The organism is Leptospira alstonii serovar Sichuan str. 79601, from assembly GCF_000347175.1.
Taxonomy (GTDB): Bacteria; Spirochaetota; Leptospiria; order Leptospirales; family Leptospiraceae; genus Leptospira; species Leptospira alstonii.
Window position 1 is genome coordinate 1 of record NZ_ANIK01000052.1, and the last position, 57,452, is coordinate 57,452.

57 protein-coding genes, 2 tRNA genes and 5 pseudogenes are annotated in these 57,452 nt (G+C 42.1%); 28 read left to right on the forward strand and 36 right to left on the reverse strand.

Annotation, left to right across the window (positions count from 1 at the left end; all coding sequences use genetic code 11):
* On the forward strand, positions 1-418 hold a 418-nt coding region (locus tag LEP1GSC194_RS11025), incomplete at its 5' end, for a DUF1564 domain-containing protein (RefSeq protein WP_036042465.1).
* A gap of 312 nt (positions 419-730) precedes the next feature.
* Here the strand turns inward: LEP1GSC194_RS11025 and LEP1GSC194_RS11030 are convergent.
* From LEP1GSC194_RS11030 to rpsT, 9 genes are all read right to left on the reverse strand, one after another.
* Positions 731-1,075, reverse strand: coding sequence for a P-II family nitrogen regulator (locus tag LEP1GSC194_RS11030; protein WP_002619748.1), 345 nt, complete (start codon positions 1,073-1,075; stop codon positions 731-733).
* Between the two features lie 34 nt (positions 1,076-1,109).
* On the reverse strand, positions 1,110-2,402 hold the full coding sequence (locus tag LEP1GSC194_RS11035) for an ammonium transporter (RefSeq protein ID WP_021064305.1): 1,293 nt from the start codon (positions 2,400-2,402) through the stop codon (positions 1,110-1,112).
* Positions 2,403-2,685: 283 nt separating this feature from the next.
* Positions 2,686-3,582 carry an LA_0442/LA_0875 N-terminal domain-containing protein gene (locus LEP1GSC194_RS11040; protein ID WP_017809289.1) on the reverse strand — a complete coding sequence of 299 codons (897 nt, stop codon included), beginning with the start codon at positions 3,580-3,582 and terminating at the stop codon, positions 2,686-2,688.
* A gap of 154 nt (positions 3,583-3,736) precedes the next feature.
* Entirely contained in the window at positions 3,737-5,347 is a 1,611-nt protein-coding gene (locus LEP1GSC194_RS11045) for a carboxyl transferase domain-containing protein (RefSeq protein WP_020773714.1), read from the reverse strand.
* A gap of 16 nt (positions 5,348-5,363) precedes the next feature.
* On the reverse strand, positions 5,364-6,410 hold the full coding sequence (locus LEP1GSC194_RS11050) for a GlmU family protein (protein ID WP_020773675.1): 1,047 nt from the start codon (positions 6,408-6,410) through the stop codon (positions 5,364-5,366).
* Between the two features lie 4 nt (positions 6,411-6,414).
* Positions 6,415-8,247: a glutamine--fructose-6-phosphate transaminase (isomerizing) gene (gene glmS, locus LEP1GSC194_RS11055; protein ID WP_020773729.1), complete on the reverse strand. Its 1,833-nt coding sequence runs from the start codon at positions 8,245-8,247 to the stop codon at positions 6,415-6,417.
* Between the two features lie 2 nt (positions 8,248-8,249).
* The gene (gene glmM, locus LEP1GSC194_RS11060; RefSeq protein WP_020773686.1) at positions 8,250-9,632 is read right to left on the reverse strand and encodes a phosphoglucosamine mutase; all 1,383 of its coding nucleotides are present in this window, start codon (positions 9,630-9,632) and stop codon (positions 8,250-8,252) included.
* A gap of 41 nt (positions 9,633-9,673) precedes the next feature.
* Positions 9,674-9,746 (reverse strand) — tRNA-Val (locus tag LEP1GSC194_RS11065).
* Between the two features lie 17 nt (positions 9,747-9,763).
* Positions 9,764-10,030 (reverse strand): 30S ribosomal protein S20, encoded by a 267-nt coding sequence (gene rpsT, locus LEP1GSC194_RS11070; protein ID WP_020773744.1) that lies wholly within the window; start codon positions 10,028-10,030, stop codon positions 9,764-9,766.
* Between the two features lie 333 nt (positions 10,031-10,363).
* Here rpsT and LEP1GSC194_RS11075 point away from each other — a divergent pair, with 333 nt between their 5' ends.
* The 4 genes from LEP1GSC194_RS11075 to LEP1GSC194_RS11090 are packed head-to-tail and all read left to right on the forward strand — an operon-like array spanning position 10,364 to position 13,330.
* A complete protein-coding gene (locus LEP1GSC194_RS11075; RefSeq protein ID WP_036042489.1) occupies positions 10,364-10,777 on the forward strand; it encodes a hypothetical protein in 414 nt (137 codons plus the stop codon).
* The gene (locus LEP1GSC194_RS11080; RefSeq protein ID WP_020773683.1) at positions 10,771-11,829 is read left to right on the forward strand and encodes an LIC_10450 family protein; all 1,059 of its coding nucleotides are present in this window, start codon (positions 10,771-10,773) and stop codon (positions 11,827-11,829) included. The genes LEP1GSC194_RS11075 and LEP1GSC194_RS11080 overlap by 7 nt, the downstream gene beginning before the upstream one ends.
* An 11-nt stretch (positions 11,830-11,840) precedes the next feature.
* A complete protein-coding gene (locus tag LEP1GSC194_RS11085; RefSeq protein WP_020773676.1) occupies positions 11,841-12,632 on the forward strand; it encodes a hypothetical protein in 792 nt (263 codons plus the stop codon).
* Between the two features lie 2 nt (positions 12,633-12,634).
* Positions 12,635-13,330, forward strand: coding sequence for a glycosyltransferase family 2 protein (locus LEP1GSC194_RS11090; protein ID WP_020773671.1), 696 nt, complete (start codon positions 12,635-12,637; stop codon positions 13,328-13,330).
* Positions 13,331-13,413: 83 nt separating this feature from the next.
* Here the strand turns inward: LEP1GSC194_RS11090 and prmC are convergent, their stop codons facing one another.
* The 7 genes from prmC to fusA all read right to left on the reverse strand — a co-directional run bounded on the left by prmC (position 13,414) and on the right by fusA (position 20,324).
* Complete coding sequence (gene prmC / locus LEP1GSC194_RS11095; RefSeq protein ID WP_020773709.1) at positions 13,414-14,274, reverse strand: peptide chain release factor N(5)-glutamine methyltransferase; 861 nt, start codon at positions 14,272-14,274, stop codon at positions 13,414-13,416.
* Between the two features lie 18 nt (positions 14,275-14,292).
* Positions 14,293-14,369: transfer RNA gene (locus tag LEP1GSC194_RS11100), tRNA-Arg, on the reverse strand.
* Between the two features lie 2 nt (positions 14,370-14,371).
* Positions 14,372-15,037, reverse strand: coding sequence for a Crp/Fnr family transcriptional regulator (locus tag LEP1GSC194_RS11105; RefSeq protein WP_020773736.1), 666 nt, complete (start codon positions 15,035-15,037; stop codon positions 14,372-14,374).
* A complete protein-coding gene (locus LEP1GSC194_RS11110; RefSeq protein ID WP_020773684.1) occupies positions 15,037-16,095 on the reverse strand; it encodes a tetratricopeptide repeat protein in 1,059 nt (352 codons plus the stop codon). The genes LEP1GSC194_RS11105 and LEP1GSC194_RS11110 overlap by 1 nt, the downstream gene beginning before the upstream one ends.
* 9 nt (positions 16,096-16,104) lie before the next feature.
* On the reverse strand, positions 16,105-17,355 hold the full coding sequence (locus LEP1GSC194_RS11115; RefSeq protein WP_020773691.1) for an amidohydrolase family protein: 1,251 nt from the start codon (positions 17,353-17,355) through the stop codon (positions 16,105-16,107).
* A 19-nt stretch (positions 17,356-17,374) separates the two neighbouring features.
* Complete coding sequence (locus LEP1GSC194_RS11120; protein ID WP_020773681.1) at positions 17,375-18,058, reverse strand: LIC_10271 family cell wall hydrolase; 684 nt, start codon at positions 18,056-18,058, stop codon at positions 17,375-17,377.
* A gap of 145 nt (positions 18,059-18,203) precedes the next feature.
* On the reverse strand, positions 18,204-20,324 hold the full coding sequence (gene fusA / locus LEP1GSC194_RS11125; RefSeq protein WP_020773670.1) for an elongation factor G: 2,121 nt from the start codon (positions 20,322-20,324) through the stop codon (positions 18,204-18,206).
* A gap of 34 nt (positions 20,325-20,358) precedes the next feature.
* Between fusA and LEP1GSC194_RS22645 the strand changes: the two are divergent.
* The 8 genes and pseudogenes from LEP1GSC194_RS22645 (at position 20,359) to LEP1GSC194_RS11160 (ending at position 27,614) form a co-directional block, all read left to right on the forward strand.
* A pseudogene (locus tag LEP1GSC194_RS22645) lies at positions 20,359-20,547 on the forward strand (hypothetical protein).
* Positions 20,548-20,572: 25 nt separating this feature from the next.
* Positions 20,573-22,192: a TrkH family potassium uptake protein gene (locus tag LEP1GSC194_RS11130; protein WP_020773715.1), complete on the forward strand. Its 1,620-nt coding sequence runs from the start codon at positions 20,573-20,575 to the stop codon at positions 22,190-22,192.
* 122 nt (positions 22,193-22,314) lie between these two features.
* Positions 22,315-22,572 (forward strand): type II toxin-antitoxin system VapB family antitoxin, encoded by a 258-nt coding sequence (locus LEP1GSC194_RS11135; protein WP_017809635.1) that lies wholly within the window; start codon positions 22,315-22,317, stop codon positions 22,570-22,572.
* Entirely contained in the window at positions 22,569-22,970 is a 402-nt protein-coding gene (locus LEP1GSC194_RS11140; RefSeq protein WP_017809636.1) for a type II toxin-antitoxin system VapC family toxin, read from the forward strand. The genes LEP1GSC194_RS11135 and LEP1GSC194_RS11140 overlap by 4 nt, the downstream gene beginning before the upstream one ends.
* A gap of 228 nt (positions 22,971-23,198) precedes the next feature.
* A complete protein-coding gene (locus tag LEP1GSC194_RS11145; RefSeq protein WP_020773697.1) occupies positions 23,199-24,098 on the forward strand; it encodes a decaprenyl-phosphate phosphoribosyltransferase in 900 nt (299 codons plus the stop codon).
* Between the two features lie 306 nt (positions 24,099-24,404).
* Positions 24,405-24,911: a thioredoxin-like domain-containing protein gene (locus tag LEP1GSC194_RS11150; protein ID WP_017809638.1), complete on the forward strand. Its 507-nt coding sequence runs from the start codon at positions 24,405-24,407 to the stop codon at positions 24,909-24,911.
* A 505-nt stretch (positions 24,912-25,416) separates the two neighbouring features.
* A complete protein-coding gene (locus tag LEP1GSC194_RS11155; RefSeq protein WP_020773685.1) occupies positions 25,417-26,184 on the forward strand; it encodes a hypothetical protein in 768 nt (255 codons plus the stop codon).
* A gap of 446 nt (positions 26,185-26,630) precedes the next feature.
* Positions 26,631-27,614 (forward strand): sensor domain-containing diguanylate cyclase, encoded by a 984-nt coding sequence (locus tag LEP1GSC194_RS11160; RefSeq protein WP_021064301.1) that lies wholly within the window; start codon positions 26,631-26,633, stop codon positions 27,612-27,614.
* Positions 27,615-27,845: 231 nt separating this feature from the next.
* On the opposite strand, the gene murB is transcribed toward LEP1GSC194_RS11160, so the two are convergent.
* Positions 27,846-28,802 carry a UDP-N-acetylmuramate dehydrogenase gene (gene murB, locus LEP1GSC194_RS11165; protein WP_020773698.1) on the reverse strand — a complete coding sequence of 319 codons (957 nt, stop codon included), beginning with the start codon at positions 28,800-28,802 and terminating at the stop codon, positions 27,846-27,848.
* Between the two features lie 97 nt (positions 28,803-28,899).
* Here murB and LEP1GSC194_RS23370 point away from each other — a divergent pair, with 97 nt between their 5' ends.
* A complete protein-coding gene (locus tag LEP1GSC194_RS23370) occupies positions 28,900-29,025 on the forward strand; it encodes a hypothetical protein (protein WP_000465702.1) in 126 nt (41 codons plus the stop codon).
* Positions 29,026-29,164: 139 nt separating this feature from the next.
* Here LEP1GSC194_RS23370 and LEP1GSC194_RS21365 read toward each other — a convergent pair.
* From LEP1GSC194_RS21365 to LEP1GSC194_RS11210, 10 genes and pseudogenes are all read right to left on the reverse strand, one after another.
* Positions 29,165-29,367 (reverse strand): annotated as a pseudogene (locus tag LEP1GSC194_RS21365) (BrnA antitoxin family protein).
* Between the two features lie 232 nt (positions 29,368-29,599).
* On the reverse strand, positions 29,600-30,226 hold the full coding sequence (locus LEP1GSC194_RS11170) for a YiiX family permuted papain-like enzyme (RefSeq protein ID WP_020773735.1): 627 nt from the start codon (positions 30,224-30,226) through the stop codon (positions 29,600-29,602).
* A 98-nt stretch (positions 30,227-30,324) separates the two neighbouring features.
* Entirely contained in the window at positions 30,325-30,636 is a 312-nt protein-coding gene (locus LEP1GSC194_RS11175; RefSeq protein WP_020773747.1) for a type II toxin-antitoxin system Phd/YefM family antitoxin, read from the reverse strand.
* A gap of 103 nt (positions 30,637-30,739) precedes the next feature.
* On the reverse strand, positions 30,740-31,135 hold the full coding sequence (locus LEP1GSC194_RS11180) for a helix-turn-helix domain-containing protein (protein ID WP_020773699.1): 396 nt from the start codon (positions 31,133-31,135) through the stop codon (positions 30,740-30,742).
* Positions 31,136-31,435 carry a type II toxin-antitoxin system HigB family toxin gene (locus LEP1GSC194_RS11185; protein WP_036042470.1) on the reverse strand — a complete coding sequence of 100 codons (300 nt, stop codon included), beginning with the start codon at positions 31,433-31,435 and terminating at the stop codon, positions 31,136-31,138.
* A gap of 119 nt (positions 31,436-31,554) precedes the next feature.
* Entirely contained in the window at positions 31,555-32,226 is a 672-nt protein-coding gene (locus LEP1GSC194_RS11190) for a phosphopantothenoylcysteine decarboxylase domain-containing protein (RefSeq protein ID WP_017810159.1), read from the reverse strand.
* Positions 32,227-32,242: 16 nt separating this feature from the next.
* Positions 32,243-32,785: a phosphopantothenoylcysteine decarboxylase gene (locus LEP1GSC194_RS11195; RefSeq protein ID WP_020773678.1), complete on the reverse strand. Its 543-nt coding sequence runs from the start codon at positions 32,783-32,785 to the stop codon at positions 32,243-32,245.
* A gap of 12 nt (positions 32,786-32,797) precedes the next feature.
* Entirely contained in the window at positions 32,798-34,132 is a 1,335-nt protein-coding gene (locus LEP1GSC194_RS11200) for a hemolysin family protein (RefSeq protein WP_020773752.1), read from the reverse strand.
* 235 nt (positions 34,133-34,367) lie between these two features.
* Positions 34,368-36,953, reverse strand: coding sequence for a tetratricopeptide repeat protein (locus LEP1GSC194_RS11205; protein ID WP_020773713.1), 2,586 nt, complete (start codon positions 36,951-36,953; stop codon positions 34,368-34,370).
* A gap of 6 nt (positions 36,954-36,959) precedes the next feature.
* Positions 36,960-37,967, reverse strand: coding sequence for an NAD(P)H-dependent glycerol-3-phosphate dehydrogenase (locus LEP1GSC194_RS11210; protein WP_017810164.1), 1,008 nt, complete (start codon positions 37,965-37,967; stop codon positions 36,960-36,962).
* Between the two features lie 131 nt (positions 37,968-38,098).
* On the opposite strand from LEP1GSC194_RS11210, the gene LEP1GSC194_RS11215 reads away from it, so the two are divergent.
* The 9 genes and pseudogenes from LEP1GSC194_RS11215 to LEP1GSC194_RS11245 all read left to right on the forward strand — a co-directional run bounded on the left by LEP1GSC194_RS11215 (position 38,099) and on the right by LEP1GSC194_RS11245 (position 45,571).
* Entirely contained in the window at positions 38,099-38,788 is a 690-nt protein-coding gene (locus LEP1GSC194_RS11215) for a hypothetical protein (protein WP_020773696.1), read from the forward strand.
* Between the two features lie 113 nt (positions 38,789-38,901).
* Complete coding sequence (locus LEP1GSC194_RS11220; RefSeq protein ID WP_017810165.1) at positions 38,902-39,903, forward strand: metallophosphoesterase family protein; 1,002 nt, start codon at positions 38,902-38,904, stop codon at positions 39,901-39,903.
* 2 nt (positions 39,904-39,905) lie between these two features.
* Positions 39,906-40,583 (forward strand): hypothetical protein, encoded by a 678-nt coding sequence (locus LEP1GSC194_RS11225; RefSeq protein WP_017810166.1) that lies wholly within the window; start codon positions 39,906-39,908, stop codon positions 40,581-40,583.
* The gene (locus LEP1GSC194_RS11230) at positions 40,580-41,002 is read left to right on the forward strand and encodes a hypothetical protein (protein WP_017810167.1); all 423 of its coding nucleotides are present in this window, start codon (positions 40,580-40,582) and stop codon (positions 41,000-41,002) included. Before LEP1GSC194_RS11225 ends, LEP1GSC194_RS11230 begins: the two co-directional genes overlap by 4 nt.
* Complete coding sequence (gene recG / locus LEP1GSC194_RS11235) at positions 40,983-43,163, forward strand: ATP-dependent DNA helicase RecG (protein ID WP_020773687.1); 2,181 nt, start codon at positions 40,983-40,985, stop codon at positions 43,161-43,163. The genes LEP1GSC194_RS11230 and recG overlap by 20 nt, the downstream gene beginning before the upstream one ends.
* Before the next feature lie 244 nt (positions 43,164-43,407).
* A complete protein-coding gene (locus tag LEP1GSC194_RS11240) occupies positions 43,408-44,301 on the forward strand; it encodes a hypothetical protein (protein ID WP_020773680.1) in 894 nt (297 codons plus the stop codon).
* Between the two features lie 49 nt (positions 44,302-44,350).
* Positions 44,351-44,540: pseudogene (locus tag LEP1GSC194_RS23435) on the forward strand (AbrB/MazE/SpoVT family DNA-binding domain-containing protein); the annotation flags it as partial.
* Positions 44,522-44,593, forward strand: a pseudogene (locus LEP1GSC194_RS23055) (VapC toxin family PIN domain ribonuclease); the annotation flags it as partial. The pseudogenes LEP1GSC194_RS23435 and LEP1GSC194_RS23055, both read left to right, overlap by 19 nt.
* A gap of 285 nt (positions 44,594-44,878) precedes the next feature.
* Positions 44,879-45,571, forward strand: coding sequence for a hypothetical protein (locus tag LEP1GSC194_RS11245; RefSeq protein WP_036042473.1), 693 nt, complete (start codon positions 44,879-44,881; stop codon positions 45,569-45,571).
* A 538-nt stretch (positions 45,572-46,109) separates the two neighbouring features.
* On the opposite strand, the gene LEP1GSC194_RS22285 is transcribed toward LEP1GSC194_RS11245, so the two are convergent.
* Both LEP1GSC194_RS22285 and LEP1GSC194_RS11250 read right to left on the reverse strand, forming a co-directional pair.
* Entirely contained in the window at positions 46,110-46,253 is a 144-nt protein-coding gene (locus LEP1GSC194_RS22285; RefSeq protein WP_017808828.1) for a hypothetical protein, read from the reverse strand.
* Between the two features lie 83 nt (positions 46,254-46,336).
* Positions 46,337-46,684, reverse strand: coding sequence for a TIGR04452 family lipoprotein (locus LEP1GSC194_RS11250; protein WP_020773751.1), 348 nt, complete (start codon positions 46,682-46,684; stop codon positions 46,337-46,339).
* Between the two features lie 236 nt (positions 46,685-46,920).
* Between LEP1GSC194_RS11250 and LEP1GSC194_RS11255 the strand changes: the two genes are divergently transcribed.
* Positions 46,921-47,664 (forward strand): M15 family metallopeptidase, encoded by a 744-nt coding sequence (locus tag LEP1GSC194_RS11255; protein WP_020773719.1) that lies wholly within the window; start codon positions 46,921-46,923, stop codon positions 47,662-47,664.
* 1 nt (position 47,665) lies between these two features.
* Here LEP1GSC194_RS11255 and galE read toward each other — a convergent pair whose 3' ends face one another.
* On the reverse strand, positions 47,666-48,637 hold the full coding sequence (gene galE, locus LEP1GSC194_RS11260) for a UDP-glucose 4-epimerase GalE (RefSeq protein WP_017808832.1): 972 nt from the start codon (positions 48,635-48,637) through the stop codon (positions 47,666-47,668).
* Complete coding sequence (gene lpxA / locus LEP1GSC194_RS11265) at positions 48,634-49,413, reverse strand: acyl-ACP--UDP-N-acetylglucosamine O-acyltransferase (protein WP_020773723.1); 780 nt, start codon at positions 49,411-49,413, stop codon at positions 48,634-48,636. Before lpxA ends, galE begins: the two co-directional genes overlap by 4 nt.
* Before the next feature lie 148 nt (positions 49,414-49,561).
* Between lpxA and LEP1GSC194_RS11270 the strand changes: the two genes are divergently transcribed.
* Together LEP1GSC194_RS11270 and LEP1GSC194_RS11275 are read left to right on the forward strand one after the other, a co-directional pair.
* On the forward strand, positions 49,562-49,912 hold the full coding sequence (locus LEP1GSC194_RS11270; protein WP_020773754.1) for an Hpt domain-containing protein: 351 nt from the start codon (positions 49,562-49,564) through the stop codon (positions 49,910-49,912).
* A gap of 228 nt (positions 49,913-50,140) precedes the next feature.
* Entirely contained in the window at positions 50,141-51,454 is a 1,314-nt protein-coding gene (locus tag LEP1GSC194_RS11275; RefSeq protein ID WP_232424462.1) for an SBBP repeat-containing protein, read from the forward strand.
* Positions 51,455-51,520: 66 nt separating this feature from the next.
* On the opposite strand, the gene LEP1GSC194_RS22650 is transcribed toward LEP1GSC194_RS11275, so the two are convergent.
* The 5 genes from LEP1GSC194_RS22650 to zapE form a co-directional block, all read right to left on the reverse strand.
* The gene (locus tag LEP1GSC194_RS22650) at positions 51,521-51,937 is read right to left on the reverse strand and encodes a hypothetical protein (RefSeq protein WP_162265797.1); all 417 of its coding nucleotides are present in this window, start codon (positions 51,935-51,937) and stop codon (positions 51,521-51,523) included.
* Between the two features lie 240 nt (positions 51,938-52,177).
* A complete protein-coding gene (locus LEP1GSC194_RS11285; protein ID WP_020773727.1) occupies positions 52,178-53,320 on the reverse strand; it encodes an N-acetylneuraminate synthase family protein in 1,143 nt (380 codons plus the stop codon).
* A 73-nt stretch (positions 53,321-53,393) separates the two neighbouring features.
* A complete protein-coding gene (gene panB / locus LEP1GSC194_RS11290; RefSeq protein ID WP_020773712.1) occupies positions 53,394-54,191 on the reverse strand; it encodes a 3-methyl-2-oxobutanoate hydroxymethyltransferase in 798 nt (265 codons plus the stop codon).
* Positions 54,175-54,624, reverse strand: a complete 450-nt coding sequence (gene folK / locus LEP1GSC194_RS11295) for a 2-amino-4-hydroxy-6-hydroxymethyldihydropteridine diphosphokinase (RefSeq protein WP_020773741.1) — start codon at positions 54,622-54,624, stop codon at positions 54,175-54,177. The genes panB and folK overlap by 17 nt, the downstream gene beginning before the upstream one ends.
* Complete coding sequence (gene zapE / locus LEP1GSC194_RS11300) at positions 54,621-55,478, reverse strand: AFG1/ZapE family ATPase (RefSeq protein ID WP_020773690.1); 858 nt, start codon at positions 55,476-55,478, stop codon at positions 54,621-54,623. The genes folK and zapE overlap by 4 nt, the downstream gene beginning before the upstream one ends.
* Before the next feature lie 314 nt (positions 55,479-55,792).
* Between zapE and fcpA the strand changes: the two are divergent.
* Positions 55,793-56,703 (forward strand): annotated as a pseudogene (gene fcpA / locus LEP1GSC194_RS11305) (flagellar coiling protein FcpA).
* 160 nt (positions 56,704-56,863) lie between these two features.
* Complete coding sequence (locus LEP1GSC194_RS11310) at positions 56,864-57,262, forward strand: hypothetical protein (protein WP_020773755.1); 399 nt, start codon at positions 56,864-56,866, stop codon at positions 57,260-57,262.
* The last annotated feature ends 190 nt before the right edge of the window (positions 57,263-57,452 follow it).

Here is a 57,452-nt window from a genome sequence, read left to right on the forward strand (position 1 = left end):
CAAACTGCTCCCCAGGAAAATCCCGGAACTTTTGAGAACCTATGGAAAATATCTTTCTGCTACGAAACGTCTGGGGAAAAAAGCGGGCAGAACCTTGTATCAATCCAGTCCGGGTAAATTAAAGATGAAACGAGTGAACATTCGAGTTAGTACAGGGACTTGGACTCTTTTTGGAACCCTCGCACAGGTTCACGGCGTGTCTCGTTGTTATCTTTTCAATTATCTCCTGTGGTTGGAGGAACTCGAAGTCGGAGATTCTATCCTAGATACGATGAATGCGGGTGTTCCCACATTTCACAGGTCATACAGTTATATTCTCCACCTCGACCTGGTAAACAACGAGGTAACACGAAAACTACGCTGCCAACCGGCAGCCTATTTTTACACGTTGGATTACAGAGACTGGTTCCCATCCTAAAAAATCCCGGACTACGCCCCGGCGGACATAAAATTAAAACGCAAACTTTTAATGAATTCTTAAGAATTTGTCCCAAAGCTGAGACGAAATTTGCAGGAGTTCCCACATTTTTGTGAAACTCGGCGTTTCGCTTCTATTGGCACTCGACGGGTTTTAGGACAAACTTTCAGTCCCCAAGATTTGGAACGAACTCTTGGCAAGAAAGAAAATTAGATCTGTAAAATTCGAAGGAAGGAGCCGAACTCAAGATTTCTAAAAATCTAAAGAACAAGCCGGACTAAGCCGACTTGTTCTACCAAATTTTAAGAAGGATCAGATCGCGGAACTCCCTCTTTCTCCGGTTCTAATTCGGATCACGTCTTCGAGAGGAGTAATGAAGATCTTTCCGTCTCCGATTTTTCCATCTCCGGTTTTTGCGGCCTTGAGAATTGCATCCACGGTAGGTTTCACAAATTCGTCGTTAACGGCGATTTCAAGACGAACCTTTCTCAGAAGATTTACTTGATATTCATGACCCCTAAAAACTTCGGTCTTTCCTTTTTGTTGACCATATCCTTGAACGTCGCTTACGGTAAGTCTGTAAATTTCGTTCTTAGTCAATTCCGCTTTTACCTCTTCCAATTTATGAGGTTGAATGATAGCAACGATTAATTTCATAGAATCTCCTTATTCAAAATTCTTCGGCAGATAATTAAAGGATATAACCTTTTTCACCGTGGATCTCCGAATCCAAACCGGCGATTTCTTTCTCCTCGGAAATACGGAATCCGATCGTTTTATCGATCAAGAATACGAGGATCACGGATACGATGAAAGAATACGCTCCGGTTGCGACCACACTGATTACCTGAACCAGAATCTGATCTCCTTTACTTGCAATACCTGCCCCAAGTGTGAGAGTAAAAACCCCGGTAAGAATTGCGCCTAACGCACCACCCACACCGTGAATTCCGAAGGCATCCAAACTATCGTCGTACCCGAGTTTTCCTTTTAAAAGAATCGCACCGTAACATACGGGGCTTACGAGAAATCCCATGATGATCGCTCCTTGAACGCCTACAAATCCGGAGGCGGGAGTGATCACAACCAGACCGGCTACGATACCGGAAGCGGCGCCGAGCGCGGTCGCCTTTTTCGTATGAAGATATTCGAGTACGATCCAAGCGACACCGGCCGCAGCAGGGGCGATCAACGTAACCAAAAACGCTCTCGCGGCAATTCCGTTGACGGCAAGACCGGACCCTGCGTTAAATCCGAACCAACCGAACCAGAGTAAGCCGGCGCCGATCAAAGTGTAAGTAAGATTGTTCGGAGCGATCAGAGCTGAACCTACCCCCTTTCTCTTTCCAAGAACGATTGCGGCCGCAAGGCCCGCGATCCCGGAAATCAGGTGAACCACGGTTCCTCCTGCAAAATCCAAAGCGCTCATTTTAAAAAGCCAACCGTCCGCAGCCCATACCCAGTGTGCAACGGGATCGTAAACAAGAGTGGACCAAAGAAGAATAAAAACTATATAACCGCCGAATTTTACTCTTTCAGCAATCGCTCCCGAAATCAAAGCGGGAGTGATCAATGCAAACATTCCTTGAAAAAGAAAGTGAACGTATTTAGGAATCGTTAATTCCAAAGTGTTCTCGTCGATTCCGGACAGAAAAGCGAGGTCAAAATTTCCGAAATAAGGATTGGTTCCCGAAAATGCGAAACTGTATCCGAAGATGGTCCACTGAAGCGTTAAAACCAAAATCGCCACAAAGCTGTGCATCATCGTTGAAAGAACGTTTTTAGATCTTACGAGACCGCCGTAAAACAGCGCGAGTCCGGGAATCATAAAAAACACGAGGGCCGATGCGACGATCATCCAGACCGTATCCCCTTTATCTGCTACGGGGCTTGCAACGACCGTAGGAGCAGCCGCCTCTTGTCCAAATAAAACAAATGGAAGAAGCAGAGTGAGCAATAAGAGCAGTCTCTTGGTCCAATTCATAATCATTCTTATCCCCAAATCAATTGATATTCCTTATATGCAAAATTGATACCAACTGAAGAATAAATTAAAAATTCTCAGAGCACGAAAGGATCACTCTGAAAAGTAGGAGTTCCCACATTTTTTCGATAGTAAAACAAGACACCGATGAAAATAGAATGGAAACGAAAAAAGATGCAAAACCCGCGATGAATAAAAGGCTCCAATTTGCTTAAAATATAGGCAATTTTAAAAGATTTGCTTTTTCTCTGTAGAAGATGCTAATAAAATCTAAAAACTGCTCTTATTCTAAATGAAAGCGTAAACCAAATTTTAAGGAGCTTTCTGTTGAAGTCGAACCACTTGAAGCTGAATAAGAATCCAGACGAGTCATCGGATTATAATCCAAAATCAAATTGGAAACGGCAAAATTTGTAAATCGAGGATGAAAAAAATAAGCGTCAAAGACATTCGCAACATAAATCAAAACGGTAAGCGCAGCGGACAATTGGAAATTATGATAATTTTGGTTCACATTTTTTCTCTGGTCTTCAAAAGGTTTATTATAGAGAAAAAGTGCAACGGGATCCGAAAAAGAGGGAACAGGAATCCAGGTTTCGTACGGATTATTCATATGATTCAAGTCTTTCACGGAATTCTGATAAATCTGCCTTTCCCGATAAGCTAAATAAAACGATCCTATAAAAAGCGCAGAATAAACGAAAGCGGACGTCTTTCTTTCATCGATCCATTGTCCCCAACCTGGAAAAACCGCAGATCTCCATGTAACATCCCAAGAACTTAAACGCAGTTTCTGAAGTCGAACCAAACGTTCCTCTTCTTTCTTTTTAGTCTCTATAGATTTACGTTCTTTTTCAAGAAGTTCTTGTTTTGCTTTTTTGGTGAGTTCTAAGTCCTCTTTTTCCCTTTCTGCGAGTTTGGCTTCCTCTTCTTTTTTGATCCTAAGAGCCTCTTCCTGCGAAACATTGTCCTTATAAACGATTTTTAAAATTCGAATTTTAGAGATCTCCTGACTTTTGCCGTCTTCGGTTTTGACGGTAAGATTGTATGCGTTTTGAGAGGAAACCTTTCCTTTGAGTATGGTCCCATCCTTAAAAAGGATCGTCTCCCCCTTAAGTACGGTAGAAAAAACAATGAGCAGAAGAAACCCTTTAAAAACCCACAGTTTATTAAGAATCATAGCGTAGAATGTTTTAAAATGGTTTTTCGATCGAATATCGAAATTGAAAAAAGGATTTTTAGAGGCACTTAAAAAAGAAAACAACTTTGTCGTGACATGTAAAATGCACATCTCACAGTTAAAACAATCGAACTATAATTTGAAAACAATTTTTCTACATTCTAAAAATTCCATAACGAGGATTTTCCGATCTCTTGGAATGATCCGCGTAAAGCGCTATTCCTAAAATATTTCTTGTTTTAGCCGGATCGATTACCCCATCGTCCCAAAGTCTTGCGGAGGAATAGATACAAGAAGATCGACTTTCATAGTCGTCCAAAATCGGCTTGCGAAACGCGAATTGTTCGGCTTCGGAAAGTTTTTTTCCTTCTTTCTCCAACTGCTCCATCTTTACGGTTAAGAGAACATTAGCGGCCTGTTCTCCTCCCATCACGGAGATTTTCGAGTTCGGCCACATCCATAAAAATCTTGGATTGAAAGCGCGACCGCACATCCCGTAATTTCCCGCACCGTAAGAACCTCCGATCACAACCGAATATTTGGGGACAATAGAAGTGGAAACCGCATTCACCATTTTTGCCCCGTCTTTTGCGATTCCGGAATTCTCGTATTTTTTACCGACCATAAAGCCGGTGATGTTTTGAAGAAACAAAAGAGGAATTCCTCTTTGATTACAAAGCTCGATGAAGTGAGAGGCTTTGAGCGCGCTTTCCGAAAATAAAACTCCGTTATTTGCGATGATTCCCACCATCTTTCCGTAAATTTTTGCAAAGCCCGTTACAAGTGTGGTTCCATAATACTTTTTGAATTCTTGAAAACACGAACCGTCTACGATTCTCGCGATGATTTCACGAACATCATAGGATTTACGAATATCCTTTTGAATGATTCCGTAAATTTCTTCCGAAGGATACAAGGGTTCTTCCCAACTGATCCCGCCTCTTTGTGTGGAGTTGCCCGCAAGATACAAAGTAGAAACGATGTTTCTTGTGATCTCAATCGCGTGTGTGTCGTCTTCCGCGTAATGATCGGTAACTCCGGAAATCGTGCTGTGAACCAAGGCTCCGCCCAATTCTTCCGGCGTTACGATTTCTCCGGTTGCGGCCTTTACGAGCGGCGGACCGCCTAAGAAAATCGTTCCGTTTCCTTTTACGATTACGGATTCGTCGGACATTGCGGGAATATATGCACCGCCCGCGGTACAACTTCCCATCACCACTGAAATCTGCGGGATTCTGAGTGAAGAAAGATTTGCCTGATTGTAAAAGATTTTACCGAAATGATCCTTATCCGGAAACACTTCGTCCTGCATCGGAAGAAAGGCTCCTCCGGAATCCACGAGATAAATACAAGGAAGAGAATTTTGAAGCGCGATCTCCTGCGCGCGGATATGTTTTTTTACGGTAAGAGGATAATACGTTCCGCCTTTTACGGTCGCGTCGTTTGCGACGACCACACAATCGACTCCGCAAATTCTTCCGATGCCGGTCAAAATTCCCGCAGCGGGAACGCCGTCGGGATATACGCCCTCCCCAGCCAAAGGAGAAAATTCCAAGAAAGAAGTTTCCGGATCGATAAGAGAGGAAATTCTTTCCCTTGCGGTCAATTTTCCTCTTCCCTTATGACGTTCGATCGCCTTTGCACCGCCGCCTAACTCGATTTTACGAATCAGTCCGCGTAATGATTCCACCTTCTGTTTTAGATCTTCGTAATTCTCTTTATACTCTGACAAGGACGTACGTATTTTGGATTCTATGATTTCCACAAAACCCTCCGGATTTTTATTTTTTTACTTTAGATTCGTATAAAATGCGAATCAGTTCGGTTTCGGATAACGTGAGTTCTCTGTTTCTTCTCGCCATAATTTTTCGAGCGTCTCTTAAAAACAGATCGAGAATATAAGGTTGTCCCGATTCCGCCCAAGTAAACGGAGAAACGTATCCGCCGATTCGAGAAGATACGACGTTCGATCCGAAATCCACTACGGTTCCCGTGTTTAACATCACTCCGATCGCGATCTTACAATAGTCCGAAATCACGGAACCGAACTTGATGGAACCGGTGATACATTCGTCGTTCTCTTCCCGAATTTTTACAATTCCGTAGTTATTCTTTAGATCGGACGTAGTCGCGAGCGCGCCTATGTTTACCCAACTCCCGAGAACGGAATGCCCTAAAAATCCTTCGTGATGTTTGTTCGTAAAATCTCCGATCAAACAGGTCCCCACTTCTCCGCCGATTCTACAAGTGGCTCCGATGCTCGTCGCACCGGTGATTCTTGCACTATCGATCTGAGAATTCGGTCCGATATAAACCGGGCCTTCGATGAATGAAAAAGAAGTGATCTTCGCATCCTTGTCTACGATTACCGGTCCGGCGGTTGTATCAAATACGACTCCAGGATAAACGGTCGCGGAAGGATGAACGTGTAAGTGTTTTGATTTTCCGACAACGTGAAAATGGCCCGACTTTACTTTGAGTTTTCGAATCCATTTCCGAACCTCTCTGCTCAGTTCGAGATCGTCTTCTATATTCTTTGCGGTTCCGTTGATTAAATTCCAAGGCAGACAAGATTCCGGCGATAAAACCAAGTCCACGTCCTTCTCATCATAAGGAAAAAGTTTCGGATTTCTTTCGAGGAAAACATTTTGAAACGTGGGATTCGAATGAGCGTAAAAAATCTTCGCGTCCGGATGAAGTTCCTTCGTTCTCTGAATCGTATTCAAAATTCCGCCGCGAATCTCCGAAAAAGATCGAATGCGCGTTAAGGAGCGTAAACCTACAGGAACCTCTCTTTCATCGATGAGAATTCTCTGAACCTTGGGCATAGGCTTACTCTACGGTTACGGACTTAGCCAGATTTCTCGGTTGATCCGGAGGACAACCCCGAGCGATTGCGGAATAGTACGCGAGTAATTGTAAAGGAATCACGTTCAAGATGGGACTTAAGATCTCGGAACATTCCGGAATTTCAAAACAATAATCCGAAAGAGACTTCGCTTCGTAATCTCCTTCGGTCACGATCGATATGATGATTCCTTTTCTCGCTTTGATTTCCTGAATGTTGGAAACCATCTTCGTATAAATTTCAGACTTGGGAGCGATACAAACTACGGGGACCTCGTCGGTGATCAACGCGATCGGTCCGTGTTTGAATTCTCCGCCCGCGTAACCGGACGCGTGAATATAAGAAATTTCCTTCAACTTCAACGCGCCTTCGAGCGCAATAGGATGATTGTAGGTTCTTCCTAAAAAGATAAAATCCTTTGCGGTCGTAAAGTGGGAGGACATCTCTTCGATCTTACTTGCCTGCGCAAGAATCCGATCGATCTTAGAGGGAAGTAGTCTAATTTCTTCGATGAGGGCCTTTTTCTCTTCGTCGCCGATCAACCATTTGAGATTGGCCATATAAACGGAGAATAAAAGAAGATTCAAAACCTGGGCCGTAAACGCTTTCGTACTTGCGACTCCGATTTCGGGCCCCGCGTCGGTTCGGATGTAAGAATCCGATTCTCTTGCAATCGTGGAATTTACGTTGTTCACAAGAGAGACCACTTTGATGAACTTCGCTTTCGCTTCGTGAATGGAAGCTAACGTGTCCGCGGTTTCTCCGGACTGAGAGATTCCCATGATGAGGGTGTCGCCTTCCACCACGGGATTTCTATAACGGAATTCGGAAGACGCTTCCGTATCGGTTTGGATCTTTGCGAAATTCTCCAAATAGTGTTTGCCGATCATTCCCGCGTAATAACTCGTTCCCGCGGCCTGGATGATGATCCTGTTGACTCTGGAAAGAACGTCCTTGTTGAGTTTGATTTCGGGAAAAACTATTTCACCGTTGTCTAATATTCTTTCCTGGATGATTTTACGGAAGATCCCCGCTTGTTCGTGAATCTCCTTGATCATGTAATGGGGATAACCGCCCTTGTCCAGATCTTCCCAGCGGAGTTCCTGCTTTTTAAAAACGGGAGTCAATTCCTTTGCTGTAAAATCAAACAGTTTGAATTCGTTTTGAGAGAAATAACCCCATTCTCCGGAGTTCACGTAATACACTTCTTCGCAGTTTCTGGTAAGGGGAGAAATATCGGACGCCAGGAAATATTCTCCCTTTCCTTTTCCGATTAAAAGAGGGGCTCCGTCCTGGGCGAAGTAAACACGATCGGGTTCGGTTTCAAATACGGTGGAAACCGCCCATTTACCGTGAATTTTTCCGAACAATTCTAAGAATGCGTCTTTGTTGGACTTACCGTTTTTTTTACTTTCTTCCAACAGATGGGGAATTACTTCCGTGTCGGTTAAGCTCTGAAATACGTGGCCTTTTTTCTTCAATTCGCTTTTGAGTTCGAGATAATTTTCGATGATTCCGTTATGCACAACCGCAACGGTCGAGTTGGAATCGGTATGAGGGTGAGCGTTGATCTGATTCGGTTCCCCGTGAGTCGCCCAACGAGTATGACCGATTCCTACGTTTCCGGGAGCCGGAAATTCGCGCAAATAGGCTTCCAGGTCTTTGATCTTCCCTTTCGCCTTTCGCACCAGGATATCGCCCTTATCCAAAACCGCAATCCCGGCCGAATCGTAACCTCTGTATTCGAGACAGATTAAACCTACTACCAATACCGATTCCGCATTCTTTTTACCGGCATAACCGACGATTCCACACATATTCAGGCATTCTCCATGAGACTTCCCGCGCGGTCCAGCAGAGAATTGAGGTCTTTTTTGGTCCTCGCTTCCGCTATGATTCGAATGATCGGTTCCGTGTTAGAAGGACGAATGTGAATCCAAGAATCTTCCGACGTCAGACGTAAACCGTCCAGAGTTTCTTCGGAGAAGGACGAAAATTCTCCGCTGAACTTGGAATAGATATCCTGGAGATTTTTTCCCGCCACTTGAAAGCTCGTTTTTTGCATGTGGATCGCGGGGAGTTCTTCTAAGATAGAATCGATCTTCTTTCCCGTCGCAGCCATTCCATTTAGGATATGCGCGATTCCGGAGAGAGAATCTCTTCCAAAGGAAGCGATTGCGGGATCGATCACTCCTCCGTTTCCTTCTCCGCCGAAAATCGATTTTTGGCGAAGCATTTCGGATACAACGTTCGCTTCCCCGACCTTAGAACGAGAAACGGGAACACCGTGTTGTCCCGCCACGAACTCGTTGATAAAACTTGTGGAAAGATTTACGACCATGTTCGCCTTTTTAGGCATCTTACCCAACGTGAGAGAAAGAAAACTCAAAGGAAGGGTATATTCTTCGGAGATCGCTCCCTTTTTCGGAGTGAGAACGACAAGGCGGTCCGCATCCGGATCCAGAGCAAAGCCGATATCGGCGCCGGAAGATTTCATCTTTCGAGAAGTTTGTTTGAGCGCGTCCGGAGTCGGTTCCGGTGGTCTTGGAAAAGTTCCGTCCGGACTGCAGTGTAAAAGGATCGGCTTACACCCGAGTCTTTCCAGAAGTTCCGGAACCAAGGCACTTCCCGCTCCATTGACGGCGTCTACGAGAACCTTGTATTTTTTCTTTCGAATTGCACTCACGTTCACTCGTTTGAGAACGGACTCGATATGTTTTTCAGACCATTCTTTTCCGGAAACGATTTTAGAAGAGGGTTTGTATTGAATCTGTCTATAAGATTGATTTCGAACCGTATCCAGAATCTGTTCCAGATCCTCCGCTCCGGTAAAAAATCCGCCGGGACCTATAAATTTAAACGCATTCCACAGGATCGGATTGTGGGAGGCGCTGATCATAATTCCGCCTCCCGCTTTGGAAAGATTGACGACCGCCTTTACGGTCGGAGTCGGAACGATTCCGAGCTGTAGAACGTCTTTACCCATCCCCTGCATCAAACCTAAGGCGATGTTTTCGATATAAGGTCCGGAAGGTCTGGAATCGCGGCCGATTACGATTTTAGATCCTTCGATCCACGTACCGAAAGCACGCAACGCATCAAAAATAACTTCGGGGGAAAGTCCTGTGGGAATGATTCCTCGAATTCCGGAAACGGAAACCATGAGATCCGGATGATTGAATACGAGGCTTTTTGTATTCATAGAGATTTTTAAGAATGGTAGGGAGCTCCGGAAAAAGTATATGGGCGATGACAGGATCGAACTGCCGACATCCTGCTTGTAAGGCAGGCGCTCTACCAGCTGAGCTAATCGCCCTCTATTATTCCGTTATTTTAAGCTGCTGTAGAGTTGAGGCGTTTTGCCATTCTGCTTTTTTTTCTATCTGCGTTTTTAGAATGGATCAGGTTTGTTTTTGCAGCTTTGTCCAAAAGAGAGGTGTACTCTACAAAGAGAGCTGTCGCCGCTTTTTGGTCTTTTTCTTTAATGGCTTTCAGAACTTTTTTAGCCTGAGTTCTGAGCCTGGATCTGTTCTGAGAATTAGCCGCATTTCTGCGTTTCGTTCTGCGAATATCCTTTTCTGAAGACTTGATATTAGCCAAGGCCTACACTTCCTATCGAATAAGTTTTTCCAGCTTTTCCGTTCCGTAACCCCTGTCAAATGAATTCTTTTAAGACTCTTTACTAAAAGCTCAAAAACGCGGTAGTTCCCACAGATTAAGTCTCATTACGGGTTTTCTGAGAAGTCTCCGTATGAATTTGATTGTTAAATTCATAAATGTAATAGTTCCCACATTTTTCAGAAGAACTGAGAGCCTCGTGTGAGTTCCCACATCTAAGGTTCCGATTTGTTAACATATACCAATATACTAATAACAGAAATGAATCCTTCGGAGCGAACAACTTCCGGAACCGCTACAAAAGGAGGGGCAAAAATGAGGCAGAATCGTTTTGGAAATATTTTTTTGACTATTTTATTGGATCGGGACTTTTTTTCCCGTCTTCAAGAAGAAGCCATTGATCTATCGGAACTTGCGGAATTGGGAATTCTACTTCTACAAGACTTCGAAGATTCCGGGAGGTGTTTTTTGTCGACTGAAAGAGAAAAAATTTCCATCTCGTTTATCATTCGGGAAAGTTCTTATTTACAGATTTTCAATCATTGTTTCCATAGTTTTCGTTCGCTCGATTCGTTGATGGAAGAAATTTTGCATAACGTATATTTGGATTTTTACTTACGTTCGAATCGAAAATCGAACTCCTCTTCTTTCGACAAACACGATGGATTCGATCCGACAAACAGTCTTCGACCGGGTGAGGAGACACTTGAGGAAGGACCGTCGTGTTAAAACGATCCGAATACATCGAAATCGATTCCATTTCTTCGGTGGATCCTAACGCGCTTTCTCTTAACCAACTCAATCAAAAATTCATCGATAAAGAAGGAAACCGATTCGCCCTTCGATTCAATCGGAACACTCGCAGAGCGGAATTCGTGAGAATCACTTTAGAATCTCCGAATGAAGCGGAAAAACACAAACACGTTCCCCATCCGATTCATCGTAATCGACAAGAGACAAAACCGATTCCCGCAAAGAAGGTCGCTTCTCTGCAGGAGATCATGTCCAAAACACAACAAGAACCTTCCGTAAAAATTCCGAAACCGGATTCCGCCCAAACGATCCAGGAAACCGCGATTCAAAAAAATACATTTCAAAAACCCGTTAAGGATCATCATAAATCCCAAGAGGAATTGGATTTGGAAAAAATGGATCTCAATATCATGGAAGGTTCCGCCCACAAACAGGACTTAGGTGATTCTTTGTTGAAAATGGAATACGGTTCGGCTTCTTCTTTTGTAGAAGGAAACGTCATCGAAAAAAGAATTTCGGAACTTACAAAGATCAAGGAAAGAATCCATTCGGTTCTGAACAACATTCAGAATTCGAAAATCTTCGAATTCACGGGAGATCCTTCCGAAAATAAGAACATCATCGGTAATTTGAATCGGGAATTCGACTTAGAATTTTTTCAGAAACTCGATCAGATTCTGAATTACCACAAAGAACTCACCACGTATCCAAGGTCCGTAAACTATTACATCTCAAAATACGAATCTTCCAGAAAGCAAATCCTCCAGTCCAAAAATACCGATGCCGAAAAACTCAAACTCGTAACTCTTTGGGAAATGCAGGAAATGATGCTCAGTTTGGTTCAAAAGCTAAAAAAGATGGTTTTGAACGCTTTGAACGTTCTCAACACCAAAAACGAAAATCATATCAAACTACTTCCTTACAATCAGCAACAAATGTTCCGAGATTCCAAAACCGCGCTTCTGTATTGTTCCGAAGATATATCTTCTTTGCTTATCTCCTTGGGGCAATGGGTCGATACTGAATAGGAGATACTCCTATGGAACCCTTACAAAGCTCCGAAATCAAAGCCGTTCTGGATAAACTCAGGACGGAATATTCAGAAAATTCCAAAAAGAATCCGAAAGTTTTCGATCTGAAAGCGTTCGAGTCCAGACTTACGATGATCCTTCAACAAAAAGGAAACCTGGCCCAGTTTCTCAAAGACGAGATTCAATTTATCGAAACCTTGAAATCCAAACACAAGGAACTGGAAGATAAAAAACAGGCGGCCAAGGGAGAAACGATCAATAAGATCTTGGAAGAACAAGAAGCAAGACTCAAAAAATATCAGAGGATCGATTTTCATCCTTTGGCAAAACCGGAAATCCGTTATTTTTACGGCGCGATTCTTTCCTTTACGGAAACCGAATTACCGGCTCTGATTTGTATCTTCAAAGGAACTCCCGAATTTTCGATCTTCAAGGATATGATCACCATTATAGAAAGAATGGGGATCAGCAGAAGGGGAATGCCTTCGATCCGAATCGGCGAACACGTTAAGGCTCTTTTAGACGCGAATGGAAATCAAAGCGCGATGGAAAAAGACGGTCAAAATATTTTGAAGGAAGTTTGTATCGCTCTGAAAGGGATTATCACTTCCGTTCAGGAATGTACGGAAAAGAAAAGAGTTTCTCAAACTCTCTCCGTCAAAGTCGACGAGAAAGAATTCCCGAAAGCCGCGGAATCGTATCAGAATTTGGTTTTCGGAATCGCTCTTGAAAAAATAATAGCAAGAGCCGATACGATTATCCGGGATTTTCGGATGACCGAAATCACAGGTCTGGGGTAAATATGAAAGTTTCCATCGTCATTCCTTGTTATAACGAGAAAAATACGATCCGTAATATTCTGGAAACGGTAAAGAAAGTCCCGATCAAAAACAAGGAAATCATTCTCGTGGACGATTGTTCCAAAGATGGAACGAAAGATCTTCTTAAAACTCCCGCTCTTAAAAAACTGGCCGATCAAATTATTTTTCACGAAGTCAATCAAGGAAAAGGCGCCGCTCTTAGAACGGGTTTTAAAGCCGCGACGGGGGATATCGTAATCGTTCAAGACGCGGATTTGGAATACGATCCATTTGAAATTCCGGAAGTTATCGATCCGATTTACAAAGGTAAGGCGGACGTGGTATTCGGAAGCAGATTCTTGAGCGGACGTCCGCATAGGGTCGTTTATTACTGGCATCGCCTGGGGAATATGGTGCTCACTACGCTTTCCAACATGTTCACCAATATCAACTTAACGGATATGGAAACCTGTTACAAGGCGTTTCGAAGGGAAATCATTCAGTCCATCGACATCAAAGAAAATCGTTTCGGCTTCGAGCCAGAGATCACCGCGAAGGTCGCAAAAATTCCGGACGTTCGAATTTTCGAAGTCGGCATTTCCTATTACGGAAGAACTTACGCGGAAGGAAAAAAAATCGGCTGGAAAGACGGCTTTCGCGCGATTTACTGCATTTTGCGTTACAATCTCTTAGACTGAAATTATATTCTAATTTTTGAATATAACTTCTCGATTCGTTGCGCCGCCTAAACGGCGACTTGAAACGGAAAACATCCGCCGACTTATTTTGTCAAAACGACAAATCTTTCCTTTCCGGAAAAATCCTTCTCCACCCGTCCGTCCTTCCAACCTTTTGTGATCGAATCGGAAACGAGAACCCCGGCCAAAGAAGGAAGTGTTTCCATATAAAACTTTCCATCCTCTTTTAGATGAAGGCGGGCCTCTTCTATCAACTTGAATAAGAATTCTTTCGGGTTTTCCAGAAATAATGCGAGATGAGGTTCGTAATCGATCACATCCTTCATCATTTCCGTTTTATCCGACGTCGGAATATAAGGGGGATTTGTTACGATCAAATCGAACTTGAGTTCTTCAGGAATCGAAGCGAGCAAATCACTTTCCAAAAATTGAATGTGTTTTCCATCGCCCAGGATTTGAGCCGCGTTTTTTTGGGCGATTTCGAGGGCGTCTTTTGAGATGTCGCTTAACGTAAGATTCCAATCTTTTCGCGCGAGTTGCAGACTGATTCCGATACAACCGCTTCCCGTGCAAAGATCCAACACGTTTTGTCGATCCTCGACCCCCTTAAAATCAAGTAGGACCTTTTCCACGAGTTCTTCGGTTTCGGGCCTCGGTATGAGAACTTTTTCGTTTACAAAAAACACGGAATTGTAAAACGCTTTTTGGCCCGTTATGTAAGCCGTGGGTTTGTTTTTGGAACGTTCCAAAATTCTTTCTCTGTAAGCGTTCTTTTCCGTTTCCGTAAGAAGTCTTTCAAAGTTCACATAAAGTTTTACTCTTTGAAGATTGAGAAGGTCGGCTAAAAGGACTTCCGCGTCCAAACGCGCGCTCTGGATTTCTTTCTTTTTTAAGAATTCTTCCGATTTTTTTAAAAGAGTGAGGATCGAATCTGGATGTTGCATCAAATTGAAGTTCGCGGTTGGTGCCCCCGAGAGGATTCGAACCTCCGACCAAAAGTTTAGGAAACTTCTGCTCTGTCCACCTGAGCTACGGGAGCGTTTAAGAATTCGGTTTCCGTTTTTGTGAGACTATTCTTTGGAAGTCGGCGATATTGTGTATAACAATTTTGTCTTCGTAGAGTTCGATCTTACCGCTTTTAGAAAGGGTATTTAGAACCTTTTGAACCTCGCCTACGGGCTGGGCGCACCATTCGGCCACATCGTGTTGAGAAACGTTCAAAACGATTTCCTTGAAATCACTGTGCGCGTGCATCTTTTCATACAACATCAAAAAAACGTCGGCGACCTTTCCTTGAATATCGTCCATCAAAAGAATCAAAAGCCTTCTTTTGGCGTCGTTGATGCGGACCGAAAAGATCGTGAGAATCTTGAGCGCCAGCATGGGATTTTTGGTCATCAAAAGTTCAAAGTTGGCGCGGTTAAAGTTCAACACCTTCACTTCCGAGATTGCGATCGCAGTCGCGGATCTGGGTTGTTCCTCTAAGATCGCCATCTCGCCGAAAATATCCCCCTGTTCGAGGATATCGAGAGTTTTGATCAAGTAGTCTTCTTTTTTGGTCGGGTTCGGAACCGTCTTTACGATTTTCACCTTTCCGGATTGAATCAGATAAAAATTATTTCCAGGTTCGTTTTCACAGAAGATGATCTGATTCGGTTCGTACGTCTGGCCGAATTTGGAAAACATGGACTCGAGCATCATATCCATCAGGAGGTACTCATTTCCTTGGCTTTCAGCCTGGATTTTTGTGAAATACTGTCTTTTTCCGGAGGAAGAAGCGCAACCTTACCGTATAACATCCTCGCTCGTTGACGGTCTCCTTGGAGTTCGGAGATTTCCGCGAGATGAAAAAGGGTTTCCTTGATCGATTCTCCCGACGGATATTTTTTGATATAAGTCGAAAAGGAGGAATTTGCGTTATCCAGATCGTTTTGTTTTAATAGACAAACTCCGAGTTGAAAAAGAGAATTCTCAACCAACTTCCTTTCCGAATCGAATTTGAAATCGGTTCTATTGAGAAGATCCTTGTAGATCATCATCGCTTCCGCGTGTTTTCCGACGTTTACAAGAGTGTGCGCCCTATTGTAAAGGGATGTGATCGAATTGTCCACACCCGCCGTGATCGACGACTTTTCCACCGCAGGTTTCATAATGTTCTGAAGCGTTTCGGGCGTTACTCTGCTTGTGCTTCCTTCAAAAACCAAGGGCGGCATGTTCAGAGGATAAGGGCTGTTTCTTTTTGCGAGCTCCAAGAGTTCCGTGGCCCGACCGGTATAAGTCGTTCCCGAATAGTGCTGCAGATATTTTTCAAAAGCGTATATCGCGTGGGGAAAATTGTTATTTTTGTAAAAAACTTCCGCCACGTTCATCAATTCGAACGCAGGATTACGCGTATCGGACTGACCTAAGATTTCTTTGAGTTTCTTATGAACCTGTCTGAGTTGGCTGGAAAAAACTTTCATCATTTTGAGAATGAGATGAGTTTTTTCGGCGACGAATTGTTCGAATTCGTTCGGCTTAAAAACGAGAACGGTGGCGCTTCCGAGTACCTGGGCGGTTTCTTCCCTCGGATACTTTCCGAGCGCGGACTTTACTCCGAAAAATTCTCCGATTCGAACGTCTTCTTTGACTTCTTGTCCCGTATCCACCGCGGGAAACGTGAGTATGACACGCCCGTTTCTCAGGACGTAAATATCCTCGGCTTTGTCCTTCTCAAAATAAATGATGGATCCGCCTTTATAATTTCTGATGATCGGACCGGCCAAATGGATTACCTACTCAAAGTTATCAAATTCTTTCTGTACGGGGAAAAAAGCCAAATCCTTTTTATAACCAAGGGAGATGACAATGGATTCCAGGAGTTTTCCCGGAGATGCAACTAAATATTTTTCGATATGATCGATACGAACTCTTTCCACAATCACCTCGGATTCTTCAAAAAAAGATTCTAAACTTACATCTCCATAAACTGGAACTCCGTCCCGTATAACAAGGCGGATACTATTTAGATCGGATTCACAGAGATTGATGTACGGATCTTCGGAATTTCGAGTTAAGATCGATAAATCCGCGATTTTTCCCGCCTCTATACTTCCGAGTTGTTTTTCGATTCTAAAAGCCTTTGCAGGATTGGAAGTAACCATTTCGAAAAGCGTTTTGGGAGAAAGATCCTCTCCGTATTCGGTCTGATAAAATTTTTTCGCCGTACGAATTTCTTCCAAAAGATTGAGCGAACCGCAAATACTCGAATCCGTTCCGAGACTGACGTTGACTCCGTGTTTTAATAGATCGCGTATATCCGCGGTTCTTTCGTATAAAAACTGATTCGCTGCCGGGCACCAAACTAAATGCGCTTTTTTTTCCGCGATCAAAACGATATCCGACTCGGACAACACGATTCCGTGTATTAAAACCGTATGTTCTCCAAGACATCCCAGCTTATGGAGATTTTTGAGGGAATCCCTGGATTCGGAATCGAATCCTTCCGCGATGCGAGTAACGTAAGGAATGTCCTGCTTTAGAGCTTTTGCATATTCTTCCTTGGGTCCGTCTCCCCAGTTCAAGGAATAAGTGCAAATGCTATGAGATAAAGCGTATCGATTGAGAATTCTTACGGGCATCGTTTCCACAAACGGATCCTGTACAAAATGAGGAATATGATCCTGAACGGAAGTGACGCCGGAGATTAGATTTTTATAAGAGCCGAGAAGATAAAGTTGTTCCGGATCGAGTTGTTGTCTTTCGGAAAATACGACGGAAGATTTGAGATCGTTGTCCCAAGGAAGCCAGTTTAAGTACGGTTTGCTCGGCGCCACTTTCGGAAGATACGTACTCAAAAGATGATCGTGTGCGTTGATCAGTCCGGGATAAACGTAAAGCCCGTTCATATTCAGACGGATTCTTTTTCCGGAAGGCGGACCACCCGCGTTTACGGAAGCGATAACGCCGTCCTTAACCACGATACTTCCGTTCGGAATCCATCGATCCTTGGTTACGATGCAGGCGTTTACGAGTTCATATTCCATATCTTTTAAAGTTCGAGTCTTATCGGATTTGCAAACCGGGGTCGATCGCGGAACTTCCGCGGTTAAGCTGAAAGTAGAGCCCTTTTCCGGATTCCAAAGAGCCCAATATCTTGGAAGAATCCACGGTTTCTCCTTCGTTTACGGAAACCGTTTTTAAATTCGCGTACACGGTAGAATAACCGTTTTTATGTTCTAATATCACGTATTTTTTATATCCTTCCATCTCGTTTACGACCAAGACTTTTCCGGAAGAAGCCGGACGAACCTCGTTGTGTCTCGAAGCTTTGAACAAAACTCCTTTGTGAGGAGCGAAACTGAGTTTGGTAAAATGATTTTGTACGGGAGTTCGGCTTTTCAAAGGAAATCTAAAAGTGGGTCGAGAGGATTCGACGGATTCTCCCTGGATCGGTTTTATATTTTTAGAAACGAGTTTTTCGTTTTCTACCGTCGGCGACTTTTCACTTTCCCGAATTGAAGATTTTTGAACCCTCAGTTTTTCTCCGGGTTGTAGGGAATCCGTATTCTTTTTTCCGTTCCATTCCATAATTTTATAATAATCGACTTTGAATTTTTTTCCCAAAGAATAATACGTATCCCCCTTTTGGACGGTGTAAAAAGAAAGATTCTGCGACCCGGCCGCGAAGATACGGGAAAGAATTAAAAAAAGTATCAGAATCCCGAAACTTTGAAAAACGCGGTTCATTTCTTTCAATATCGGCAGAAAACCTCGAAACGGGAAGCGATGAACGCGCGGAAAATAAAAAAAGGAAGCAGTATTCCAAAAAGATAAAAGGATAAAAAAAAGAGCCTCACGGCCCTTTTTTAAGAGATAGAATTTTATTCTAAGATCAATCTTCGTCTTTGTTGCTGACCTTGTATTTTTTCATCAACTCGTCCGATACGTTTCTTGGAACCGGGGCGTATCTGGAAAATTCCATGGAGAATTCCGCCTTTCCTTGAGTCGAAGAACGTAATACGGTAGAATATCCGAACATATCCGCCAAAGGAACTTCCGCTTCGGTTTTGCAGTAATTGTCTTCTTCGGTCGTGTTCAGAATCATACCGCGTCTTTGGTTCAGAGATCCGAGGATCGCCCCTTGGAACTCGGAAGGTCCGTCCACTTCCACTTTCATGATCGGTTCGAGGATCTGAGGATTCGCTTTGTTGAATCCTTGACGGAACGCATAACGCCCCGCTATTTGGAACGCCATATCGGAAGAATCCACGTCATGGTAAGCGCCGTCGTTGATTACACAACGAACTCCGATGATCGGAAATCCGATGAGAGATCCGCGCTCCAAACAACTCTTGAATCCTTTGTCCACCGACTGGATGTATTCTCTCGGAATCGAACCGCCCACAACCTTGTTTACGAAATCGTAATTTAGAGTTTCTTCAAGCGGGATCGGTTCCATATATCCGGCAACACGACCGAACTGGCCCTGACCACCGGTCTGCTTTTTGTGCGTATAATCAAAATCCGCTTTGGATGTGATCGTTTCACGATAGGCAACCTGAGGAGCGCCCGTGATCAGTTCCACACCATACTCGCGTTTCATACGTTCTATATAAACTTCGAGGTGGAGTTCTCCCATACCTTTGATGATGGTTTGACCGGACTCTTGATCCACGTGCGTTTGAAACGTGGGATCTTCCTTGGTAAAACGGTTGAGAGCCTTCGCCAAGTTGTTTAAGTGTTTCGATTCCTTTGCTTCGATCGTAAGGGAGATCACAGGAGCGGCGACGAACATGGATTCCATGGAAACTTTTAATTTTCCGTCTGTAAAGGTATCCCCGGAAGCACAATCGATTCCAAAGAGCGCGATGATATCGCCCGCTTCGGCGGATTCGATATCCTCCATCTCGTCCGAGTGCATCCTACAAAGTCGACCTACGTTGTGCTTTTTGTTGTTCGACATGTTGTAGATGGTCATTCCTTTCGCGAGTTTTCCCTGGTAAACTCTCACGTAAGTAAGCTGACCGTAACGGCCGTCTTCGAGTTTGAATGCGAGGCAAACCAAAGGTTTCTCAAAGTTGGATTCCAGAACGATCATTTCTTCGTTGTTCGCCTGGTCCAGCGCCTTGTTCTTAACGTCCACAGGGCTTGCGAGATAATCCAAAACTCCGTCCAGAAGTTTTTGAACTCCTTTGTTTTTAAAAGCGGAACCCATAAAAACGGGAGTCATTTTGAGTTCGATCGTGCCGGTACGAATCGCCTTTTTGATCATCTCTTCGGTTGGAGTTCCTTCGAGAAGAGCTTCGGTCAATTCGTCGGAGAACATCGAAGCCGCGTCTAAAAGTTCTTCGTGTTTCTTTTGAGCTAATTCTTTCAGATCATCCGGAATTTCTTTTTCCTGGATGTCCATTCCGTCCTTTCCTTCGAAATAATAGGCCTTCATTTTTACGAGGTCCACGATACCTTTCAGGTCGTTTTCCAAACCGATAGGAATTTGAACCGGCACCGCGTTGTGTTTGAGTTTTTCTTTCAGCTGATCGATTACGCGGAAAGGGTTGGCCCCGGTTCTGTCGAGTTTGTTGATAAACGCAACACGAGGAACGTTGTAACGTCTCATCTGACGATCGACTGTGATCGACTGTGACTGAACTCCCGCCACTCCGCAGAGAACCAAAATCGCAGAATCCAAAACCCGGAGAGAACGTTCCACTTCCACTGTAAAGTCTACGTGGCCCGGGGTATCGATGATGTTGATCGTGTGATTTTTCCACTGGCAATAAGTAGCCGCAGACTGAATGGTGATCCCTCTTTCTCTTTCGAGGTCCATGCTGTCCATTTTCGCACCGACTCCGTCCTTTCCACGAACTTCATGGATGGCGTGAATCTTGTTTGTGTAGAACAAAATTCTTTCGGTTAGGGTCGTTTTTCCGGAATCGATATGGGCAGAGATCCCAATGTTTCTGGTTTTGATAAGTTTTTCGCTCGGTTTGAATTCGGCTACAGCAGTGCTCATGGCCATCCTCTTATAAAAAATTGCAAATACATCGGTGAAATCACCGATCGGGAACCTACAGAAAGTTCCTCAATTTACCAAATTCCAAAAAAAGGCGGATTTGTAAACCCAAATCGAGGAATCAATAGGTTTCACCGCATTTTTCATTTGCCCGGGAACGGTTTTCAAAAAGGATGATCTTTTGCGTCTCGGACAAAACTACGTTTGTACGTTAGACTTTTGAAACCTGCTTCCAAACTTTAAAACCGATGCATCCGCTCAAACTTATCAAAAGAAACGTAAACAGAATTGCTAAAGCGTTTCTGTTATTATCCGTAGCTAGGACGCTTTGTGTAGGTTTTGCGACCGCAATTTTGATCGGTTCTTTTGGGATATACGTTTCCGAATCCGGTCGTCTGAGTTATACGGTTTGTTTGTATCTCGCCACTTCTTCGATTTGTGTTACCGGACTTTCGCCCGTTTTGTTGTCCGAACTACAACGTTCCACCCAGCTCATCATGATGTTTTTGATTCAGATCGGAGGTTTGGGGATCATCACGTTTACGGTTTTAATCGGGGTATTGGTTGTCAGGGGTTTGTCGAGGAGTACTCGTCTCGCTTCTTTTGTTTACGAAGCGACGGACGCCCACCTTGCAAAAAGAATGCGGGACAAAAAACCGGAGCAACATTCCGGAGTTGTCCCTCCCGGAAAAAATAAGACCGAACCCGAGGCCTCTTATGTAAGAAGAATGCTTTTATCCCTTTTTAATATTTCACTTTCGATCGAAGCCGTGGGCGCCACTCTTCTTTATTTTTTTATGCCCGAGACGGATCGTCTTCCCGGAATTCCGAACCGATTTTTTCTAAGCGTTTTCACCTCAGTCTCCGCTTTTAACAACGCGGGTTTTTCCATAGTGGACGATCTGAGTTTTTTGGCGAAAGATCCACTGTGTTTGTTGATCGTTCAGTTTTTAATCGTGATGGGCGGGATCGGATTTCCAGTGATCATCTTTATCGAAAAGTCGATTTTAGAAATCATACAAAAGTTTATGGGAAAAATAGAAGCGGTGACGGAAACTTTTATGATGCGAAGGACGGTTCTATTAGGAGAAGATCCTCCGGCTTGGTATATCTTCGTCATTGCAACTTCCGTACGATTGGAAGAGCGATTGGAAGTTTATAGAAAAGAATTATTCGGGGACGCGAATCGGATGCAGATGGCGATCATCGTATTGGGTTCTTTGATTTTGATTCATATCGGAGGGATTTCGATCTTACTCATCGAATACGATAACGTCGAAACGATCGGGAAAATGGCGTTTTCGGAGAAGCTGTTCAATTCTTTTTTTCTTTCCGTCTCTTCGAGAACGGCCGGTTTTAACACGTTCGACGTAACCGAAATCCGAAGCGCGACTTACGTTCTTCTTTGTGCTTTGATGTTTATCGGAGGCGGACCTCAAGGGGCCGCGGGCGGAATCAAGATCACCACCTTCTTTATATTAATCTTATATTTGAAAAATGTAATTCGTCCGCAGGCGAGGGTTCAGGCTTGGGGCGAGGACGTTTCCAAAAATTCGGTGGCAATCTCCACTCGAATCTACTTTCTTGCCACTTTATCCCTCGTCCTTTTTATGTTTTTGATCACTCTTGCAAACGGAAACAGACACGGAATCGAAACCATCTTCTTTGAAGTGATGTCCGCATTCGGAACCGTGGGGCTGAGCCTGGGGATGACCGCTTATACGAACGATCTGGAAAAATTTTTCTACATCGCTCTGATGTTTATGGGAAGGGTGGGAACGTTCACTCTTTTGATCGCGTTTACGGGTCATTCGGGATTGGGAGAACTCGGAGGCAAGGACGACGGATTGAAAATCCAAGTCGGATGATTCTTTCATGTTTTTGAGCAACTTCGAATCATTCGTGTAAAGTCATATGTTTTACAAGATACTTCCGTAAGAAGTTGACAATTGAATCGATCCAGTATATACAAAGATATTGGTATTTTTATATGACGCTTAGTATTAAGGATCCCGAAACCGACCGATTGGCCAGAAAATTATCTATTTTAACGGGAGAAACTCTGGCTGAAACGATTACAAATTCACTGAAAGAAAGGTTAGAACGTATGGAGCACAATCTAAACGTTCATTCTTCATTGGACGAGATTTATGAAATTTCTCGCCGTTTCCGAGAAAAAATCCAACAATCCATTTCTTCTCTAGATCATGGAGATGAGTTATACAACGAAGACGGAATGCCGGATTGATAGTCGATACTTCCGCGTTACTCGCCATTCTTCTCCAAGAAGAAGAGCAAGAAGAATTCGTTCTTGCAATCGTATCCAATTCGGATTCAAGAATGTCGGTCGCCAATTATCTGGAAGCCGCAATCAAAACGGATCGATTGAAGGATCCTGTCTTATCCCGTTTATTGGATGACGCGATTTCCAAACTTAAAATCAAACTCGAACCGATCACTATCGAGCAGATTAAAATTGCAAGGGAAGCCTATCGAGATTTTGGAAAGGGAAGCGGACATTCGGCAGGATTGAATTTTGGAGATTGTTTTGCCTATGCTCTTGCAAAAGATAAGGGATTTCCTCTTTTATTCAAGGGAAACGATTTTCAACATACCGACATAGAACGCGTCAAGTTCCATAAATGAAAAACGATTCTTTTACGATCCGACGGTTATAGTTTTTTTTCGAAAAAATTTCTTTTGAATTTTCTTACGCCGAACTCACGTTAAAGATGAAATCGAACTAACACGACTTTTAAGATCCGAATTTCGATGCAAAATCGAGATTTTGGGACAATTCTAAATTTCTTGGACGACTTTAAGAACTTGGATTTTCCTTGATGAATTGAGGGATTGTAGGGAATATAACCGAGTATGCTCTTACAATATTTGAAATTGCTCCGGATTCATCAGTGGATCAAGAACGTAATCATTTTCGCGGGCATTATTTTCGCTAAGAAGCTGACCGATCCCGAATCCCTTCAAAGAGTTATTGCGGCATTCTTTCTTTTTTCTCTCGTTGCCAGTTGTCAGTACGTCGTGAACGATTATTTGGATCGTAAGGAAGACGCGTTACATCCCGAAAAAAAACATAGGCCGCTTGCCTCGGGAAAGTTGGATCCTTCTTTCGCACTTTTTATCACCGCCATCATTCTTCCTCTATCTTTGATTCTGGCATATCTATTACATCCGTTCTTTTTCGGCCTTGTGGCTTTTTATCTCGTGTTCAACGTGCTTTACAGTAAATTTTTAAAACACATGGTGATTTTAGACGTGATGAGTATCAGCATCGGATTCGTAATTCGTGCGATCGCGGGTTCCGTAATCATTCACGTTACGTTTTCCTCCTGGCTTTTATTGTGTACGTTTATGCTCGCTCTCTTTTGGGGATTTTCCAAAAGACGAGGGGAACTCATCATCTTGGAAGGAAACGCGAAAGGTCACCGCAAAATTTTGGACGAGTATTCGACTAGCTTTCTGGATATGATGCTCGGAATCGTTGCGACGATGACTTTGATGAGTTACGTTCTTTACGTAACGAGTCCGTCTACGGTTGCGAATCTCGGAACCGATCGTTTGATTTATACGATCCCGATCGTAGTATATGCGATCTTTCGATCTTTGTACATCATCTATATTAAAAATATGGGGCATAACCCGACAAAGGCGATTCTTTCGGACTGGGGAGTATTGCTCGCCGGTTTGATCTGGGTTACTTTGGTGATAACGATCATGTATTCCGATTTCGGAAATCAAATTCGATTCGATCTTTGAAGTTGCGAGTTTTGTCGAAAATATTCTCCTATTGGGAAATTTCTAAAAAGTTTCATTTCGATATTTGAATATGTGTAAGACACTCTTCTAAAGCATTTTATAATATTAGATTTTCAAAAAATACGAATTTTTAGAGGTTCCCTATTTTTTCCACATGGGCAAAGAAGTTGCCTGATTGTGAAAGTTTTAGGACAAACTCTAAAGTCTTTATAAAGGTTTTTAGAGTGATATTTTTTTTGTCGAAACATTTTATCGAAAAGAAAAAATCGGATGTAACGTTCCCGGAGTGAAACGAATTCAAAAGATATGAAGGAAATCTTAAAAAAAAGCGGTAAGATCGCGCTCTGGGTGTTTTTGTTTTTAGCCGTTACGATCTCTCTATCGATCTTCAAAGCATCCGACATCAAACCCGGAATTTCACTGGACACACTTAGAGGAAGCGCGATCCGTGGTTGTTTCGATTGCAAACCTAAGGTCACCGTCGTTTACTTCTGGGCGACTTGGTGCGGAGTTTGTTCCACGAATCTTCCTTTGGTCAAATGGTATTCTCATCAATTGGAAAACAGCTCCCGCTTCTCCTTTGTCAGCGTAGAAGAAGGGGAATCAGAGGAACAACTGAATCGATACGTACGAGAAAAAGATCTTCAATTTAAGATCATTCGGGCGAACGTTTCTTTTTTGAAAGAATGGAAGGTGAACTCGTATCCGTCTTTTGTAATTCTGGATCGATCCGGAAGGATTCGTTTTGCCGATTCCGGAATGATGAATCCTTTTAGTTTTTTCCTGAGAATTTGGATCGCGTATTTTCTTTAACCTCGTGAATCTTTCTGCGAAGTGCCGTGTTCAGAAAACAAATTTCGTAAATTATGTCCTTTCAATGCTTACCATCAGGATAAGAACGATTAAAAACAGGAATTTCTGTGGGAGTTCCCACAGATTAAGTCCCATTTCGAGTAAATACGTACGGTGTTGATTATAGCTGATTCCGTAATTCGTGGGAATTCCCACATTTTTTAACGACCTTTTTACGGAAAACTCAAATGGCAAATTTATATTCAGATTCGGATAATCTGCGGTATGTGATAGAGTTATCGTAAACTTGGATTTAGAGCCTGTCCCAAAACCTATCTCGACCCGTAGGGAGTGAGATTGAGTTACACAAAAATGTGGGAACTACTACGTTTTTAAACGATGGGAAAATCTTACAAAAGCCTAGTAACCGCCAAGGAGACAAAATCTGTGGGAACTCCTGCAAATCTTCTTCGAGGTTTTGGGACAGGCCCTTAGATTCCTTTTCCTCAAAACCGATATACATACTATGGAGCCGTTCAAACCCAAACCCTTACTCAATAAGTCGGAACTACGGCAGATCAAAAAATCCAGAACGAGGGTTGAGGGGAAAAAAGTAATCACGGATGACGTTAAGAAATTAAAATCTCTCAGCGCAACCCCGGATCTTCCCAAAGAAGAACTCATTCAATATTATAAAGAACCGATTTGGATCGAATATTACATTCCGAGAGAATCGAGATTTGCCTACGAAGTGAAGTATTTATTCGTAAAGTTGATCGATCCGATTGCAAGACCGGAACCTGCGGACGCAATCTTAAGAGAGGCGGTTTCCAAGGGAGAATTTATAGACGTACTCGACGTGATGCTTCGTCATCCGGAAAAAGAAACTTTGATTCGAAACAGTTATATAAATACTTTTTCTTTTTTGGAATCGATCTCAGCAAATCACAAATATTTCTTAAAAACAAAGGACGCATACGATTTGAGAATCCCTTTGTTTCATACGGAAGCCCTGATGAAACGGGAGCCGACCATTGCCACCTTGGAATTTTTAGGACCTTATACGATCTACAATCTCAACTGGCTGATTCGAAAATTGAACGAAGGAGAAGAGGAATTTTCACTCGAAGACGAAACGATTTCCGTACTGATCAAACGAAGAAACGAATATTGGGAAAAGAACTCCTTGCCTATCGACGAGGATTTCGAATTGTTTGCGGCGTTATTTTACGAACAAGCTTTTCCACATAGAGGTTCCGAATTCGAGGACGTTCTGCTCAAGGGGAACGATTAAGGTTTGTCCCAAAACCTTAGAAATGCGGGAACTCCTGCAAATTTCTTCTCAGCCTTTGGGAAAATCTCTTAGAAAACATTAGTTTTTAATAATATAATGTGAATTCTGTATAACCGATGCGAAAGCGATTATATGTTGCAACCGCAGGCAGCAACATTGAGTTCAAGCGCGGTCCAGTCCAACTCTTGCATACAAAAACTGGACTCTATTCGCCCTCACTTCCTCACATCGAATTCACGTTAAAATAGAAAGTTTTAAGACAAAATCAAGTTCATTCAAAGATTTTTCCAATAAAAACACGGAACCATTCCTAAAGCAACATCAGATTCTTGATGAAATAAAAATATGTCGATTTTCCTGGAAATATCTTGATAAATAACGGTTTAATTTCTTAAAATGAGGGCTCGCATTGAAACGGAAAAAATGACAGAGAGCAAGAAATGCCGATGGAACTAAAAGACCCGAAACCGGAACTGATAAAACTATATTCCTCCATTGGAAAAATCATAACCTCCTCTCTGGAACAACAGGAAGTTTTAGACGCCGTAATGGAAGAAGTTCGTTTGTTTTTCAGTCCTGAAAATTGGAGTCTTATGCGATATGATGAGAATTCCGGAGAATTATTTTTTCTAATCGCGGAAGGTATTGAACTCAATCGTATCAGAAATATCCGATTAAAATCCGGGGAAGGAATCGCCGGTTCGGTTGCTCAATCAAAATCTCCGATTTTTGCGGAGGATGCAAGAAATGACTCGAGATTCTCCAGAAGAGTGGATGAAAAAACCGGCTTTGAAACGAAAACGATCATCGCAGTCCCGATGATTTTCAGGGGTCAAATTTACGGGGTAATCGAATTGGTAAATCGATTCGACGGTTCTTCTTTTTCGCCGGAAGATTTAGTCATTCTTCAGACAATCGCTGATTTTACGGCGATTTCCTTAGCCAACTCCAATCAATACGAAGAAACGAAGGTTCTCGCGTTCCGAGACGCCTTAACGGGAGTATTTAATCGTAACAAGTTGAATCATCTCAGGAATGAATGGTCCGGCAGAAGAATGGACGATCATCTTGCGTTAGTCGCTCTTCTGGACTTAAACGATTTCAAAATGATAAACGACACTTACGGCCATAAAACGGGGGATCAAGTTCTTTGTCATTTTGCCAATGTCCTTCGTTACGTGGTTCGCGGAACGGATAAGATTTTTAGAATCGGCGGGGATGAATTTTTAGTTCTCGTTCAACATGAGAATCGGGAAAAAATCGTTCAAACAGAGAATAGATTCCAGGAAGCGATGTCGATTCTTTTGAGAAAATGTAAGACAAATGATCCCCCTTTTAATTTTACTTGGGGAACATCCGTCGGTTCTCTTCAGAAATTGGATGAATTGATTCACGAAGCCGATCTTTCCATGTACGCGTCTAAAGAATAAATCCATCAACTCTCTCGAGTTTATTCTCTGCGATCCGCAAACCGGTGTCGTCAATTTAAAGATTTTAGAACGTTAACAACCCGGACCGCTCCCTTGTAAAGTCCTAAAATCTAACCACTTGAAACGCAGGAGTTCCCGCATTTTTAAGGTTTGATACAAGTTTTAAAATGAAAAAACTATCTTCCGCCTTGAAGCTATCTACTCGACTCCAATCAAAACTCCAAAAGAAAGTTACGGCACATCGCCGAAGTATTCGATCTCTCGATTTAAGAGAATTCCCGTTGTTCGATAGACCTTATCTAAAACGAGTTCAACCAAATAGTTTACGTCCGCAGCCGTTGCAGTTCCCACATTAACGATAAAATTACAGTGTTCGGGTGAAATCAGAGCGCCGCCCTTTGCCTGGCCTCTCAAACCGGCTTGGTCGATCAATTCCCAAGCTTTGATTTCTTTTCCGTCCTCCCGAAAAATCTTGGGATTTTTAAAAACAGAGCCTGCGCTTTTTTTATTTTCAGGTTGGGAAGAATTTCTTCTGTCCCTTTTTTCCTTTAACGAAGTTTCGATTTCCTCTAAATTTCCTTCTTTCAAGAGAATCTCGATTCCCAAAATGATGGAATCTTTTGCGTTTAAAAATTCGGTAAATCGATAACCGTGTTTAATTTCGGCGGGTTTAAGAACGAATACTTCGTTGTTTCTCAAAAATTCAACAGTTTGAATCAAGTCAAAAAGTTCTCCGCCGTAACAACCCGCATTTTGAATCACCGCCCCGCCCGTCCATCCCGGAATCGTGCTCAAAAATTCGGCCCCCGTATAACCCAATTGCGAAATTTGTCGAAATGTCGGCGTCGTGTTCGTAGCGGCGCCGATTCTAAATCTTCCTTCCCCTAAGGATTCGTATTCCTTAAATTTCCCCGACAAACGTAGGACGATAAAGTTATCGGGATGATCCGAAATCAAAAGATTCGAACCTCCCCCAAGTATCTTCCAAGGTATTTCGGATTTATAAAAAATGGAAAGCGCTTCCAAGACCTGCGCCGAATTTTCGGGTTCGACAACCATCGGACAAATTCCGCCGATCTTAAACGAAGACAAAACTCCGAGTCGAACATCCGACCTAAAGGGTATTTTAGAGGACTCCAAGGTTTGTTTTAGGATTCGAATCCGAGGTTCGGAAAGAACAAGCGACATTTGAATACAGAAAAGAGGTACCCCTATTATCTTCTACAAGAAAAAGAACTCAAGGAAATTCCGAATTCAGTTCGATCTTATAGGAAAGAGGTGATTTATGTTTTTTCTCTTATTGGAATCCATTTATCTCGACTTTGCTTCCGGACGGACCGATTGGGAAACCTATTGTGAATCGGTAATCCTTCTCGCTCAAGATCAAGAAAAACTGGCGGGGTTCGTTTAAAGGAACTCTATACTTTTAAAACGGTCGCCTAACGATTGCTAATTGACAACGTCCGCGAGTTCAAAGTGACAAGCACCAGTGGTAAGCGGAAACTAGTTGCGGTAGCGGCTTAGGACGCCCTATCTTTTAAGCTCTTATTCTACTTATCCGAAAGCAAACACTTTATTAAAGATTGATATGGAATATCTTTCTTGTTGACCATAACTTTCAATCTATCAATTAATGCTTCAGATAATCTCAAGGAGATCATTTTCGTTGTGGGTTTTAAATTTGGGAAAGATACTTTTTTGCCTTTGAATAATCGATATAATTCGCAGAATCATTTTTAGACCAAAAATCAATCTTTTACCTTATCTTTCTTCTCCTATAATTTCATTCATAATAGCTTTCAACTCAAACATTATTATCAAATTGAATTTTAGCCGCTATACGCTCAACGAAATAGGCTTGCCGACATTGTGTCTCCGGAGCAACAAAACAATATGCAGAAGGCCAAGCGAGACTGAGCGGAGATCTCGAATGTCGAAACGACGCGAGAAGCCGCAGTTAGGCGATGTATCTGCGCTATTTTTACTTAGTTCACTTCCATAATTGTTTCTAATTTCTTAGATAAAAACATATCAGCTGGAGAAACCACAAAATCATTTAGTGGAATATTTTCTCCGTATCTCTTCTTCATCAGATATTTAACCGTTGAATTACTTAGATCGAAATCCTTTAATCTCTTATCTTCAGTAAGTTCAATGTCCAATGCTTTCTTAAATATTTTCCAAGCTAATTCTGTACAATAGATCTTCTCATCAGACCAATTGAAATAAATGTCATAGTGTTTTCCAATATATTTATCCCCGACGGATTTCATGAATTTTAATTTCTCATCGGTTAGGATCGTTTCCGAATTGGTTAACCTTTTAATTACAAAATGTTTATTTTTTCCTCTCGAAATAAAATTATGAATTTCAGTAATTTTTACCGGCTCGACCGCTTCTAAGACTTTTAGTTTTTCTTTGTATTTAAAGATTATTCCGACGTGTGTATATCGCGATTTGGTAGCTATTTTAATAGCCTTGCCTTGTTCCGAAAAAGTTTCCTGAAATATTAAATCGCCTTCTTTGAGTTTATCAATGAAAGATCCGCCATTCAATCGGAGAGAGACGAGAAAAATCGGGATAAAGAATGATATTTTTAAATAGTGTTTCATTTCTTTTAAACGGTCCTTTTGGTATATTGATTTATCTAAAGTGCGTTCTTGGAAGATGATTTACAATAAAACACTTGAATCTATATAAACTATCATCTTTAGAAACGATCGGTTCGAGAATCTTTGGGAATAGCTCCCAAATCTATTTTTGGCATTTTTTCAGCATATCTTTTAACGATTGAATCAATTTGTGATTTATTTCTTTTTGCTAACTTGATTTTCCCTATTCGATGTTGCTCCTCTAAATAAATATAAGAACGTTTTTTTAAATCATTTAGAAATTCAGAAAGCTTTTTAATTTCCGCTATTACTTGCTCATGTTCCGTAATAACGATTGTCTCTCCAGCTTTCACTAAATGAAGATATTTACTTAGATTGTTTTTAAGATCCCTTAATCCCACAGACTTCATGACTTAATTATAGCCATTGGCTCTCTTTTAAATTCTTTTCTCATATTAAAGTAGTCTTTTGCAAAACTGTCGCCTAACAACGTTTCGCGCGTACAATAACTTATTAAGCTTTTACCTTATTTTTTAATACCGAATTCTTAATTTTATAATCTTTTATAAGAATTTCAGTAGAGATCCCTAATTTTTTATTAATTTTTCGTATCATATCTAAAGTTAATTTTCTTTTCTTGTTAAGAATCTCAGTTGCCCGATTCCGACCACCAATCCAATTACCTAAATCGACGCTCTTGAGATTTTTTTCTTCCATAACAGATTTTATTGCTTCAATTGGGTCTGGAGTCTCAATAGGAAAATGTTTATTTTCGTACGCGTCGACAAGCGTTATTAAAATATCTAATTTATCATATTCAGGCGTATTTTTCCTTGCATCCCAAAGTCTTTCTATTTCTTTGAGAGCGAAATCGTAATCCTTGGTCGATTTTATTGGTTTAATTTCCATTTAAATATCCTCAGCACTAATTTTATCATATTCTTCATGTGTCCCAATAAAACGTATGAATATAGTTTGTAGATTATAATGTATTTTTACGATTAATCTATACTTGTTTCCATGAATATTAAAAACAACCCTACTATTTTTTAGAATACTTGCATTCCTATATTTTTCTTTAATTACTGTTGGTGAAGTCCAAATTGATTTGGAAGCTTCTTTATACCAGACTTCAATGGCTGTTTTCGAAGCTGAGTATTTTGGATTTTCATAGAAATCTCGTAAGATTTTTCTGGAAATTATTCTCACATTGACATTTTTTACATGTTCCCATTATGGGAACAATCTTTTTTGGGTTATGATTTAATCTAAATTTCAAATAATGATGAGGTGTAAAATTCGCCAAAAACTTTCGCCTAACTACAATTTCACGAAAGATTTTCGATTCTCAAAAACTCGACGATCTTTTCGGAAACGACTTCCTTGGAAAAAGGACCGATTTTAATCGCCTTACCGGCGGAGGAAAAAATAAACACGGTAGTATCCACTTCGCCGAAACCTTTTTCGTTCTTACCGACGTAGTTACCGACGATATAATCCAAATTCTTACTTTTAAGTTTGCCCCTGGCGTATTCTTCCAAGGAATCCGTTTCCGCCGCAAAACCCACCAGACAACAGCCGGAAATCCCTTCTTTGGCGATTTTAGAACTGACCGTTTTAAGAATATCCGGATTTTTGACGAGCTCCAGAAGAACGGTCTCACTTCCGTCTTCCTTCTTGATTTTTGATTCCTTACTATCGAGTGGACGAAAGTCCGCCGGGGCTGCGGCCATGATCAAAATCGTATCCGCTTGAATCTCACTAAGAACCGCGTCGCAGAGATCGGACGTGGTTTCCACGGAAATTTTTTTAGCGCCTTTAGGAACTTTATAATTTTCTAATACTTGACCGTGAATATAAACGACTTCGGGAATCCATTTCGAAATCGCTTCCGCGATATGAAAACCCATCTTACCGGAAGAAGCGTTCGAAATATATCGAACCGGATCGATCCATTCTCTTGTCGGTCCGGATGTAATGATTGCTTTGGAAAACCCCACTCTGACTTCTCTTACTCTAAGAATTTCCCCGATACGTGTCCAAAATCAACTTTTGAATCAGAGAAATTTCGGCTAACTTTCCGTAACCCTCGTCCCCGCAAACGACCACACCTTCGGAAGGGTCCGCAAGAATCACCCCGTCATCGGTCAATCGTTTTAGGTTCCTCTGAACCGCGGGGTGTGCGTACATAAACGGATTCATCGCGGGTGCGACGATCACCGGGCAATTTGCCGCAAGATAAGTGGAGGTTACCAGATCGTCCGCAATTCCGTTCGCCATTTTGCCGATGATATTTGCGGTCGCTGGAACTACTGCGATCACCGATGCGGAATTTTTCGCGTCGATATGAGCCATTCCCTGTTCGTATTCATCGACACGAACTTTTTTGCCGGTCATCGCTTCGAACGTAATCGGTCCGACGAACTCGGTCGCGTGTGCGGTCATGATCACACTCACCGGATAACCTTCTTTCGTGAGATTGCGTACGAGTTCACAGGCCTTATAAGCCGCGATACTTCCTGAAACCGCAATGAGTATTTCTTTTCCAGGATTGGACATAGGTTTCCGATTTTATTTTTTAGACTGAGCCCTATTGCTTAAACTGACTCTCGTAAAACGTACGGAAAGAATTTTATTTCCTTCCATCTTTTCCACGATTAGAGTTCCGGTTTGAAGGGAAATCGTAGAACCTTCTTCCGGCATATCTTCCAAACGACCGAGGATAAAACCCGCAATCGTACGAATGTCCTTGATCTCTTCTTCTTGGACTCCTACGAGAATTTCCTTCAGATCGTCCAACTCCGCCTCTCCGTCGATCGTAAAACTGTCCGAATGTTGCGCGGGAAACGGATCCGTTTCGTGATCGTCAGTTTCATCCCGGATTTGTCCGAAAATTTCTTCGATGATATCTTCCAAAGTAAGAAGACCGGAAACTCCGCCGTATTCGTCGATGACGATCGCCATGTGCTGTTTGTTTTCCCTGAGTTTCTGCATTACCTTTTCGATCGAAAGACCTTCGGGGACAAAAATCGGAGGTTGCATGATCGCGGTAACTTTTTCCTTTCTTCCCTTTTTGGAATTGGACAACCAAGTAAGATACGTCTGAACGTGAATGATTCCTATGATCTTATCCGTATTTCCTTCGTAGATCGGATATCTCGAGAAATGATGTTCCGCGATGATCGAAATCAAAGAGTCCATCGCGGTATCGTGCGAAATTCCGATGATGCTCAAACGATGAGTCATCACATCCTTTGCCTGATGTTCCGAAAACTGAAACGTGTTTTGGATGATCTGAAATTCTTCCTGATCGATCTTCCCTTGTTTGTTCTGTTCTTCTATGATGATCATCAATTCTTCGGGAGAATGCATCATCCTACTTTTGTTCGCCTGAATTCCCATCAACCTCAAAAGAAAGGAAGTCATCTCGTTTAAGAAAAACGTAATCGGATAAAATATATAATAAAAAAAGAATAAAGGAATACTGATAAAAAGCGCGACCGTTTCCGTGTTCTGAATCGCGATGGTTTTAGGAAGAAGTTCCCCCAAAAGGATATGAAGAAACGTGATGATCGTAAACGAAACCGTGATCGCCAAACCGTGAATCGTCGCCTCGCTCGTGGAATAACCGAACATCTCCAAAAGAAAAGTCAACCATCTCGAAACGTATCCTTCTCCGACCCAACCTAACAAAAGACTGGCGACCGTAATTCCGACCTGACATACGGATAACATGTCGTTCAATTTTTGAGCCGCGCGTTTCGTGATGAACGCGAGAGGTTTATTTTCCTTGATCAATTCTTCCAAACGCGAAGGACGAATCGAAACCAACGCAAACTCGGCGGAAACGAAAAATCCGTTTGCAAATATAAGTAGAACGATAATAAAAAAGCCGATTAGTTCCATTGTGGGAGTATAGAGATCAGATTGGATCTATGATTGTGTGAATTTAGAATGAACCCGGTGTTTGGGTTTAAGGAACGGAAATTGAATATCGTTGAAATGTAGAACTGACTACCTTCGGGGTCCATGTGACTTACTGGATAGAGTCTTTGAATTGGCGAAAAATGTCGATCGTTTAAAAGAAAAAAACATTCGATTTTATGGAACTAACGTTTTGCAAAAACAATCTTTTCATCGTTCATTCGATATGTTTTCGAATCCGAATTCCTCGAAACGAAGCTTCCGGTTCGTTCGTTTCCTGAGAAAGTTTTTCCAAAAGGTTTATGTCCGATTCCGAATTTAAGTCCAAGGATTTGATATAGTACATTCTATATACTCCGGAATTGATCCAAAAAGAAACCCAATCCAAAAAATCTTCGGACCTTCCTTTCCAACCGTTACCGCTCAAGGAATCTCTCGTAAAAATCAGTCTCTGTGGTGTGTTCCTAAAATCATAACGTCTGTGTAACCTTGAAAAACGAATCTGTTCCTCTCCGCAACCCCAAGAATATTCGTTTAAACTTCCCGCAGAATCGTCTTCCACTTTCAAGTTCCAAACCATCATCGAATGATTTCCGGCGAGTAATTTATTCCCTTCGAAATAAGTGAAGCTTACTTTTTCGAAATTGGAATTGGATAGGTTGTCCGTATTTTTACAATCGCAGACGTAAATGCGTTCCGACTTAATCTTGTCGTCCTTTCTGCTGAATTTAGCGAACAATCTAAAATCGATGTCCGGAAATTCCTTCTTTAGATAATCGAAGGATTCCATTCCCGAAACGTTCAAATAAATCTGAACGTTGTCTCTTTTATACAAGGATTCGATCAAAGATTTTAATACGACTTGAACCGTGAACGAAGAAGCGGACTCGGAAGGAATCTCCTTCAATTCCAGTTCCTGAGAATCGCCGGGTTTCCAAAAGATATAAGTCCTTTTATCTCTCACAAAAACGCTCAATACGGGACTATGCGATTTTTTGATTTCTTGATTTCTAAACGGATCGAATTCGTCCAAAAGTCGTATAACCTCCGTTTGGCGAATTAGGGATCGACTCGAACTGAGATGTTCTTTGGGTCCCGGATAAAATCCCCGAAAGGAGGAAATTCTTCGGCTGGTATCGATTATGGAAACGAGAGTGTTCGGATACGCCGTGTTGCCCATCGCCTCTTTCTGCTCCAAACGCGACAAAAAACCCAGAAGTTCCGTCGTATGACCGTGAAGAATATAATAACCGATCGCAGCGTCCGTAAACTCTCTTACGCCGTAAACGACCGGAAGATAATTCTTCAATTGAAGGAGCATATCGTCGGGCCTTCTATGAATCGTAATCGCGACCGCTTGGTCCAAAGCGCCTTTCACTGTTTTTAAGGATTTCGATTCTTTATGGGAATAGAACAAACCGGTGAGTCGAATCCATTCTTCCGTATAAACGGGGTCGGCGGTTTTTAAAATTCCGTACGCTTTCGTAAATTCTATGATCGCTTTTCTCAGGTCGTTCTTTTTATAATGAATGAATCCGTTCAACAATGTGGAAGCGTATTCCACCCTTTTCCATCCCTTGCTCTGAGCGAGGAAAGTGATTTCGGTCGCCATCTTGCCCGCGACCTCGGGCTCGTCGTTCATCAGAATTTGAACGATCCTAAGACGAGTAAACAAATCGTCTTCGGTTAAATTTTTCGGAGTGGAAACGGACTTGAGCGCGTCGACCGCTTTGAAGGAATTTTTCGATCTCCAGATCGCCATGGAAATCAAATCCCTCGCGCTGTTGATGGAAATCGGTTCCCCCAAAAACGGATTGAGGATCGCCGAGGACCATTCTAAAAAATCCAGGTTCAAATAGTAATCCAGAGATTTCTTATATTCCTGATTGAGATAAGCGATGGTGCCTAACTTTAGATATAAATGATTTTTATAAGAAGTCCTTAAATCGGGATGATGTTTGAGGATATAATCCAACACCTTCTCTGCGGAAGTCAAATCCCCTCCGATCAGATAGTAATACGCAAGTTTTTCATAGGAATATCCGATGATTCTTCCGCTCAAATTTTCGGAGATGATGAGAATCTTTTGAAAATGAACCGACTCTCTGGAAAGCCCGAGTTCGGCGAGTTGATCCGCGATGTTGTAGATAACGTTGCTCAAAAAAGGAATGTATTTCAGTTCCGGATCTTCCAGAAACGGAGCCAGAGTTCGGTTTAAATTCAAATATTCCCTTTCGTGCGATTTCGCATTCGGAGAAAAATCGGAAAGATATTTTTTTAAACGCAGGGTTTTACAAAGCGAATAATAAGCGGACTTTCTGGAACATTTTAGATTTTCGGAAGTTTTTTTTTCGAATAGGGTAAGATCGAAACCTTCCGCCAATTCCTTGAGATACGGAGAAGTTTCGTTCTTTGAAAATTGAATCAGCAAATTGCGGGAAGAATCCTTGGAATTAAAATTCAATTCTTTGAATATTCTTAGAAAAATTCCCCCCAATACGAGTTCGCTTTCCGCGTTAGTCGTAAGCTTTAACAAAGATTCGTATCGACGTACGTCCTTGTTGAGAATAAAATATTCTCCCGCAAAAAGGAGATAATCCGTTTTTTCCAACAACGTTAGATTTGCGGGAAAGGAATTGATTTCGTCCTTGGATTGAAAGACGGTTTTTCCGTTTAAATTGAAAGAAAAACCCTCCGAACTTTTCGCCCATCCGAATTCCTGTTTGGTTTGAGCTGCGATCGAATACGAACATATAAAACTCAAGAATAGGCAGAGACGGAATTGAAAGGAAAGGAGCTTCAAGGTCGATCAGGCTGAAACGCCTTCTCTCTTTAGATCGCGTTTCATAAGGTCTTTCACAACTTCTTTCGGATTCTTACCTTCGTAAAGCATTTTATAAACCTCGTTCGTAATCGCCATTTCAATTCCCAACTTCTGAGAAAGTTCATAAGCGCTTTGAGTCGTCTTCACTCCTTCCGCAACTTCGTTCATGCTCGATAAAATTTGTTCCAAGTTTTCTCCCTTTCCCAATCGAAAACCTACGGTTCGATTTCGAGATTGTTCTCCGCAACAAGTCAAAATCAAATCGCCCATTCCGGAAGGCCCGAGAAACGTCATCGGGTCCGCGCCCAACTTCAAACCGATCTTTGTGATTTCATTAAGTCCTCTCGTGATCAAAGCGGCTCTTGTGTTTTGTCCGAATCCTAAACCGTCGCTGACTCCCGCCGCCAACGCGATCACGTTCTTCAAAGAACCTCCCACTTCCACCCCGATCACATCCGGAGTCCAATAGGTTCTAAAGTACAAAAAACTGAATATCTCCTGAACCTTACGAGCGGTCTCTTCATTCTTAGAAGCGATGCTCACGATCGTAGGTACTTTTTGGATGATCTCTTTCGCAAAAGAAGGTCCGGATAAATACGAAAGATACGCGTGATATTTTTCGGGAAGTTCCGATTCGAAAATTTCGGAAACAAGACGAAGCGTTCCGTTTTCAATTCCTTTACTCGCGGAAACGATGGGAACTTTTTCCGGTAAATATTCCCGGATCTCTCTTAAAATTTCGGTCAACGCGTGAGAAGGCGGAGAAGATACGATCATATCCTTTCCCTGAACGACCGTTTTTAAATCCTTACTCGCCGTTAGTTTTTCAGGAAGAGTGAAACTGGGAAGATGTTTGTTATTGATGTGATCGCGGTTGATACTTTCAACCTGAGAATCGTTTCTACACCAGAGAGTAACGTCGTATCCCTTATCCGCCAGAAGACTTCCCAAAGCGGTTCCAAAACTTCCCGATCCGATCACTCCGATTTTCATGAAAGCTCCTCATTGACAGGTTCGTGTCGAAAAAAAATTCTTTCATGAATCGATTCCGAAATCATCATTCCCGACTTGGAATCAATAATTTAGTTTACTCTTCTTTACCCGCAAACTATTTTTGATCTCCCATGCTCGATTTGAGGAAACTCATAGGTTTCAATCCGTTCGATCTTTTTACGGGACATTCTTCCGAAAAGGAAAACCAAAAGAGCAATTATAAAATCACTCTCAAACTCCATTCTCTGAATAAAATTCTGAAGAAAAAAATCGCGGAATCGGACGACCCTCTCGAATCTCTTGAATTCGATTCCGGAAACGGTGTTCTCATTTTAACCGGGCATTTTTCGATCCAAGGTTTGTTCTGGTCCCGATTTTTAAAAACGGATTCGGTCGATTACGACGTTAGGCTAACACCCGTTAAAGTGGTACAAAATCAGGTTCGCTTTCAAATTCATTCCTTTCGTTTGTTCAGTCACACTCCTAAAAAGTTGGACCCCATCCGAATTTTTTCGAAAGTATTTCAATTTCATAGAAGATTGATTTTAGAAACCATCGTAGAGGAAATTCCGGAAATTCTTCGTCTAACGGGTATTCGAAACTTAATCACCGTGAACATGGATTATTTTCTTTCGGAGATTCCCGACCTCGCCGGAAAAATTACGATTCAAAAGGTGATTCCCGAAAAAGGAAACGTGTTCTTGTTCGTTAAATCCGGAACGATTCTAAAACCGCTTCTCGATTTTTTCGGTCCGGAATACATTCGAATCGAACCGATTTCCGAAAATCACGACTCCCTTCTCCTTTTGTGGAGAGACTAATCTTTAGAAAGGTTGGACATTCCGTATCCCGTTTCTAAATTGAGTTTACAGCTTCTCTTTTTTATTATGAGATTGTAGCGTAAAAAAGACGGGAAAATTCCGGATCGATTGAAATGAAAATCATCTATCTGACTGATATCCATGACGGTCTTAGAGGGCTGAAGGAAATTCTTCAGCAAACAACGGCCGATTTATATCTTTTCTCCGGAGATATCATTTACAAAGCGTTCTTCAGCACCGATCGTATTATAGAATTCTGTACCATTCAAGAGGAGATGTATCGAATCTCCAAAGATCAGAAAGAAGAAATCAACGCTTACGATTATGCGACAAGGGCGATCCGTTTTCCCGAAAAATACAGCCCGGATATAGTAGAAAAATCTAAAGAATACAGAACTCTCTTTCATCAAGCCGCAAAGACGATGAAGGAAAAGTACGAACTCATAGAAATCCTCATTCAAAAATATTCCCGCGCTCCCGTGAGAGTTTTACCCGGAAACTACGACATTGATCTTCAGTACAGCGCCTTGTATGAAAGGGACATTCACAGAAAAACTTTCGAACAAGACGGTTATAAGTTTGCGGGTTACGGAGGCGCCCCGATCCTCACTTCCGGAATTCCCGAAAAGTTGGCGGTTAAGTTTCACGAATATACGCGCAACGGTAAGAGTTACAGCGAGCCGGAGGATTTTTTCAAGGAAGAACAACCGGACATAGTCGTCATTCACAATCCGCCTTATGGATTTTTGGATAAGATTCCGAACTACGGAAACGTGGGATCTCAAGGAATTCGAAGATACTTGGACGATTACACTCCCGCGCTCGTGGTTTCGGGTCACGTTCATGAAGATCAGGGAATCATCAAAAAGGGAAAAACCGTATTCTTAAATCCTTCCAACTTCGGGGCCGTGGATTCGGTTTTCGGATTTCAACCCGGAGGATTTTTCTCGGAAATATTTTTAGAAAATGGACTTGTGGAAACCGTAAAATTGAATAGACTGGTGGACCACAAAATTCGCCTCTTAATGGATGTAGATTGTAAGAAGAACGTTCCTTCGGTTGCGTTTGTAAGCCAAGATTCGGAGGTGTCGGCGGAAGATTTTGTGAGAGTCTGACAATGACAATCTCAGGTTTCAAAAACAATCCCATCATCCAAAAGTTCACCGGGTTAAAAAGATATTTCCGGTCTCACGAAACCAACGTCTCTCGAGAAAGAATCGAAGACTTTAAAAAATTCTCCAAATTGATCAACTTCGGCGGAGACGTAGTCGCGTTCGATATTCTCGGTTCGCTTAACTTCGGTCAGGCGACAGCCGAATCGGACACAGATATTGTGATGTACACCCAATGCGAAAATTCAAAAATGGGCGAGTGCGGAATGGAGGATTGTTATAAGATTTCCTTATTCAAACATTTGTTTATGAATCTCGTTACTTACGAACACAACACCGATGCGTATAAACTCGAGATCGTGGATTGTATCAATCTCAATCAGTTGGAACAGGACATTCGAGACGAACAAACCGAATCGGAAATTTTAATTCGTTTCTGTTTCTATCGATCGATTTGCAGAGGTGTCAATCGTAAGCTCCTCCGAAAATTCGAACAACGGATCGCTTCCAATATTCCTTTGAGTAAATCTTTGGAAGAATCCATAGAAGTTTGTTTTGACGGAATCGTTCAGACTTCCCAACATACGTATTCGTTTCATAAATATTCTCACAGATTGCAGGACAAAGGAATCGGTCTTCCTTCCACGATGGCCGCAAAAATTAAGGACTATCTAAAACAATGACAGGATTTTTAACCGTGATGCTCTGCTTGGGAGTGGCCGCGGTTTTCTTTCATCTGCTTTACTCGGTTGATACGAGAAGGATCGACAAAGCCGAGAAAAAAAGAGACGCAGAGAACGGCGTTTCGAAAGAATACGGCGATCCTAAAAAAGTCTACGGTAAAAGCTGGGACCCAAATCTCCCCAAACCGAGGATCTGTCCCGTCTGCGGTAAATACATGCAAAAAACGGAATATTTATATGCCGTAATTGCGGAACCCCCTTCTCCGGGTATCAAAAGACACGCGAGAATTTACGGATGCAGATATTGTTATCTGGGTCTCGGCGAAGAAACTCTAACGGAAAATCAAAACGTAAATCCGCAAAACCCAAATCCGGAATGGGCTCCGACTGAAATCAAGGATGAAGAACTCGGTCTCTAAATCGGAAAACAAGGACGGAAAAAACGAACTTCTTTTACCGCTGACGGTCATCAAAGGAGTCGGGACTTCCAAAGCCGCAACCCTCTCGTCCATAGGCATTCACACTCTTCAAGACCTTTTGAATTTTTTTCCGAGAAGATACCTGGATCGAAATCTTACGGATAACGTCCTTTTGAAAACGGGCGAAACCGTAACCTTGATCGTAGAAGTCGTGGACGCTTATCTGGCCCATGGAAAAAAATCCAGGCTCGTAGTCGGCGCAAAAACCAGAAACAACGAAAGGATTTCGATCGTATTCTTTCGAGGGGTGAATTTCTTTCAGAGGATCTTTCAACCCGGCACCACGTTAGTCGCCACTGGCAAGCTCGAATACTTCCGGGGCTTTCAGCTCATTCATCCCGACTATGAAATTTTAACGAGCGCGATCAAACCGACTTATACGATAAATTCAGCGGGTTCCAAAAACAAAGATCGAGAGCAAGAACCCGAGGAAGAATTGGCGGAACTCCCCGAAATGATCCACTCGGGAAGAATCATTCCTTTGTATCCTTCGGGCGAAGCTCTAAAATCGGAAGGACTGGATTCCAGAGGATTTCGAAAAATTCTCTATTCGGCTCTGGAAAAATTGAAGGGTAGAATTCCCGAAATCCTTCCGAACGAAATCGTTAAACGAAGAGATCTGATTCCGAGGGAGAAATCGTATCGCGAAATTCACTTTCCGACGGATGAAAGTTCTTTGGATAACGCGAGATACAGACTTAAATACGAGGAATTGTTTTATTTCAATCTTTTGATCGAACACAAAAAGAAGGAAAGGGAAAAGATCAAACGCGTTCTCTGGCCTTTGCCGGATTCGGAAACCGCAAACGGAGTTCGAAAAAATCTTCCTTTTCAACTCACGGAAGATCAAAATTCAGCGCTCCAAAAAATCAAGGATCTCACAAAAAAAGAACAACCGATCGCGGTTCTTTTACAAGGGGACGTCGGTTCGGGAAAAACGTTAGTCGCTCTTTTGACGGCCTTACGTTATACGGACAATCAGATCCAAGTTTGTATGGTGGCTCCGACCGAAATTCTCGCAAGACAACACTATCAGACCATTCTTTCCTTTTTGGGAAATATGCCGTTTTTAGGGATCGAACTTCTCGTCGGCAAGGAACCCAAAAAGAACCGATACGAAAAACTCTACAGGATCAAAAAAGGGGACACGTTATTTGTCATTGGAACGCACAGCGTGTTTCAAGACGACGTGACTTTTTCGGAACTCGGACTTGTAATCATAGACGAACAACATAAGTTCGGAGTCGATCAAAGGGAAACCCTTCGTTCCAAGGGAAAGAACCCGGACATTCTCGCAATGACCGCAACTCCGATTCCGAGAACACTTTGTCTCACTCTTTACGGAGACTTGGATCTATTGACGATCAAGTCCAAACCCAAAGGTAGAATGCCGATTCAAACGAAATGGTTTCAGGAAGATCGAAGGGAGGGAGTTTATAAATCCATCCGCAAATATGTTTCTTCAGGAAGACAATGTTACATCGTTTATCCGTTGGTCGAAGAATCGGAAAAAGTGGATCTTAAATCCTGCATAGAAGCCTATGAACTTCTGAAACACGAAATTTTTCCCGACTTTGAAGTGGGGCTCGTTCACGGAAAAGTAGAGACGCCGGAGAAGGATCGAGTTATGAAAGAATTCTCCAAAAACAGAATTCAAATTCTCGTATCCACAACCGTAATCGAAGTAGGGATCGACGTTCCCAACGCGACCGTGATGGTCATCGAACACGCGGACCGTTTCGGAATTTCTCAGTTGCATCAGTTGAGAGGACGGGTCGGTCGCGGAGATCAGGAAAGTTTTTGTATCTTGATGACCGATTCCAAAGTCACGGAAGACGCAAAGGTAAGACTGGATGCGATGGTAAATCTTTCCGACGGGTTCGCGTTATCCGAAATCGATCTTCAACTCCGCGGGCCGGGAGAATTGATGGGAGTTCGTCAGAGTGGTCTTCCGGATTTCAGAATCGCGGACTTACGGGAAGATTCCAAGCTGATCGAACTTACCAGAGAAGACGCATCCTTGTTCGGAAATCCGGGAGATTTGGAAAAAGAGGAAATTAGAGGAAGATTTAGCGAAGGAAGATTGTTGTTTTCGAACTAGTCGTTGTCGTTCTAAACGAATGAACTTCCGTCAAGTTCGGAAGTTAGATGAATAGCGCTTAATAGTAGTTAGGCGATTTTGTGCTTACTATTTTTAGAAAAGAGAAAGATATTTTGTTATTACTGATTTCTATAAAATTGAGTACCGTTAATTTTATCGCAAACCACTGATTCCATGAAAAATGCTAGGGCTTTATTATATGGTTATGAGTAATGTACATTAAAATATTATGGGAGACAATAAAATGAATAAAGAATGGACCCAAAGTGATGAAAAGATTATTGAACATTTCAGAGAGCTTTTATTAGATACCTCATCCAGTTCGAATTTATTTCATAGGATTTTTTCTAAAATCGAAGGTATCGAATACGTGGATGAAAATATCAAAGTAAAGCTTATTAATAATGTTTCAATTGAACTTACCGGGCCCGCGAATAAAAAAGAAATAGAACAATGGCCTGAATCAGTTAAAAGAATATTCTCTGAACATGCAACTATGGGTATCTGGAAAGGAGAGAATGTATACGGCGGACAAATTGCTTTTGATAATCGAATTAACGTGAAAAATCTTGAGCAAACCAAATGGAAGGACGAAGATTATGATTTATACACTATACAATCACCCATAAGCGGTGGTGATGGAAGTTTTGTTTTTCATCCTGCAGTCAAAGATACAAATGGAGAGGTTCTTTGTCAGGTTATCGATGGTAAACTCAATGGACCTTTTGCGCTTGGGCCAGGTTCAATATTTTTATGGATGATAGCAGGTTATATGGAAATAGATCGAGATATATCATTGCCATTAATATCAAAAGATAAATTAATAAGTATTACTCCAAAATCAACAAAGTCAGGAGTGATAAAATTAATTATGGAAAAATCCGGTTTATCAAAAGAACGAATAGATGATTTAATTAAAAAACTCGAAAATCTTTATGATTTGGAGAAGAGTTTTAAAAAAGCTAATGATAAAAATCAATTTATAAATTTAGAATTAAAGTATATAGATGATATTGAAGCTTATAAGAATGCTTTACCCGAAAGCCGACAATTGGATTTTACGATGATTCACGGATATCCCATAAGTTGTTATAAAGATAAATTAGATGAATTGTTAAAAAGAAATAGAAAAATTTAGATCGGAACTTATCGATCGACAAATTATCTTATGATAGTTTTATCGATATATGAGTAGAGTTATCATATCTCCAAAATTTCAGATAGTAATCCCCAAAGAGATTCGTGAAAGGACAGGGATAAAAGTCGGAAACCATTTAGAAGTGATTTCTTATAGGAATTGAACTGATACCGATTGAGCCAATTAAGAAGCTTAAAGGTTTTCTTAGCGGTATAGACACAAAGATCATAAAATCCCGATGGCTGATAGCATTATCTTGGCAACAGCTCGTAAATATAAAGCGACATTATAGACTCAAGATGAAGATTTTATTGGTTTAGACGGTGCAAAGTATTTTCCGAAAAAATAATTCGGAATTATTTCTAATAGGGATCATACTGCAAATAACTTTGTTGTCCAGGTCGCTGTGGGGCTCAATTTGGTTTAACACATTCGCTTTGTCGCTCGGTCTACGGAACACGACTAAGGTCACTCAAGCCTTGTACCAATTCTTCCGCGTATTTAGGCACACTCCAGAACCGCGAATGTCGGAAAGTCTCTTCCGTTAAACGAAAGCTAAAAAATTATTAATCATATTATGAAATATCACTTACTTGGTTATTACCTGATTCAATTAAAAAAGTTAAACTACGGTTCATTAGTAGATAGGGAAATTTATACGTGCAGCACATGTTTAAATAGTAGTTTAATGGATAATTTCGCTCGTTCCTGGACTTGCAGTGAGGAAGATACGATTAATGCTTGTAAATCATTTGCGATTGATTTGCAAACCATTCAAGAAATTCAAAGTTGGACATATTTGAAAGATATCGAAGGGCAAACGCAATACATTGAAGCTTTTAGTTCCAAAGAAGCCGCAAGGGAATATAAGAATACCTTTTTCGCACATCTTAATAAAATACATTTACTTGGGGTGTATTTACCCGAATCAGAAGCGAAAAAACTAATTGAAGATTTTAATCCGAATAGTCCTCACTGCGGAGAAATTGGTATCAGAAAAATAATCAGGCGGGAAGAGGTTGAATCCGAACTCGGAAAAATAGTAGGATTTGATTTGATCGGTGTCGAAATGTCGGGAAACTTTCATTCGCTTCAATGTCACGACTTGGAAGGCGAATTCAAAAAGGAATTTAAAGTTGAATTCAACGATTTTGGATTGATTAAAAGTGAAGAACATTGGGAGAAACTTGTTGAATATGCAAATGATGAAAAGAACGGTTGTGAACCCGTTCCCTGGTATTTTGCAAAATTAAAGGAATTCGAATTGTGATAATTAGTCTTCGCATCCTCGCTTCGTTAAACGAAAGTTTGAACGGTTAAACCCTAATGATTAAATGGCTTAATTTTGTAACCCAACAAGTTACACTATGGTATTGATAGTTTTCATTTAGAGACAATAGCTCAAAGCAATATTTTGAGGATGTTAGAAATTCAACCGAACTACAAATAAATTGAGTTGGATTTTATGGGGATTATACCTCAATAAACTCAAAAATATGGATTTGCCTTCATTTTTAGAATTTGTCCTAAAACTCGTCGAGCGCCAATAGAAACGAGAAGCCGAGTTTCACAAAAATGTGGGAACTCCCGCGTTTTAAACGATCGATAAACTCGGATCTCTTCCGTGTCCGTTACGGATAAAATCGGAAAAATTTTAACCCTGACAACTTTTTCTAGGGCGCTACAATATTCGAAATTTCTAAAATGTTTACAAACCCGAACCGGAATTTATAAGAGAAAAATTTCCTTCTTTTACAATCCGCAAGCGACACGCAGGGCCTGGTCTGAGCGCCTCTCAATCGTTTCGTTCAAAACACGATGGATATATTCTGCGCGAAGACCGAGCGGATCCCCGCGAGCCCGGAGTCGGCGCGGTCCGCGAAAGCCCTTTCTCCGCCCGACTCTGATTTCAGTTTGTTATTTGCCGCTTTCGCGGATGCGGCCGCTTCCAATTCAGAACTCAGTTACATTTTTCTAATAGAGCAATTAGACTTTAACAAAGTACAATTTCCTTATTCTGTAAATCAACTTACCACTAATACACATTCCAGATAACGTATTCTCTCGGTTCCAGATTACAAGTAAAACCTCCGATATTGATCGTGACGATGTTGATGATCAAAGCCATATTCGCACAATCATCCACCTCCGCTTTTTTGTAATAACGACCCTCCTCCACTTTTGCAAGCTGGGGTGAAATCAGAGCAAGGATCGCGGTGTTATCGGGAGATGCGACCGCGCCGATCAAAGCACTGGTAAGAATTTGATCCTTCGCTTCTTTTCCCGAAACGGTATCCGGAACGGAAAACCCGGTCGTATCAAAAAGATAACAATTTGTAAGCAAAAGAAAAGGAATCAGAAAAGCGATAAAACGTTTTTTCATTGGAAATATCTCCCTCAAATTTTTTACTAAAATCTCTACACGCTTCTTGAAATCAAAAGTAATTTGCCGTCGTCCCGGAAGCGGATTCACCAAACATACCGTATTCTAGAATATTTCAATCCTTATTACGGCGCTTTAAAAAGAATCGGTTCGAACGGAACGCCGTAATTTTGAGAATGATTTTCGGCAAAAACCCATTGCAAGCGACTTGGAATTTTGCATCCTGACAAACAGGTATGAAAAGTTTGCGTTCGATATTTTTGATTTTCTTTTTTCAAAATGCGATTTTTTCTCAAACGGGAAACGTTTCCAACGAAGCCTACGTCCTAGGCGACTTCAAACGGGAAGCGATATTAACCGCTTATTCCAATCCGGGTGAAACCAGAGTTCATTATCTTAGAAAGGAAGTTTTAGAAAAACTTTCGGAACTTGTCCGAACCTATCAAAGGGAAAATCCGGAAGAAAAACAAAAGCCTTTCATCGTGTCGGCCTTCCGTTCCTTCAAGGATCAAAAGGGAATCTGGGAGGAAAAGTATTCCGGAAAAAGAAAGATGAGAGAACCCGTAAAAGGAAAAACCCCTCAGGAAATCATCTCTTTGATTTTGGAATTTTCAAGCGCGCCCGGAACTTCGAGACATCACTGGGGAACGGACGTGGATCTAAACGCATTAGAAAATTCTTATTTTGAAAAAGGCGGAAGAGGCGAAAAGTTCTACAATTGGATGTCGAAAAACGCAAAACGTTTCGGCTTCTGTCAACCCTATACCCCGAAAACTTTGAGAGGAAACAAAGGTTACAACGAGGAAAAATGGCATTGGTCTTACGCGCCGATCGCAAACAAACTACAAGACGACTGGGTTCGATTGTTTAAAGAGGGAAAAATTCAATTCAAAGGAAAATTCTCAGGGGGAGAATTTTTACAAAACCTCCCTTTGGAATACGCGACTTCCGTAAATCCGGAATGCGGATCGATTCGTTGATTTAAGCCGGATCTTGATATACGTCCCACATCGTTTTGAGAAGAGTTTTAGCCTCGCTGTATTCCGGAGTCCATTGCAACAAACGTTGGGCCGTCGCGGAAGAAGCCAAAAGTTTCGCGGGATCTCCCGCTCTTCTCCCCGAAATTTTATGAGGGATCGGCCTTCCTACCACTTCCTCCGCAAGACGGGTCACTTCCAAAACCGAATATCCCTTTTCGGAACCTAAGTTGACCGTAAGAGATTTTTTTTCGGAATCGAGATATTCCAGACTCAAAACGTGCGCCTTTGCCAAGTCGGTTACGTGGATGTAATCCCGAACACAACTTCCGTCCGAAGTTTCGTAATCGGTTCCGAACACTTCGAATTCGTTTCTCATACCCGCCGCAGTTTCCATGATGATCGGAAGAAGGTTCGCGGGAGTTTTTTCCAAACCCCGAACCCTTCCTTTGGGATCGTAACCTGCCGCATTAAAATAACGTAATGCAGCAAAATTGAATCCTTTGAGGGCCTCGTACCATTTCAAGTTTTGTTCGATCGCGAGTTTCGTATAACCGTAATAATTTTCAGGATGAACCGGATGTTTTTCGTCGATGGGAAGATATTCCGGAGAACCGTAGACCGCCGCCGAAGAGGAAAAAATAAACTTCTTCGTTCCCGCCTTTTCCATAAAGGCGAGAAGTTTGAGAGTTCCATTGATGTTATTCAGCGCGTATTTGGAAGGATTCGTCATCGATTCGCCCGCGGCTTTCCACGCGGCGAAATGAAAGACCGCGTCGATCGGTTTTGAAAAGGCCTTTTCCAATACGAAATCGTCTTGGATATTTCCTTGAATCAGTTCCGGTCCCGAAAAAAGATTCGCGTTGTTTCCTTTTTCGAGATTATCTACGATTAAAAGTTCGTGTTTTTTTTCAAGAAGGAGCGCGACTACGTGACTTCCGATATAACCGGCGCCTCCCGTAACTAACAATCTCACCTGTGATCCGTCACTCCCCGATCGCTATCTCTAAAGAATTTTATAATATACTTAACTGGATCGATCAGATTCCCGGAAGTTTCCAGTTCGTCCAACGCCTTTCTGGTGGGAATTCCGGAATGATAGATGACTTTATAAGCGTGTTTGATCGCGTTTCTTACATCCGGAGAAAAACCGGCCCGTTTCATACCGACGCTGTTCAGTCCCACAACCGTACTCGGATTCCCGTCGACCGTGGAATAAGGAGGAACGTCCTGAACGACCTTTGCAAGTCCCGCGACCATTGCGTAGTCTCCTACAAAACAAAACTGATGAACCGCCACCAAACCGGAAATAAACACAAAACTGCCCAAAGTTACGTGACCGGCCAACACACAACCGTGCGTAAGAATATTATTATTTCCTAGAATACTATCGTGACCGAGGTGTGTACTTCCCATAAAATAGTTATGATTGCCGATTACGGTCGGAGAATCCTCTTTGGTTCCCTTATGAATATTTGAATATTCCCGAAAAATATTATGATCGCCGATAACGGTTTTAGTTAAAAGTTGTTGATTAAATCCCAGATCCTGAGGCATCGCTCCGATCACGGCACCGTGATGAAAACGATTGAATTTTCCGATTTCGGAACCCGCAGAAATCTTTACGTGACTCTCAATTACGGTGCCTTCTTGAATGGAAACGTGTCCTTCGATAATGGAATAAGGACCGACCTCGACGGATTCGTGCAACTCCGCTTTCGGGTCGATAACGGCAGTCGGATGTATTTTCATTTATACCTCGCTTGGGTTCTAAAATACAAAAATCGACTCGGCTTTTTTATTCAAGCTTTTAAAGATGTCTTGAACAAGTGTAATGTTTACTGAAAAGTAGCCTTTCTTAGCGTGTATAAAAGGAAAAACTTAGAACGAGGTCGCAAACATGCTTGTGGACTGGAACAGACTGGATTCTCTGAAACAAGGGGACGATGAGGAAGAAGCCGCGTGGCTCAAAGAAATGGTCGAATCACTTCTCGCAAACATGGAAGTTCGAGTAAAAAACATCGTTCGGTTTTCGGAAGAAACAAAAGACACGGAACTCCAGGCGGAACTTCATCAAACGAAAGGTGTTTCCGCTAACTTCGGATTGGAAGATTTAAGAGCCTTAGTCGCGGAAGCGGAACATTTTCTCAAAACCGGAGATCGGAATCAGTCCTATACGCTGAGTTTAAAAACGTCGACACTTTGGGAACAAACTAGAGACGAGCTCAAGAAAAAGTTCGAGATTCAATAGATTCTTTTCCGGTCATTAGAAGCTTATTGAAATGACGTTTTATCTTACGTTATCGCTTCGCCGCGCTCCATATTCCTTTTCAAATACGATAGACAAAAAATCTTGGAATTAAAAGGGAAATCAATGATCTTTGATCGTATAAAATTCAATATCGTTGTCTTTTGTATTCTATTTTCTGCACACAACTGTTCGTCATTTGAATGCTCCCTCTGGGACCAATCGTGTAGCGTGCAAGCAGTGTTGTTCGGCATCATTTTGCCGAAGAATAATAACAATACCAATAACGATAACAATAATCCCAATAGCAACGTTCCGAATAATAATTCGGGAACAAAGCAGTGGACCAGGCTCTTAGGTGCAGCCGGTGCAACAACGTTAAGTCCGTCAATTACATCCGACTCTCTTGGAAACGTATATACAATAGGACATACGGACGGAAATTTGGACGGCCAAATCCTTACGGGAACGAATGATCTATTTGTGGTCAAATATAATAACGCCGGAACAAAACAATGGACGAGGCTCTTAGGCGTTGCCGGTGCATTAACGTATGGTAGGGGAAGTGTAACCGACGGTCTTGGAAACATATATATAACGGGAGAGACTTACGGAAATTTGGACGGTCAAATTCGTACGGGACTTGACGATCTATATGTGGTCAAATATGATAACGCCGGAACAAAACAATGGACGAGACTCTTAGGCGTTGCCGGTGCAACCACACGGTCTTTCGGAATTACATCCGACTCTCTTGGAAACATGTATTTAGCGGGATTTACGAACGGAAATTTGGACGGCCAAATCCTTACGGGAACGAATGATCTATTTGTGGTCAAATATGATAACGCCGGAACAAAACAATGGACGAGACTCTTAGGTGTGGCGGCCGCAAACACACAGGCTTACGGGATTACGTCCGACAGTCTTGGAAACATATATATAACGGGATTTACGGACGGAAATTTGGACGGTCAAATCCGTACGGGAAATGTGGATCTATTTGTAGTCAAATATAATAACGCGGGTACAAAACAGTGGACGAGGCTTTTAGGCACGGCCGGTACGGCAGCGCAGGCATATGGAATCGTATCCGACGCTCTTGGAAACGTATTTTCAACGGGATCTACGAACGGAAATTTAGACGGACAAATCATTACGGGAAATACGGATTTATTTGTGGTCAAGTACAATAACGCCGGAACAAGACAATGGACGAGACTCTTGGGCGCGGCCGGTGCGACAACACAGGCTTGGGGAATTGCATCCGACAGCCTTGGAAACGTCTATCCGGGGGGATCTGCGGATGGAAATCTGGACGGCCAAGTCCTAACAGGAAATACGGATCTGTTGGTGGTCAAATATGATAACGCCGGAACAAAACAATGGACGAGACTCTTAGGCGTTGCCGGCGCTACAACAGGCGCGGCCGCAATTACATCCGACAACCTCGGAAACGTCTATCCAACGGGAAATACGGACGGAAATTTGGACGGTCAAATCTTAACGGGAAATACGGATCTGCTGGTCGTTCAATACCGATAAACAGAAAATACGGATATTCTAATATTATAATTTTTAAATTCAAATCCGTATACTTTTTAATACAAATCAGTCGATAGAGATAATCTCTTCTTTATGTAGCATAGACGGGGTTAAGAATCTATCATATTGAAGATCGTAAATCACATTTATACTTTTTACGTTCGGATTAAAATTTTCGATCACAAACTTGCTATCTTCCTGTGTAATTTTCACGTTTTCACCACGTTTAATCATTGGAACGATTTGTTGTCCTTCCTCGTCCTCATATTCAATTCTAAGTTCACTAAAACTATTTGAGGTGTAATCGTGATCATATTCGAAAACGAGTGTATTCCCACGTCGAAAACCGTGAAAATACGCTTTTGGAGTTTGTAGGTTGAAAATCACCATATGACCCACAATGCCCGCCAAAAAATCCAAAGAATCGTACGAATCATCGTTAAAAACATAGATTTTTTTCCGACCTTGTAAGAACTCTAACAAAATCCAATGACACCGAAAAAACCCGCGTGAGCGGGTCGAAAGGCGCGAAGCGTCCTCGAAGAGGACGAGCGGGAATCCGCGAGCCTGGAGACACGCGACTCGAAGCCCAGGCTAAAAAGAATATTCTATTTTCTGAATATTCTGGCGAGAGGCACGCCAAAAATAAAAATCCACGTTAAACGAAAGAAAGTTCAAGGAAAACCGGTTTGTTCGTTACCCGATTTTTTTTCCGCAACTAGTTCACTTTCCCGATTTCCGTTTTAGGAAATAAGAATCCGCGTCATCCGTAATCGGACGAATTACCTCTTCGTATTTCAAAATCGACTGGACCGCTTTTTCGTAAATGCTCATGAGAAGGGCTTGCGCGGCGTCGCACATCTGTTCCTTTCTAAATTCTTCCACGTGGAGAGTTTCCGTGATCGATCCGTCCGGATTGAACGGAAGAGAAGCAAGGAGATTGGAAATCACGATCTTATCGTCTCCCGCAACGTGAGAAGGATCGTAGATCACGGGAAGAATCGTCTGATTTTTTACGTGAGTGATTACGTTTAAGTCCGGAGTATTTCTACAATAACCTTCCTTGATAAAAAGAGTTTTGACCCCTCTTTCACAAAGTATAATATTCAAATTTCCTTGATTAGCGATGTATTCCGCTGCGGAAAACCACTCCACGGCTTCGTTTCCGAATCCGCGTTTCAAAATCACGGGCTTTCCGGTTCTTCCCACCGCTTCCAGAAGTTCAAAGTCCTGCGCGTTTCTCGTTCCGATCTGAATCATGTCGGCGTGTTTGGCGACTTCCTCGGCCATCGTATGATCCATCACTTCGGTCACGTAAGGAAGTCCGGTTTCCGCTTTGACCTTGTCCATCATCGCAATCCCTTCCCAACCTAAACCTCTCCAGTCGGTAGGACGAGTGCGAGGTTTGAACGCCCCGCCTCGAAAGATAATTCGATCTAAAATATTGTATTTTTTTCCGAGTTCAACCGCTTGTTTCGCGATCGTCAACGTTTGTTCGTATGTTTGGGGAGAGTCCGGTCCCACGATGAAGATATGTTTCCCCGTTCCGAATTTACGAACCAGTCCGTCGGGACCTTTGACTTCTACGATTCTTGTTTCTCTGTGAACCACTTCTCCGTTTTTACCGGCTGCGGTTTTTGCGATATTTTTATAAGGAATGGACACGTTCCAGATTTTAGCAACTCCGGGAAGTTCTTTGACATAGCCTTCTTTTTCGGAAATTTTGCGGGTATCTCCGATAAAATGAATCGTATCGGATACGGCGGCGCCGCGAATGATTTCGGTTTGATTTCCACATTCTTTTGCCAGTTCTTTAATTTTGCTCTCCGTTTCCGGATGGCCTTTTTCTAACTCAACTATGTCCACACTTCACTCCAAAATGGGATATTCTCCCTTAAGTTAACAACCTTCTATGTTTCCGATTATCGTCAAGAATTCATCAGAAACTATGATCTTTCCCCGGAAACTCTCCGGATTTTACTTCCTTGTCATAATTTCCGATCGCGTCCCTTACGATAGAATGCAAATTGGAAAACTTCTTCAAAAACTTAGGCTGAAAATTCGCATCCAATCCGAGCAAATCGTTTAACACGAGAACTTGTCCGTCACAATCGGGACCCGCTCCGATTCCGATTGTGGGAACTCCCACTTCCCGACTTACTCGTTGGCCCAGCTCCGCGGGAATCATTTCCAGAACGATGGAAAACGCTCCCGACTCGAAAAGAGAAATCGCCTCGCGAAAAAGTTTCGCGCCGGATTCTTCTCCCTTTCCTTGAACCCTATGACCGCCAAACACATGAACGCTCTGAGGAGTCAGTCCCAAATGTCCCATCACGGGAACTCCGATTTGTTTGAGAATGGCGACTAACTCGCAGATAAAATCCGACCCACCTTCTATTTTAACCGCGTCGCAGTCGCTTTCCTTCATCATTTTTCCGGCGGAACGAATCCCATCTTCGATGGAAGTTTGATAACTTAGGAAAGGAAGATCCGCGATTAGAAATTTATCGGGAGCGCCCCTACGAACCGCTTTCGTATGATAGATCATTTCATCCAAAGTCACCGGAAGAGTGCTTGAATTTCCCTGGAAAACCATTCCCAAAGAATCGCCCACAAGAATCGAATCGATCGGCGTTTCGTTCAGAATTCTCGCGAAGCTGAAATCGTAACACGTAACTATGGAAATTTTTTCTTTCCCTTTCTTTTCAGGAGAAAAAATCTTATGTATGTTTTTCATACTCGCCTCCCGTAAAACGTTCGCATAAGGAACCTTCACCGATCGTTTCCAAAATTTCTCGGATAAAAGGACGAGTAAAAAGAGAATGATGAGGAAGATGTAAATCGCGAGTGTGCATCGTAACGACGTCGTACGTAAGGATGTCGATGTCGATTTCTCTCGGTCCTTTGTCGATTTCTCGAACCCTACCCATTTCCTTTTCGATACGAAGAACAACTTCCAAAAGTTCCTCGGGGCTGAAACTAGTTTCAATTTTTAGAATTTGATTTAAGAAGTCGGGTTGATCCGTTATCTCCAAGGCGACCGTGTTCAAAGGCTGCGATTCCTTTAAGACTTCGATCTCCAGCGCATTTTTCAACTTACGAACCGCGATCTTTAAAAACTCCGCTCGATTTCCGAGATTGGATCCCAAGGAAAGAAACGCTTCTTTCATTTTCTGCCTCCGGATTCGGAAAGTTTCAGACGGTAATCGGCGCATTCCAAATGCACTTCTTCCGTCATTTCCCGAAGCCTGGAATAAATTCTTCCTTCCGCCTTATCCTTCCATTCCGCCGGAGAAGTGTTTGACGTGAGAATGGTGAGTTTTTCCTGTTCGTATCTTGCGTCTATGAGGTCGTACAATTTTGAGTTCGACCAATCGGATTCTTTCTGAACTCCAAAATCGTCCAGCACCAGTACTTCGACTTCGGCAAACAACGTTTCGATGGTTTTTTCCATCCCGTGAGTTTCGGAATCTTTTTGATACGTTTCCCTCAGCGTGTTGAGAAAGTCCCGGTTGATTTTCGCATACTTGCAATTTGTTTTATATCTAAAAATCAATTCGTTGAGTATGATACATGCCAAAAGTGTCTTACCGGTTCCCGGACCTCCCCAAAGATACAATCCGTGCGGTTTAAAATCCGGATCGGTCCATTTATGAACGAGGTCGTTTGCCCAGCTATGAGCGATCGTAAAAGAAATTCCAACCGAAGCGCTGTGATCGGTTTGATCCAAAGTCCTATAAATATATTTGGGAGGAATTCCAGATTTTTTGAATATAGTTTCTATGTGCCCCAACTCCATTCTCGCGTTATGACAGACGCAAGGAATCATTTTGCCAAGCGCCTCGTCATAAACTCTCCAAGGAGGTTTGCCTTTGCAGGGACAATTCTCGGAAATACAATGGCAAATCGAAAGAACGCCCGAATGAGTTCCGGAAACATTCTCGGTAAGTGAGAATCCCACTCCCGCACATTGCGGGCAATCGGGGGTTCCTTCTCGGACGGGTGTGTAATTCTTAAGAATCATACTGGTAATTCCAATTTTTTCATCAAAAGGAAGAAGGAAAACCTTTTCTGAAAACAGAATCTGCTGGAAAAATCAAAGGAAGGATAGAAAGTAGGGAAAGCTTTTGACTTAAGGAAAACTTTCCAAAAAGTACAAAAGATTCTTCTGAATTCCCGGATTTTGAGGGTTTATGTCCCTTCTCCGGAATAAAGTGGAAAAAAAATTCGCTCTGAGTTTATATCTCGGAATCGAAGTCCGATAGTTATATAGGAGAGAAGGCACAGGATGTACCTTTTCCCTAATCCATTGAAAGAGAAGTAAAAGGTGTGAGCATTATGAAGGTGATGAAAAGCATATTCATTCTTCTGGCCGTGCTGGGACTCAACCTGTCTGTTTTAGCTCAGCAAAACAATCAGGGCGGTAATCAGCAAGCCAGTGAAGCTGTAGAAAAAATTGACGAGCTGCTAAAAGGCGAGTTGGTTCCCGAAGACGATGATAAGAACCTCACGGAAGAGCAGAAACGTCGTAAAAAAGCAATCCAGGAACAAGAAGCTCTGTGGAAAAACCCTGATTTTAAGGGCTATGATAAAAATTTCCAAGAACTCCACCAGCTCTCCAAGGCATTCGCTAACAACAAATTTAGGCTGGCATTATCCAACTACCAATCGGGGGTAAACACGATTCTCAAAATGAGAGAATCTGTCGAACAATACCGTAAAGAAGAAGCCGAGAAAAAACGTCTCGATGAAAAGTGGTATTGGCAAAAGGTCGATCGTAAAGCAAGAGAGGATCGTGTCGTTTCCCGCGAGAAACTCGTTGCGAAACAACAGGCTCTGAACTATTTCACCAAATCGATCAATCATTTGGATGAAATCAAAAACCCGGATTTGAGAGAAAGACCGGAATTCAAAAGACTTCTGTCCGATACTTACAGATCGTGGATTCTCACTGAGTATGATTTACAAAATCTTCCGCATGTATCCCTATCCTCGAACTCTATATCGAGATCGATGAGAATGAGAAGGAATATCCCGCTCACAAGTATCTGGCAAGTTGTTACGCTTTCGAAGAGAACATGATTAAGAAAAACGGCGGGGCTTCTGAAGACCAGATGTTCAAATATCGTTACAAGAAAAACGTTCACCTTCTGAGAGCTACCGAGCTGAAATACGGAAAGGATTCTCCGGAATACAAACACATCGTAAATCTTGTTAACAAGGACGAAGTGATTTCCGTAAGACCGTAACTCTCTCTTTCAAACGAAATGGAAACAAAACCCTGTCGGAAACGGCGGGGTTTTTTATTTAACGTGAGTTCGACGGTTGAAAGTTTGGCGAACCCTTCAAACGGATTCTTATAGACTAAATCCGATTTCTTTGTTATTTTTGCCGCTAACGAGGTACAATATGCTCCTTCCAGAAAAGATATTAATCGTTGCCGGTGTTTTAAATCTCGCATACGGCAGTTTAACGGGTTTTCCTTATGCTCTCGCAAGAAAGAAAGCAGAGTTCCCTTCGCGTTATTTACAAGCGGCGCATATCGGGTCGTTGATGCAAGGCGCTATGCTTTTAGGTTTGGTAGTCGCGTTTCGTCATGCGAACTTTTCCGAAACTTTAGCGTTGATCGGTGCGTCCCTCTTTGCGATCTCTTCCGCATTCCTGGCGTTGAAAGACACGGCCAATTGGCTTCAAGGGATCAAGGATGAGTTTCAAGAAAATCCGATCTTAGGAAAATCTTTGGGTGCGATCGGCGTGATTACGAATTTAGTGGGAATTTTCATAATCGTCTACGGAGTGTTAGTCTAAATTCTAAAACGCAAGTATTCCGACAAGAATCATATTTGTACTTGCAAAAAGTATGATTTTCTGATACTAGAAAAATCTCCGGCCCTTTCCACCTCCTATTTCAAGTGATTACTCTCTGAACTCAATGAAACGCTTTCTACGGATTCGCGTTTCAAGTGTGTTGAAGAAACTCAACACAACTCTTCCTAAG

Coding starts and splice junctions, on each gene's coding strand:
- LEP1GSC194_RS11030 (WP_002619748.1), bottom strand. CDS start 1,075: ATGAAATTAATCGTTGCTATCATTCAACCTCATAAATTGGAAGAGGTA.
- LEP1GSC194_RS11035 (WP_021064305.1), bottom strand. CDS start 2,402: ATGAATTGGACCAAGAGACTGCTCTTATTGCTCACTCTGCTTCTTCCA.
- LEP1GSC194_RS11040 (WP_017809289.1), bottom strand. CDS start 3,582: ATGATTCTTAATAAACTGTGGGTTTTTAAAGGGTTTCTTCTGCTCATT.
- LEP1GSC194_RS11050 (WP_020773675.1), bottom strand. CDS start 6,410: ATGCCCAAGGTTCAGAGAATTCTCATCGATGAAAGAGAGGTTCCTGTA.
- glmS (WP_020773729.1), bottom strand. CDS start 8,247: ATGTGTGGAATCGTCGGTTATGCCGGTAAAAAGAATGCGGAATCGGTA.
- glmM (WP_020773686.1), bottom strand. CDS start 9,632: ATGAATACAAAAAGCCTCGTATTCAATCATCCGGATCTCATGGTTTCC.
- LEP1GSC194_RS11075 (WP_036042489.1), top strand. CDS start 10,364: ATGAGGCAGAATCGTTTTGGAAATATTTTTTTGACTATTTTATTGGAT.
- LEP1GSC194_RS11085 (WP_020773676.1), top strand. CDS start 11,841: ATGGAACCCTTACAAAGCTCCGAAATCAAAGCCGTTCTGGATAAACTC.
- LEP1GSC194_RS11090 (WP_020773671.1), top strand. CDS start 12,635: ATGAAAGTTTCCATCGTCATTCCTTGTTATAACGAGAAAAATACGATC.
- prmC (WP_020773709.1), bottom strand. CDS start 14,274: ATGCAACATCCAGATTCGATCCTCACTCTTTTAAAAAAATCGGAAGAA.
- LEP1GSC194_RS11105 (WP_020773736.1), bottom strand. CDS start 15,037: ATGGATATGATGCTCGAGTCCATGTTTTCCAAATTCGGCCAGACGTAC.
- LEP1GSC194_RS11115 (WP_020773691.1), bottom strand. CDS start 17,355: ATGGAATATGAACTCGTAAACGCCTGCATCGTAACCAAGGATCGATGG.
- LEP1GSC194_RS11120 (WP_020773681.1), bottom strand. CDS start 18,058: ATGAACCGCGTTTTTCAAAGTTTCGGGATTCTGATACTTTTTTTAATT.
- fusA (WP_020773670.1), bottom strand. CDS start 20,324: ATGAGCACTGCTGTAGCCGAATTCAAACCGAGCGAAAAACTTATCAAA.
- LEP1GSC194_RS11130 (WP_020773715.1), top strand. CDS start 20,573: ATGCATCCGCTCAAACTTATCAAAAGAAACGTAAACAGAATTGCTAAA.
- LEP1GSC194_RS11135 (WP_017809635.1), top strand. CDS start 22,315: ATGACGCTTAGTATTAAGGATCCCGAAACCGACCGATTGGCCAGAAAA.
- LEP1GSC194_RS11145 (WP_020773697.1), top strand. CDS start 23,199: ATGCTCTTACAATATTTGAAATTGCTCCGGATTCATCAGTGGATCAAG.
- LEP1GSC194_RS11150 (WP_017809638.1), top strand. CDS start 24,405: ATGAAGGAAATCTTAAAAAAAAGCGGTAAGATCGCGCTCTGGGTGTTT.
- LEP1GSC194_RS11155 (WP_020773685.1), top strand. CDS start 25,417: ATGGAGCCGTTCAAACCCAAACCCTTACTCAATAAGTCGGAACTACGG.
- LEP1GSC194_RS11160 (WP_021064301.1), top strand. CDS start 26,631: ATGGAACTAAAAGACCCGAAACCGGAACTGATAAAACTATATTCCTCC.
- murB (WP_020773698.1), bottom strand. CDS start 28,802: ATGTCGCTTGTTCTTTCCGAACCTCGGATTCGAATCCTAAAACAAACC.
- LEP1GSC194_RS23370 (WP_000465702.1), top strand. CDS start 28,900: ATGTTTTTTCTCTTATTGGAATCCATTTATCTCGACTTTGCTTCCGGA.
- LEP1GSC194_RS11170 (WP_020773735.1), bottom strand. CDS start 30,226: ATGAAACACTATTTAAAAATATCATTCTTTATCCCGATTTTTCTCGTC.
- LEP1GSC194_RS11175 (WP_020773747.1), bottom strand. CDS start 30,636: ATGAAGTCTGTGGGATTAAGGGATCTTAAAAACAATCTAAGTAAATAT.
- LEP1GSC194_RS11180 (WP_020773699.1), bottom strand. CDS start 31,135: ATGGAAATTAAACCAATAAAATCGACCAAGGATTACGATTTCGCTCTC.
- LEP1GSC194_RS11195 (WP_020773678.1), bottom strand. CDS start 32,785: ATGTCCAATCCTGGAAAAGAAATACTCATTGCGGTTTCAGGAAGTATC.
- LEP1GSC194_RS11200 (WP_020773752.1), bottom strand. CDS start 34,132: ATGGAACTAATCGGCTTTTTTATTATCGTTCTACTTATATTTGCAAAC.
- LEP1GSC194_RS11210 (WP_017810164.1), bottom strand. CDS start 37,967: ATGAAAATCGGAGTGATCGGATCGGGAAGTTTTGGAACCGCTTTGGGA.
- LEP1GSC194_RS11215 (WP_020773696.1), top strand. CDS start 38,099: ATGCTCGATTTGAGGAAACTCATAGGTTTCAATCCGTTCGATCTTTTT.
- LEP1GSC194_RS11220 (WP_017810165.1), top strand. CDS start 38,902: ATGAAAATCATCTATCTGACTGATATCCATGACGGTCTTAGAGGGCTG.
- LEP1GSC194_RS11225 (WP_017810166.1), top strand. CDS start 39,906: ATGACAATCTCAGGTTTCAAAAACAATCCCATCATCCAAAAGTTCACC.
- LEP1GSC194_RS11230 (WP_017810167.1), top strand. CDS start 40,580: ATGACAGGATTTTTAACCGTGATGCTCTGCTTGGGAGTGGCCGCGGTT.
- recG (WP_020773687.1), top strand. CDS start 40,983: ATGAAGAACTCGGTCTCTAAATCGGAAAACAAGGACGGAAAAAACGAA.
- LEP1GSC194_RS11240 (WP_020773680.1), top strand. CDS start 43,408: ATGAATAAAGAATGGACCCAAAGTGATGAAAAGATTATTGAACATTTC.
- LEP1GSC194_RS11245 (WP_036042473.1), top strand. CDS start 44,879: ATGAAATATCACTTACTTGGTTATTACCTGATTCAATTAAAAAAGTTA.
- LEP1GSC194_RS11250 (WP_020773751.1), bottom strand. CDS start 46,684: ATGAAAAAACGTTTTATCGCTTTTCTGATTCCTTTTCTTTTGCTTACA.
- LEP1GSC194_RS11255 (WP_020773719.1), top strand. CDS start 46,921: ATGAAAAGTTTGCGTTCGATATTTTTGATTTTCTTTTTTCAAAATGCG.
- lpxA (WP_020773723.1), bottom strand. CDS start 49,413: ATGAAAATACATCCGACTGCCGTTATCGACCCGAAAGCGGAGTTGCAC.
- LEP1GSC194_RS11270 (WP_020773754.1), top strand. CDS start 49,562: ATGCTTGTGGACTGGAACAGACTGGATTCTCTGAAACAAGGGGACGAT.
- panB (WP_020773712.1), bottom strand. CDS start 54,191: ATGAAAAACATACATAAGATTTTTTCTCCTGAAAAGAAAGGGAAAGAA.
- folK (WP_020773741.1), bottom strand. CDS start 54,624: ATGAAAGAAGCGTTTCTTTCCTTGGGATCCAATCTCGGAAATCGAGCG.
- zapE (WP_020773690.1), bottom strand. CDS start 55,478: ATGATTCTTAAGAATTACACACCCGTCCGAGAAGGAACCCCCGATTGC.
- LEP1GSC194_RS11310 (WP_020773755.1), top strand. CDS start 56,864: ATGCTCCTTCCAGAAAAGATATTAATCGTTGCCGGTGTTTTAAATCTC.